This window comes from Herbaspirillum aquaticum (assembly GCF_002213425.1).
Lineage (GTDB): Bacteria > Pseudomonadota > Gammaproteobacteria > Burkholderiales > Burkholderiaceae_D > Herbaspirillum > Herbaspirillum aquaticum.
On record NZ_NJGV01000005.1, the window covers coordinates 57672 to 115342 of the forward strand.

49 protein-coding genes and 1 pseudogene (1 of these 50 only partly in view) are annotated in these 57671 nt (G+C 64.4%); 31 read left to right on the top strand and 19 right to left on the bottom strand.

The genetic code is table 11. The annotated features are described in order from the left end of the window. Window positions 1-33 precede the first annotated feature (33 nt). Both CEJ45_RS06445 and CEJ45_RS06450 read left to right on the top strand, forming a co-directional pair. Entirely contained in the window at window positions 34-258 is a 225-nt protein-coding gene (locus CEJ45_RS06445; RefSeq protein WP_034331366.1) for a hypothetical protein, read from the top strand. Window positions 259-434: 176 nt separating this feature from the next. After that, the gene (locus tag CEJ45_RS06450) at window positions 435-1871 is read left to right on the top strand and encodes a PepSY-associated TM helix domain-containing protein (RefSeq protein ID WP_088754349.1); all 1437 of its coding nucleotides are present in this window, start codon (window positions 435-437) and stop codon (window positions 1869-1871) included. On the opposite strand, the gene CEJ45_RS06455 is transcribed toward CEJ45_RS06450, so the two are convergent. The 5 genes from CEJ45_RS06455 to CEJ45_RS06475 all read right to left on the bottom strand — a co-directional run bounded on the left by CEJ45_RS06455 (window position 1872) and on the right by CEJ45_RS06475 (window position 6118). Then, on the bottom strand, window positions 1872-2705 hold the full coding sequence (locus tag CEJ45_RS06455) for a metallophosphoesterase family protein (RefSeq protein WP_088754350.1): 834 nt from the start codon (window positions 2703-2705) through the stop codon (window positions 1872-1874). Beyond that, window positions 2705-3733 (bottom strand): diacylglycerol/lipid kinase family protein, encoded by a 1029-nt coding sequence (locus CEJ45_RS06460; RefSeq protein WP_088754351.1) that lies wholly within the window; start codon window positions 3731-3733, stop codon window positions 2705-2707. Before CEJ45_RS06460 ends, CEJ45_RS06455 begins: the two co-directional genes overlap by 1 nt. 23 nt (window positions 3734-3756) lie before the next feature. Beyond that, window positions 3757-4527, bottom strand: coding sequence for a phosphatase PAP2 family protein (locus CEJ45_RS06465; protein ID WP_088754352.1), 771 nt, complete (start codon window positions 4525-4527; stop codon window positions 3757-3759). 63 nt (window positions 4528-4590) lie between these two features. Then, on the bottom strand, window positions 4591-5358 hold the full coding sequence (gene fnr / locus CEJ45_RS06470) for a fumarate/nitrate reduction transcriptional regulator Fnr (protein ID WP_088754353.1): 768 nt from the start codon (window positions 5356-5358) through the stop codon (window positions 4591-4593). A gap of 229 nt (window positions 5359-5587) precedes the next feature. Then, on the bottom strand, window positions 5588-6118 hold the full coding sequence (locus tag CEJ45_RS06475; RefSeq protein WP_088754354.1) for an isochorismatase family protein: 531 nt from the start codon (window positions 6116-6118) through the stop codon (window positions 5588-5590). A 110-nt stretch (window positions 6119-6228) separates the two neighbouring features. Between CEJ45_RS06475 and CEJ45_RS06480 the strand changes: the two genes are divergently transcribed. Then, window positions 6229-7470, top strand: a complete 1242-nt coding sequence (locus tag CEJ45_RS06480; protein WP_088754355.1) for an MFS transporter — start codon at window positions 6229-6231, stop codon at window positions 7468-7470. An 18-nt stretch (window positions 7471-7488) separates the two neighbouring features. Next, window positions 7489-8493 (top strand): GlxA family transcriptional regulator, encoded by a 1005-nt coding sequence (locus CEJ45_RS06485; RefSeq protein ID WP_088754356.1) that lies wholly within the window; start codon window positions 7489-7491, stop codon window positions 8491-8493. 1 nt (window position 8494) lies between these two features. On the opposite strand, the gene CEJ45_RS06490 is transcribed toward CEJ45_RS06485, so the two are convergent. The 3 genes from CEJ45_RS06490 to CEJ45_RS06500 all read right to left on the bottom strand — a co-directional run bounded on the left by CEJ45_RS06490 (window position 8495) and on the right by CEJ45_RS06500 (window position 11200). Next, complete coding sequence (locus CEJ45_RS06490; protein ID WP_088754357.1) at window positions 8495-9805, bottom strand: HipA domain-containing protein; 1311 nt, start codon at window positions 9803-9805, stop codon at window positions 8495-8497. Beyond that, window positions 9799-10095 carry a helix-turn-helix transcriptional regulator gene (locus tag CEJ45_RS06495; protein ID WP_088754358.1) on the bottom strand — a complete coding sequence of 99 codons (297 nt, stop codon included), beginning with the start codon at window positions 10093-10095 and terminating at the stop codon, window positions 9799-9801. The genes CEJ45_RS06490 and CEJ45_RS06495 overlap by 7 nt, the downstream gene beginning before the upstream one ends. 178 nt (window positions 10096-10273) lie before the next feature. Next, complete coding sequence (locus CEJ45_RS06500; RefSeq protein ID WP_088754359.1) at window positions 10274-11200, bottom strand: LysR family transcriptional regulator; 927 nt, start codon at window positions 11198-11200, stop codon at window positions 10274-10276. Window positions 11201-11482: 282 nt separating this feature from the next. On the opposite strand from CEJ45_RS06500, the gene CEJ45_RS06505 reads away from it, so the two are divergent. The 3 genes from CEJ45_RS06505 (at window position 11483) to CEJ45_RS06515 (ending at window position 13767) form a co-directional block, all read left to right on the top strand. After that, window positions 11483-11878: a DoxX family protein gene (locus CEJ45_RS06505; protein WP_088754360.1), complete on the top strand. Its 396-nt coding sequence runs from the start codon at window positions 11483-11485 to the stop codon at window positions 11876-11878. A gap of 84 nt (window positions 11879-11962) precedes the next feature. Next, window positions 11963-12823, top strand: a complete 861-nt coding sequence (locus tag CEJ45_RS06510) for a pirin family protein (protein ID WP_088754361.1) — start codon at window positions 11963-11965, stop codon at window positions 12821-12823. A gap of 65 nt (window positions 12824-12888) precedes the next feature. Further along, complete coding sequence (locus CEJ45_RS06515; protein WP_088754362.1) at window positions 12889-13767, top strand: pirin family protein; 879 nt, start codon at window positions 12889-12891, stop codon at window positions 13765-13767. 95 nt (window positions 13768-13862) lie between these two features. On the opposite strand, the gene CEJ45_RS06520 is transcribed toward CEJ45_RS06515, so the two are convergent. After that, a complete protein-coding gene (locus CEJ45_RS06520; RefSeq protein WP_088754363.1) occupies window positions 13863-14150 on the bottom strand; it encodes a hypothetical protein in 288 nt (95 codons plus the stop codon). 216 nt (window positions 14151-14366) lie between these two features. Here CEJ45_RS06520 and CEJ45_RS06525 point away from each other — a divergent pair, with 216 nt between their 5' ends. Next, entirely contained in the window at window positions 14367-15539 is a 1173-nt protein-coding gene (locus tag CEJ45_RS06525; RefSeq protein WP_088754364.1) for a 50S ribosomal protein L11 methyltransferase, read from the top strand. A gap of 32 nt (window positions 15540-15571) precedes the next feature. Continuing rightward, window positions 15572-16012, top strand: a complete 441-nt coding sequence (locus CEJ45_RS06530; RefSeq protein WP_088754365.1) for a hypothetical protein — start codon at window positions 15572-15574, stop codon at window positions 16010-16012. Between the two features lie 25 nt (window positions 16013-16037). Here the strand turns inward: CEJ45_RS06530 and CEJ45_RS06535 are convergent, their stop codons facing one another. Beyond that, window positions 16038-17435, bottom strand: coding sequence for a sensor histidine kinase (locus CEJ45_RS06535; RefSeq protein WP_088754366.1), 1398 nt, complete (start codon window positions 17433-17435; stop codon window positions 16038-16040). After that, window positions 17435-18148, bottom strand: coding sequence for a response regulator transcription factor (locus CEJ45_RS06540; protein ID WP_088754367.1), 714 nt, complete (start codon window positions 18146-18148; stop codon window positions 17435-17437). Before CEJ45_RS06540 ends, CEJ45_RS06535 begins: the two co-directional genes overlap by 1 nt. Window positions 18149-18328: 180 nt before the next feature. Between CEJ45_RS06540 and CEJ45_RS06545 the strand changes: the two genes are divergently transcribed. The 4 genes from CEJ45_RS06545 (at window position 18329) to CEJ45_RS06560 (ending at window position 21650) form a co-directional block, all read left to right on the top strand. Beyond that, window positions 18329-19120, top strand: coding sequence for an ABC transporter ATP-binding protein (locus CEJ45_RS06545; RefSeq protein WP_034335871.1), 792 nt, complete (start codon window positions 18329-18331; stop codon window positions 19118-19120). Between the two features lie 20 nt (window positions 19121-19140). Continuing rightward, window positions 19141-20010 (top strand): ABC transporter permease, encoded by an 870-nt coding sequence (locus tag CEJ45_RS06550; RefSeq protein ID WP_088754368.1) that lies wholly within the window; start codon window positions 19141-19143, stop codon window positions 20008-20010. A 108-nt stretch (window positions 20011-20118) separates the two neighbouring features. Beyond that, window positions 20119-21135: an ABC transporter substrate-binding protein gene (locus tag CEJ45_RS06555; protein ID WP_088754369.1), complete on the top strand. Its 1017-nt coding sequence runs from the start codon at window positions 20119-20121 to the stop codon at window positions 21133-21135. A gap of 74 nt (window positions 21136-21209) precedes the next feature. After that, window positions 21210-21650, top strand: coding sequence for a YkgJ family cysteine cluster protein (locus CEJ45_RS06560; RefSeq protein ID WP_088754540.1), 441 nt, complete (start codon window positions 21210-21212; stop codon window positions 21648-21650). A 4-nt stretch (window positions 21651-21654) separates the two neighbouring features. Here CEJ45_RS06560 and CEJ45_RS06565 read toward each other — a convergent pair whose 3' ends face one another. Then, the gene (locus CEJ45_RS06565; RefSeq protein ID WP_088754370.1) at window positions 21655-23523 is read right to left on the bottom strand and encodes a peptide transporter; all 1869 of its coding nucleotides are present in this window, start codon (window positions 23521-23523) and stop codon (window positions 21655-21657) included. Between the two features lie 276 nt (window positions 23524-23799). After that, window positions 23800-24804 (bottom strand): helix-turn-helix domain-containing protein, encoded by a 1005-nt coding sequence (locus tag CEJ45_RS06570; RefSeq protein ID WP_088754371.1) that lies wholly within the window; start codon window positions 24802-24804, stop codon window positions 23800-23802. A 197-nt stretch (window positions 24805-25001) separates the two neighbouring features. Here CEJ45_RS06570 and eat point away from each other — a divergent pair, with 197 nt between their 5' ends. The 4 genes from eat to eutC all read left to right on the top strand — a co-directional run bounded on the left by eat (window position 25002) and on the right by eutC (window position 30104). Then, window positions 25002-26384: an ethanolamine permease gene (gene eat / locus CEJ45_RS06575; RefSeq protein ID WP_088754372.1), complete on the top strand. Its 1383-nt coding sequence runs from the start codon at window positions 25002-25004 to the stop codon at window positions 26382-26384. A 57-nt stretch (window positions 26385-26441) separates the two neighbouring features. After that, window positions 26442-27764 (top strand): HAD family hydrolase, encoded by a 1323-nt coding sequence (locus tag CEJ45_RS06580; RefSeq protein ID WP_088754373.1) that lies wholly within the window; start codon window positions 26442-26444, stop codon window positions 27762-27764. Between the two features lie 67 nt (window positions 27765-27831). Further along, window positions 27832-29238, top strand: a complete 1407-nt coding sequence (locus CEJ45_RS06585) for an ethanolamine ammonia-lyase subunit EutB (protein ID WP_088754374.1) — start codon at window positions 27832-27834, stop codon at window positions 29236-29238. Beyond that, entirely contained in the window at window positions 29235-30104 is an 870-nt protein-coding gene (eutC, locus tag CEJ45_RS06590) for an ethanolamine ammonia-lyase subunit EutC (protein WP_088754375.1), read from the top strand. The genes CEJ45_RS06585 and eutC overlap by 4 nt, the downstream gene beginning before the upstream one ends. Before the next feature lie 125 nt (window positions 30105-30229). On the opposite strand, the gene CEJ45_RS06595 is transcribed toward eutC, so the two are convergent. Then, the gene (locus tag CEJ45_RS06595) at window positions 30230-32458 is read right to left on the bottom strand and encodes an NADP-dependent isocitrate dehydrogenase (protein ID WP_088754376.1); all 2229 of its coding nucleotides are present in this window, start codon (window positions 32456-32458) and stop codon (window positions 30230-30232) included. A gap of 366 nt (window positions 32459-32824) precedes the next feature. Here CEJ45_RS06595 and CEJ45_RS06600 point away from each other — a divergent pair, with 366 nt between their 5' ends. The 4 genes and pseudogenes from CEJ45_RS06600 (at window position 32825) to CEJ45_RS06615 (ending at window position 34496) form a co-directional block, all read left to right on the top strand. Further along, window positions 32825-33109 carry a type II toxin-antitoxin system TacA family antitoxin gene (locus tag CEJ45_RS06600; RefSeq protein ID WP_088754377.1) on the top strand — a complete coding sequence of 95 codons (285 nt, stop codon included), beginning with the start codon at window positions 32825-32827 and terminating at the stop codon, window positions 33107-33109. Continuing rightward, on the top strand, window positions 33106-33600 hold the full coding sequence (locus tag CEJ45_RS06605) for a GNAT family N-acetyltransferase (protein ID WP_088754378.1): 495 nt from the start codon (window positions 33106-33108) through the stop codon (window positions 33598-33600). The genes CEJ45_RS06600 and CEJ45_RS06605 overlap by 4 nt, the downstream gene beginning before the upstream one ends. A gap of 191 nt (window positions 33601-33791) precedes the next feature. Next, window positions 33792-34093: pseudogene (locus CEJ45_RS06610) on the top strand (type II toxin-antitoxin system MqsR family toxin). A 1-nt stretch (window position 34094) separates the two neighbouring features. Continuing rightward, window positions 34095-34496: a type II toxin-antitoxin system MqsA family antitoxin gene (locus tag CEJ45_RS06615; RefSeq protein ID WP_088754379.1), complete on the top strand. Its 402-nt coding sequence runs from the start codon at window positions 34095-34097 to the stop codon at window positions 34494-34496. An 88-nt stretch (window positions 34497-34584) separates the two neighbouring features. On the opposite strand, the gene tcuC is transcribed toward CEJ45_RS06615, so the two are convergent. Further along, entirely contained in the window at window positions 34585-35871 is a 1287-nt protein-coding gene (gene tcuC, locus CEJ45_RS06620) for an MFS transporter (RefSeq protein ID WP_088754380.1), read from the bottom strand. A gap of 341 nt (window positions 35872-36212) precedes the next feature. Between tcuC and CEJ45_RS06625 the strand changes: the two genes are divergently transcribed. Continuing rightward, a complete protein-coding gene (locus tag CEJ45_RS06625; protein ID WP_088754381.1) occupies window positions 36213-37211 on the top strand; it encodes a 2-hydroxyacid dehydrogenase in 999 nt (332 codons plus the stop codon). Here the strand turns inward: CEJ45_RS06625 and CEJ45_RS06630 are convergent, their stop codons facing one another. From CEJ45_RS06630 to hmpA, 3 genes are all read right to left on the bottom strand, one after another. Next, a complete protein-coding gene (locus tag CEJ45_RS06630; RefSeq protein ID WP_088754382.1) occupies window positions 37212-37568 on the bottom strand; it encodes a hypothetical protein in 357 nt (118 codons plus the stop codon). Between the two features lie 190 nt (window positions 37569-37758). Then, window positions 37759-38166, bottom strand: a complete 408-nt coding sequence (locus CEJ45_RS06635; RefSeq protein ID WP_088754383.1) for a hemerythrin domain-containing protein — start codon at window positions 38164-38166, stop codon at window positions 37759-37761. A 39-nt stretch (window positions 38167-38205) separates the two neighbouring features. Further along, complete coding sequence (hmpA, locus tag CEJ45_RS06640; RefSeq protein WP_088754384.1) at window positions 38206-39399, bottom strand: NO-inducible flavohemoprotein; 1194 nt, start codon at window positions 39397-39399, stop codon at window positions 38206-38208. Between the two features lie 162 nt (window positions 39400-39561). Here hmpA and norR point away from each other — a divergent pair, with 162 nt between their 5' ends. Next, on the top strand, window positions 39562-41145 hold the full coding sequence (norR, locus tag CEJ45_RS06645) for a nitric oxide reductase transcriptional regulator NorR (RefSeq protein ID WP_088754541.1): 1584 nt from the start codon (window positions 39562-39564) through the stop codon (window positions 41143-41145). 136 nt (window positions 41146-41281) lie between these two features. Here the strand turns inward: norR and CEJ45_RS06650 are convergent, their stop codons facing one another. After that, window positions 41282-41464, bottom strand: a complete 183-nt coding sequence (locus CEJ45_RS06650) for a hypothetical protein (protein WP_088754542.1) — start codon at window positions 41462-41464, stop codon at window positions 41282-41284. Between the two features lie 399 nt (window positions 41465-41863). Between CEJ45_RS06650 and CEJ45_RS06655 the strand changes: the two genes are divergently transcribed. The 8 genes from CEJ45_RS06655 to pgi form a co-directional block, all read left to right on the top strand. Further along, window positions 41864-42091, top strand: a complete 228-nt coding sequence (locus CEJ45_RS06655; protein ID WP_088754385.1) for a dodecin — start codon at window positions 41864-41866, stop codon at window positions 42089-42091. Between the two features lie 596 nt (window positions 42092-42687). Further along, window positions 42688-44289, top strand: a complete 1602-nt coding sequence (gene glgA, locus CEJ45_RS06660; RefSeq protein ID WP_088754386.1) for a glycogen synthase GlgA — start codon at window positions 42688-42690, stop codon at window positions 44287-44289. Window positions 44290-44478: 189 nt separating this feature from the next. Further along, entirely contained in the window at window positions 44479-46908 is a 2430-nt protein-coding gene (gene glgB / locus CEJ45_RS06665) for a 1,4-alpha-glucan branching protein GlgB (RefSeq protein ID WP_088754387.1), read from the top strand. Window positions 46909-46910: 2 nt separating this feature from the next. Next, window positions 46911-49178 carry a glycogen debranching protein GlgX gene (glgX, locus tag CEJ45_RS06670; RefSeq protein WP_088754388.1) on the top strand — a complete coding sequence of 756 codons (2268 nt, stop codon included), beginning with the start codon at window positions 46911-46913 and terminating at the stop codon, window positions 49176-49178. Continuing rightward, window positions 49175-51076: a malto-oligosyltrehalose trehalohydrolase gene (gene treZ, locus CEJ45_RS06675; protein WP_088754389.1), complete on the top strand. Its 1902-nt coding sequence runs from the start codon at window positions 49175-49177 to the stop codon at window positions 51074-51076. Before glgX ends, treZ begins: the two co-directional genes overlap by 4 nt. Next, a complete protein-coding gene (malQ, locus tag CEJ45_RS06680; RefSeq protein WP_088754390.1) occupies window positions 51073-53346 on the top strand; it encodes a 4-alpha-glucanotransferase in 2274 nt (757 codons plus the stop codon). The genes treZ and malQ overlap by 4 nt, the downstream gene beginning before the upstream one ends. Then, on the top strand, window positions 53346-56294 hold the full coding sequence (gene treY, locus CEJ45_RS06685; RefSeq protein ID WP_088754391.1) for a malto-oligosyltrehalose synthase: 2949 nt from the start codon (window positions 53346-53348) through the stop codon (window positions 56292-56294). Before malQ ends, treY begins: the two co-directional genes overlap by 1 nt. A gap of 203 nt (window positions 56295-56497) precedes the next feature. Further along, window positions 56498-57671: the 5' portion of a glucose-6-phosphate isomerase gene (pgi, locus tag CEJ45_RS06690; protein ID WP_088754392.1), read on the top strand. It continues 530 nt past the right edge of the window; the window shows 1174 of its 1704 coding nt (coding positions 1-1174); its start codon is at window positions 56498-56500; its stop codon lies off the right edge, out of view.

Genomic DNA, 57671 nt, shown 5'->3' on the forward strand with positions numbered 1-57671 from the left:
GCATGTCGCCTCGCAACAAGGAGGTTTCATCACATGTCCCAGATCTTCCCGTACAAGGGAAACGCCGTCATCCCGGAGATCAAGAAGCTCGACAACGGCAAATTCATGGCTTGCTTCGTGATTCACGAAGGCAAGGATGGCAGCGGCAAGCTGCGCTACCAGCGCAAGGCGCCCACCAATGAGTTCGATACCGAAGACGAGGCGATCGCCTACATCCTCGATTTTTCGGGCGACTGGATCGACGAAAATCCCATGTGACCCCTCTGCGCGCCGTGACCACGGCGCCGCGGGTCGCAGGCAGGAAGAGCCGCACGGAATTTGTTCCGTCGGCTCTTTTTCATTGGGGCTGCGACAAATTGCCACATTCGCAGGGAGCGCCGCACGGCCTACAATCGCGAGCCTCTTTCCGTTTTCGGCGCTCCCCGCCCGCAGCCATGACCACCTCCTTCCAGCCCGCCGGCGATGGCACTGCCAATGCAAATGCCAACGCCGCCAGCGCGACCGCCCGTACCGGCGACGCCCACCGCTCCGCCTTGCATGCCGTGCTGCTGCGCCTGCATTTCTACATCGGCCTGTTCGTCGGCCCCTTCATCCTGGTGGCCGCGCTGACCGGCACGCTGTACGTGCTGACCCCGCAGATCGAATCGCATCTCTATGCCGCCCAGCTCTATAACCAAAGCAGGGGCGAGGCCCGGCCGCTGGCTGAACAGGTGAAGGCCGCGCAGGCCTTTCTGGGGCCGCAGGCGCGCCTGTTCGCAGTGCGCCCGGCCAAGGCGCAGGGATGGAATACCCGCGTGATGTTCACCCAGCCCGGCCTGGGCGACTCGGAGAGCCGGGCCATCTTCGTGGATCCGGTCAGCCTGCAGGTCAAGGGCGACCTCATCGTCTATGGCACCAGCGGCGTGCTGCCCTTGCGCACCACGCTCGATTACCTGCACCGCAACCTGATGCTGGGCGATGTCGGCCGCAATTACAGCGAACTGGCCGCTTCCTGGCTGTGGCTGGGGGCCTTGGGCGGGGTGTGGCTGTGGTGGCACGCGCGCCGGCGACGCGCCGGCAGTGCGGCGCGTTCGCCGCGCCCCATGAACGCGCGGCGGCTGCATGCGCTGGTCGGGCTGTGGATCGTGCTGGGGTTGGTGTTCTTCTCGGCCACGGGCCTGACCTGGTCGCGCTGGGCCGGTGAGCGCGTGAGCCAGATGCGCACGCAACTGGGCTGGATCACGCCTTCGGTCTCGACCCAATTGCAGGCAGGCGCGCCGGCCATGTCCATGGGCGAACACGCCGACCACATGGGCGCGCATGGCATGCAGATGCCCATGCCGCAAGCCAGCGACCCGGCCCGCTTCGACATGGTGCAGCAGATTGCCCGCGCAGGCGGCATCGATGCTGCCGAGATCGAGATCCGCCCGCCGCGCGCGGCCCAGCAGGCCTGGGTGGTCCGCGAGGTGGATCGCTCCTGGCCGACCCAGGTCGATACGGTGGCCATCGATGCCGACCGCATGGCCATCACCAGCCGTGCCGATTTCGCTGACTTTCCGCTGATCGCCAAGCTGATCCGCTGGGGTGTGGATGCCCACATGGGCGTGCTGTTTGGCGTGGCAAACCAGATCCTGATGGCCCTCTTCGGCGTGGCCCTGACCGGGCTCATCGTGCTGGGCTACGTGATGTGGTGGCGGCGCCGCCCGGCGGCCGGTGCCAGCCTGGCACCCCTGTCGCAGGCGGTGATGCACCTGGCGCCCCTGCAGCGCCTGACGCTGGCGGTGCTGGCCCTGCTGCTGGGCTGGAGTCTGCCCCTGATGGGTGCCAGTCTGCTGCTGTTCCTGCTGGTGGATGTGATCCGTTATTCCCGCGCGCGCCGCGCTACGGCCTGATCATTCACGGAGCAGGCCATCGGCGGTCTGCTCGAACCACTCGCTGCCGCGTTGTACGAAGGTCTGCGACGCGGCCAGCGCAAAACTTTTCACCTCGGGTTTCCAGCCCAGTCGATGCACCACGATCTGGTGCGCCTCCACCTGCAAGACGTTGAAGGAATTGCTCTCGCCACGTCCGCGGGTGGAGGTGGCCGTGCCTGCTTGCACCACCAGCGCCGAATAGCCGGGGATGTGATAGCGCCCGGCGCTGCTGACGGCCGAACTGGTGTGCACGTGACCTGCCAGCAGCAGGTCGGCCCCACACAGCGCGAAGGCGCGCATGGCCGGCACCGCCTGGCCGACCAGGCCGTGATGTTGCGGGCCTGGCGGCAGGTCGAAGGGATGATGGGTGACGATGATCTTGACCAGGTGATCGCCCACACCGGCCAGTTCGCGTCGTGCGTGCTCGATCTGCCGGTCGTTCACGCGGCCATCCTGGATGGTCAGGGAACGCGCGGTATTGATGCCGACCACGGCGATTTCCTCATCCACGTACAGCGGCTGCAGATCGGCCGATATGTGGCGTTTGTACTTGCGCAGCGGCTGCAGCAGCCGCGCCGCAACGTTGAAGAGCGGGACATCGTGATTGCCGGGTACCACCAGCTGCGGCTGCGGCAGCATGTTGAGAAACGCCCGGGCCTCTTTGAACTGGCTGCTGCGGGCGCGCTGGGTGAGGTCGCCGGATACCACCACCAGGTCCGGCTTGAGCTCGTGCACCTGAGCGACCAGGGGTTCGATGATCTCCGGATCGGTGCGGCCGAAATGCAGGTCCGACAGGTGGATGAGGGTACGCATCAGTTCTCCCCCAGCAGCTTGTCGAGCAGGCCGGGCTCGCTGCTGCCGGCCGTTTGCGGGGCGGCGGCCTGCGGCACGATCACGGTCAGTGAGGCGGGGCGGATGCGGTAGTGCAGCGGTGTCTGCATCAGGTTGACTTCGCCATCGGTGGCCACGCGCATGCGCTTTTTGTGCGTCTCGATGTGGATCTCGCTGCAGGTGAGCACGTCGAAGTCGTGCGCCTCGCGCAGGCGGCCGAACAGTGCATGCAGGGCCAGGCGCAGCAAGCCCCAGCGGCCGGTGCGGTGGCACACGTAGAGACTGAGCTGGCCGTCTGTGAGGGTGGATCGCTTGCCGATGTCCAGGCCGCTCATCAGGTATTCGTTGTTGCCGATGAAGACGAAGGGCGTGCGCCGCCAGTGTTCCTTGCCATCGATGGACAGCCGCACGCGCAGGAAGGGATAGCGTCGCAGCGCGCCCATGGCAGCCCAGGTAAAGGCCAGCCATTTGCCTCGGCCCAGGCGCGCCTGCTGCTTTTCGCGTTCGCGCACGATGTCGGGATAGAGACCCAGGCTGGAATTGTTGATGAAGGGCGCGCCATTGACCTCGCCGCTGTCGACCTTGAGCTTGCGCCCGGTGGCGATGTTGGCGATGGCCTGGTCCAGCGTCAGCGGGATGTTGAGGTCCTTGGCAAAGTGATTCAGCGTGCCCAGCGGCAACACGCCCAGCGCACTCTGGCAATGCGGATCGGCCAGTAGGGTGGAGGCGACGGCATTGACGCTGCCATCGCCGCCGCCCACGGCGACCACCGCGATCTTGTCGCGCACGGCATTGCGTGCAGTCTGCAGCATGTCTTCGCCGCTGCGTGCCAGATGCACCACGGCGTGCAGGCCGTGTCGGGCGAATTCTCCGGTGATGTGGGCGGCCAGTTCGTCGGCGTGGCCGCCGCCGGCACGGGCGTTGATGGCGGCCACCACGTCAGGGCGGCGTGCCGCGTCGGGGTGGCCATGGCTGGCGGGCAATTCCTGGGTCGTGTCTTGTTCTGTCATCCGCAGGCAATGGGAATATGGTTTCAGAGCCCGTTGGAGCGCGGTTGCGCGTAATAGTGCCGCTGCCACGTGAAAACCACGGTCGTCCACAGCGCGAACCAGGCCGTGCCCAGCAGCATCGCACCCACTACGTCACTCAGGAAATGCGCGCCCAGGTAGACGCGGCTGAAGGCCGTCAGCGCCACCAGCAGCAGGGCTGCGCCGATGACGGCGGCCTGCACGCCGCGCTCGCCGGTCTTCAGGCGCGTACCGATGGCGGCGGTCACGCCCGGCTGGTTGAGCAGGTAGGCCGCCAGCATGGCGTAGAGCAGGGTGGCGCCGATGGTGTGTCCGCTGGGAAAGCTGTAGCTGTGCAACACCAGGATGGGGTCGTCAAAACTGGGACGCAGGCGCGCGAAAATGTGCTTGAGGGTGAAATTGCACAGCATGCCGCCGGGCAGCACCAGCAGCAGGTCGGTGACCCAGGCCCAGCGCTGCTTGCGGACCATGTGCCAGAGCAACAGTGCGCCCATGACCAGCACGCCGATGGTGCCATGCAGGTGCGTATAGCCGAGCACCAGTTCGGTCAGGGGTGAAAAGGCATGCTGGTTGAACCAGTCCGCCAGTTGCTGATCCAGGTGCGTGAGTGCGCCTTTGCTGCTGACTTCGTAGGCGATCAGCGCAAACAGCATGGCCGTGGCCAGCACGGCCATCAGGCCCGTGGTGAGCGGCAGTCCGAGGTGGTGGTCGCGCGCCATGCGGGCGCGCAGGAAACGCTGGAGGGCGGGAGCGGAGGAAGTCGGTCGTTCTGTCATGCGGCCATTCTAACCTCAGCGCCCCGTTCCCCGGCAAGGGGGCCGGGGGCTTCGCCGCCCAGATCAGGCGCAGGGATCGTTGCCCAGCGCGATGGCGCGCAGGGCCGGCAGGTCGCACAGTTCCACATCGCGGTGGTTGACCTCGATGACGCCGGTCTTCTTGAAATTGGTCAGCAGGCGGCTCACGCTTTCCACGGCCAGGCCCAGGTAGTTGCCGATTTCCTCACGCGTCATGCGCAGCTGGAAGCGGGTCGAGGAATAGCCCCGGCTGGCGTAGCGCGAGGACAGGTTGAGCATGAAGGCAGCCATCTTCTGCTGCGCGGTCATGCTGCCCAGGGTCAGCATGACGCGTTGCTCGCGCGAAATCTCCAGGCTCATCATGCGATGGAACTGGCGCAGCAGCGTGGGCATGTCGCGGAACAATTCCTCCAGGCGGGTAAAGGGAATCTCGCAGACTTCGCTGTCTTCCAGCGCCACCGCTTCGCACAGGTGATGGCCGGCGCCGATGGCATCCATGCCCAGCAGTTCGCCGGCCATCTGGAAGCCGGTGATCTGCTGGCCGCCATTGGTATTGCCCTGGAAGGTCTTGAAATGGCCCAGGCGGATGGCATAGAGCATGTCGAACTTGTCGTTGAGACGGTACAGGCTTTCATCGCGCTTGACCTTGCGGCGGCGGTTGATGACCTGTTCCAGGCGCTGCATGTCGCCCTGATCCAGCCCCATCGGCAGGCACAGCTGGTGCATGCTGCAGGCCGAGCAACTGGCACGCAGCGCGTGCAGGGTGAGCGGAGGCGGCGACTGGATGGGCGTGGGGACAGGTAAGCTGGACATAAGCGTTGGAGATTCCTCTGTGTTGTGGCGGCGTCGGCTGGCCAAGGCTTGGCGTGATGATATGTGATGCGCCACATTGTCATGCGGCCACGCTGCGATTTTTTCGTTACTTTTACCACACTTCTCACCTGTGAAACGCATTCGCAGGCCTGCCAATCAAAACTTTCATCGGGGCAAGGCGAAACTTGCTTTTCGATTACGCCGGCCCCTTTGGGCCTTGCGGGCCCCGTTACTTCACCAGTTTCAGGACTGCCCGGAACTGCGGATGCGCACTGTGCTGCAGCCATTCGTAAGCCACCATCTCCAGCGTGACGGGAATGGCGCCCGCCGCGCGCATGCGCTCGAAGGCGGCATCGCGGTCCAGCGCGCGGCGCGAGCCGCAGGCCTCCAGCAGGGGCAGCACCGTATAGCCCTGTCGCAGCAATGAAAGCGCCGTCTGCAGCACGCAAATGTGGGTTTCACACCCGGCGATGATGATCTGCCGTACGGCCGGCGGGATGACGGGTAGCAAGCCGTCCGCGCAGGCATCGAAATGCTGTTTGGACAAGGTCTTGTCGCACAGCCGCGCGATCTCCGGATGATTGGGCCCGAGCTTGTCGGGCATCTGCTCGGTGGCCAGCACCGGCACGCCCAGCAGTCCGGCAATGCTGGCCATGCGCACCAGCTGCGCCAGTACGGCAGGGCCGTCATGGATGGCGGGCAGGAGGCGCTCCTGGGGATCGATCACCAGCAGGGCGGATTGAGGGGCCTGTATCAGCATGGGAGTCCTGTTCTTGATGGGCTTGGCAGAAATTGAAGGTCTTGTGTCATTGACGCCAAGCGGGTGGGAATTCGACAATTTTTCCATCATTGACCCATCGGAGCAAATCCATGCGCTTTTCCTCGCCTGCGGGTTCCCCTGGCGGTAGCCGCAATGCCGCCATCCTGGCCTTGTGCCAGGGCCTGTTTACCTGCGCCATCTCGATCGACCTGACCCTGACCGCGCTGACCGGCTGGCAACTGGCGCCGGACAAGGCGCTGGCAACCTTGCCGTTCGCCCTCATCACCGTGGCTGGCGCGGTGGTGACCTGGTTTGCGGCCTTCCTGATCCAGCGCCTGGGGCGGCGCTGGTCCTTCGTGCTGGGGGCGGCCAGCTGCTGTGCCGGCGGGCTCATTTCGGTGTGGTCGGTCTGGCACGGGCAGTTCTGGACCTTCTGCGTTGGCACCGCGTTGGTCGGTGTATTTCAGGCATTTGCGCAGTATTACCGGCTGGCCGCCGCCGATGCGGTAGCCGAAGCGGCCAAGAGCCGCGCCATCTCCACCGTGCTGGCCGGGGGTGTCATCGCGGCCCTGGTCGGCCCGGCGCTGGCGGCCTGGAGCAAGGATTGGTTTCCGGCGGCGCTGTTTGCCGGGGCCTATCTGGTGGTGGCGCTCATGGGGCTGTTGTCGGTGGTGGTACTGGTGTTGTTCTATCGGGACCAGGCCGAGCCGTCCACTGCGGCGCAGTCGCAGGCCGAGCTTGCACCGGCCCGCCCGCTCTCGGCCATTGCACACACACCGGTGTTCATGGCCTCGGTGGCCAACAACGTGGCCGGGTCCATGGTGATGATGTTCATCATGACGGCCGCCCCCCTGGCGGCGGTGGCCTGCCATCACGGCATCGATGACGGCGCGGCCATCATCCAGTGGCACCTGGTGGGCATGTATGCGCCATCCTTCTTTGCCGGACGCCTGATCCAGCGCTGCGGCCTGGGACCGGTGCTGCTGGCGGGTCTGGGCATGAACCTCGGCTGCGCCATCATCGCCATGCTCTCCACCACGCTGCCCGCTTTCTACGTGGCCTTGCTGCTGCTGGGCGTGGGATGGAATTTCATGTTCGTCGGTGGCACTACCTTGCTGGCGCAATCCTATACCCCGTCGGAACGCGCCAAGACCCAGGGCCTGGCCGAGTTGATGCGCTATGCCGCCACGGCCCTGGCGACGCTGGGCGCCGGTCCCTTGCTGGCCCGCTTCGGCTGGGAAACGCTCAATGCGGCCATCCTGCCGGTGCTGCTGGTGTCGGCGCTGGCCACGCTGCGCTGGATGTGGGCCCAGCGTGGCGGGCGCACGGCACTGGCCGCGGGCCTGCGCTAACATCGGAGGATGATTCCAATGACCCCCGTGCTTTCCGCGCAAGCCACACAGGCCGCTCGCAATGTGGTACTGCTGGCCTATGCCGGCATGAACCTGCTCGATCTTGCCGGCCCCATGCAGGTGCTGGCGACCACCAACCGGCTGCAGGGCCGCGAAGTCTATCGCCTGCACGTGGCCTCGGCAGAAGGCGGCGCGGTGACCACCAGTGCCGGCCTGCCGGTGTTGACGCAATCCCTCCCTGCGCCGGACGCGCTGCTGCTTGCTGGGGGACTGCATACCTTGATTTCTCCCGGCGGCAGTGCGGGCGAGGTCTTCAGCATCGATCCCGCCCTGGTCGCCTGGATCCGCGAGGCCGCACCCCTGGCCCAGCGCGTCTGTTCGGTCTGTACCGGTGCTTTCCATCTGGCCGAGGCCGGCGTATTGGATGGCCTGCGCGTGACCACGCACTGGGAATCCGCCCACGAGCTGCAGCAGCGCTATCCGATGCTGGAAGTGGATGGCGAGCCCATCTACATCCGTCAGGGCCGTATCTGGACCTCGGCGGGCGTGACTGCCGGTATCGACCTGACCCTGGCGCTGGTGGAGCAGGACCTGGGCCACGCCGCGGCCATTGCGACGGCGCGCCAGCTGGTGATGTTCGTCAAGCGGCCGGGTGGACAATCGCAATTCAGCACGCCGCTGGCCGCGCAGGCGACCGGGGCGGGGCGGTTTGCCGAGCTGCATGCCTGGATCGCCGGCAATCTGGAGGCGGATCTGCGGGTGGAGAACCTGGCGCGCCAGGCCAACATGAGTCCGCGTACCTTCGCCCGGCTGTATGTGGCCGAGACCGGCCGTACGCCGGCGCGCACGGTCGAGCTGATGCGCCTGGAAGCGGCGCGCCGCGCGCTGGAAGAAACCCGTCTGCCGCTCAAGCGCATCGCCAGCCAGTCCGGTTACGGGGAAGAGCAGAACCTGCGGCGGGTCTTCCTGCGCCAGCTTGGCGTGAGCCCCGGGCAATATCGCGAACGCTTCGCGGCCTCCTGATTTACTGGCCTGCCTCTCGCATGAAGCGCTGCCGGTGGTGGCGGACACCCTCGCTGATGCGCTCCCAGGTGCGTGCAGGGAAGTCGTCGGGGAGTTCGCCTTCGGCGACCGCGAGGGCATCCTCCGCGCCTTGCACCAGCGCCAGCATGGCCTGCCACACCGGCTCCCCGCCGTGCTGCAGGGCAAGCTGCCGCCAGTGGCGGGCTTCGATGGTATGGAAGTGGCGATGCGGATTGCGTCCGCGCAGCAGCATGGCCGGACCGGCCTGGCGCGCGCGGAGCTGGTTAGGGCCTTTGCCGAAGTAGGGCCACATCGACAGCACGTCATACAGCGGCGTCATCTCGTAACGGCCACCCGCATGCAGGTGCAGCGAGAAATTCTTGGCATGGCCGTCGGTGGCCGCCAGCAGGAAGAAGGCCAGTTGCGCCAGCAGGAAATAGGTCTTGTCGCCGCCCTGGCTGCTGGCGTTGAGCAGGCCCAGGCATTGGTTCAGGCCGGGACCGCCCTGGCTTTCGTACTTCATGGTCGGCGGCAGGCCGAAGGCCTGGCAGAAATCTTCCTGCGGCAGGCGTGCGATCCATCCTTCCTTCATCCTGGCACGGTCGAAACGCTCTACGGCCAGCACCGTATGACGCCCGAAATGTTCCACCCGCGCTGATGCCACCGGCAGACCCATCGCCGCCAGGATGCGGGAGCACAGCCATTCGTTGTAGACCGAGTCCCCCGCATCGACCCGCTGCATCACGCCGCCGATGAGGCCCAGCGGCAGCTTGATGATGTGCGTGGTCGGCGTGGCACCCAGGGGACGGCACCATTTGCCGCGATGCCAGGTCAATGCGGTCTTTTCCTGTGCACCTGCGATCGAGATGCGCAGCGCATCTTCCTGGGCGCTGGCCAGGGGCGAGGACAAGGGCAGGGCATACAGCAATTGCTCGAGCGCGGCCTCATCCAGGCGCTCGCAGTGGATGCTGCGCCAGCCTTCTGGTTCCAGGTCCGGTGGCAGCAACTGCAGCGCCCCGACGCAGTCCCGTCCCAGCGCCTGCAACAGGTCGAAGACGTCCGTGGAGGGCAGGCGATAGCGTTGCCGCAGCCGTTCGCGAATATCGGCGTTGTCGGGGAGCAGGTTGTCGAAATAGTTGCGCACGCTGTCGCCGCGCAGCTCGCCCGAGGCGGTCAGCGGCAGGGACAGCGACAGTGGACGGAAATGCGACGAGCGCACCCACGTGGGCGCATAGCGGAAGCGATGTACCTGGCGTTCCACGCTCCAGGTGCCGACCAGCTCACCGTTCATCCAGGCGTGCAGCATTACCAGGAACCCTGTTTGCGGGCCGGGATAAAGGCTGCCCCCGGCTCCGCGACACTGTGCATCGGCTGGTCGGCTGCATGTACATGCAGCTTGAGACCGGCCCCCAGCGTCGCCAGGAGCAGCAGCAGCTGCTCCACGCTGACGGCCCCCGGATTGGCTTCGATCTCGGCAATGCGCGCCTGGCTCACGCCGATGCGTTTACCCAGTTGCGCCTGTGTCAAGCGCTGCTGCTTGCGCAAGGCGCGCAGATGCTCGCGTAACTGGATGGAGAGGCTGATGGGGAAATCATCGGCCATGGGAGTTCCGTCAAGACAAGGAGGCAGCCGCGACGGTGGGCTCGGCGGAGGGCCGGGCCGTGCGGCTGTTGACGAAAATATAGGACAAGAGCGATAAAACTGCAATACAAGAAATATCTTATATTTTACTTTTATCGCCTAAAGCCGATAAATTGAAATTATCGGTTTTGGCCTGTATTCATGCTTGCGCCGGGCTAACCGGCGACAAGGCCGTCAATGCCGCCAGCGAGTCCAGCCACCACGACAGGGCCGGACCCGCCGGATGGTCGGGTTTGTAGACGCACTGGATCGGCAGTTCCGCCCCTTGCGGCGGATGGTGGATGGTGCTGATGCTCACCAGGCGCCCGGTGTCGAGGTCATTCTTGACCACATGCAGCGGCATGTTGCCCCAGCCCATGCCGGCGCGCAGCAGGGCGTGCTTGGTGCCCAGATCGCTCATGCGCCAGGTCAGCCGCGAGTGCACCGAGAAATCCTGGCGGGCGGTGAGCTCGCTGCGGTCCGACAGCACCAGCTGGGTTTGCTGCTGCAGGAGCTTTTCGGAAATCCTTCCTTTCACCTGGGCCAGCGGGTGGTCCGGTGCCACCACCGCCACCAGTTGCACGCTGGGCAGCGTAATGCGCAGCAGGTTGGGCGGCGTGGTCGGCAGCGTCCCCAAGATGCCCAGCATGGAGCGGCCGTCAATGACGCGCTCGGCCACCGCCCCCAGCGCTTCGACTTCCAGCCGTACCGTCACCGCCGGAAAGGCCTGGCGAAAGCGCTGCAACAGGTCCACCAGGCAATCGGTAGGGAAGAACACGTCCACGGCCAGCGATACTTCCAGCTCCTGCCCGCGCGCATAGGAATTGGCCCGGACCTGCAGTGAATCCACGTGATCGAGCACCTGCCGAGCATCGGCCAGCAAGGCCACGCCGGGACTGGTCAGCTGGGGCCGGTAACCACTGCGGTCGAAAAGCAGCACGCCAAGCTGGTCTTCCAGCGTAGCGACGGCGTAGCTGACGGCCGACTGTGCCCGCGCCAGCTTGCGTGCGGCCGCCAGGAAACTGCCGCTGTCAGCCACCTGCACGAAAACCCGCAACTGATCCAGCGACAGACGTTCAATATTCATATTGTCCTCAAGCTACGATGAAGTTTTGAAGTTTTGAAGTTTTGAAGTTTTGAAGTGATGAAGTGTCAACTATATCTAAAATTTAGATCATGATTATAAAAAGATAATCAGTTTTAGCCGAAACGGAACTTGCCTATTCTGTCGTCACTGGCTGCAGCGAATGCGCAAACAGCAGAGCACAGCGAGAGCCGGTTAAATGATTGGCATCAGGCAACAAGATTCAAGGCAACACGGCATCACAATTCAAACATCGTCGTTCACCCAAACACAGAGAGGCTTACCATGATCACCAACTTCACCACCTTCCGTATCGGCCGCGTCCTGCTGGCTTCCTTGTTCGTCATTTCGGGCATCTTCAAGATCGTCGGCTTTGCCGGCACCGTCGGCTACTTCAGCAGCCTGGGCCTGCCGGTCCCGACCCTGGCCGTGCTGGTCACCATCCTGGTCGAAGTCGGCGGCGGCTTGCTGCTCATGAGCGGCCGTGGCGTGCGTCCGGTGTCGCTGGTGATTGCGCTCTTCACCGTTGGCGCGACCTTGTCGGCCCACCATTTCTGGACGCTCGAAGGCGCTGCCGCCCAAGGCCAGATGATCCACTTCCTCAAGAACGTGGCCTTGATCGGCGCGCTGCTGCTGGTGTCCTCGATCGACCCGCAAGCCCAGCCGGAAGAAAGCCGTTGAGTCGCACAGCGTCCCATTGCATCCTTTGACCATGATCCATCGGCCCGCACCCACGAAGTGCCGGCCTCTTCAGGAGAGACAAACATGAGCACCCCCTACACCCGTCAAATCGAACGCCTGGTCAACGGCATCCCCACCCAGGATGGCGCCGGCGTGAGCCTCACCCGCGTGCTGACCCACGACCTGCAGCGCCGCCTGGACCCGTTCCTGATGCTCGACGCTTTCCATTCGGACGAGCCCAGCGATTACCTGGCCGGTTTCCCCGACCACCCGCACCGCGGCTTTGAAACCGTGACCTACATGCTGGCCGGGCGCATGCGCCACCGCGACAATGCCGGTAACGAAGGCTTGCTGGAACCGGGCGGCATGCAGTGGATGACCGCCGGCCGCGGGCTGGTCCATTCGGAGTTGCCGGAACAGGAAAACGGCCTCATGAGCGGCTTCCAGTTGTGGGTGAACCTGGCGGGCAAGGACAAGATGACCGATCCCGGCTACCAGGACATCCCCTCGGCGGGCATCCCCGAGACCGAGCCGCAACCGGGCGTGAAGGTACGCGTCCTGGCCGGTACCGCCTTTGGCGTGGCGGGCGCCATCAGCCGCGAGACCACCGAGCCGCTGTACCTGGACCTGAAGCTGGAATCCGGCGTGACGCTGGACCTGCCGATCCCGGCCACGCACAATGCCTTCCTTTACGTCTATGAAGGCAAGCTGGCCGTAGGCGCGGCAGGCAGCGAGACCCGCGCCGCCGAGGCTGGCCGCATGGCCGTGCTCTCCAACGCCGTCGGTTCGGCTGGGGTGACGGTGCGGGCCGAGCAGGGAAGCCGCTTCCTGCTCATCGCCGGCAAGCCCTTGAACGAGCCGATCGCCCAGTGGGGACCGTTCGTGATGAACACCCGCGAACAGGTGGAAGCCGCCATCGACGATTTCCGCGCCGGCCGTTTCTGAGCAAGCATTCCCCATGAACCCAGCAGGCGGGCCGCCAACCAGGCCCGCCGCACCAGGAGAGCACCATGAGCAACATTCTTCACCAGATCCACGGCCTGACCCGTGACATCGGTTTCCCGGTCCGGCGCCTGCTGCCGGCGGCGGCTGCACGCACGGTCGGTCCCTTCGTCTTTTTTGATCATATGGGGCCGGTGGAATTCGATGCCGGCACCACCGAAGGCGATGTGCGTCCGCATCCCCACATCGGCCTGGCCACCGTGACTTACCTGTTCTCGGGCGCCATGATGCACCGTGACAGCCTGGGCGTGGTCCAGCGCATCACCCCGGGGGCGGTCAACTGGATGGCCTCGGGACGCGGCATCGTCCATTCCGAGCGCATCCCCGACGATATCCGCGAGCAGAAAGTGCCGGTGCATGGACTGCAGATGTGGGTGGCCCTGCCGGCCGAGCAGGAGGAGAGCGATCCGCTGTTCCGTCATTACGCCTCGGAGGACATGCCTGAGGCACAAATCGGCGGTGCGCGCCTGCACGTGCTGGCGGGTTCGGCGTTCGGCGTGAGCTCGCCGGTGGCCACGGCCAGCCCGACGCTGTATGTGGCGGGCAGCACCACGCAAGGCGCCGAGCTGGAGATTGCCGCCGATGTGCAGGAGCGGGCGGTCTACGTGGTACGCGGCGAGGTGATGCTGGACGGCGAGCGCATGGAGCCGGGCACGCTGGCCATCCTGGCCCCCGGTGCGGCAGTGGCGCTCAAGGCGGTGGGAGAAACGGTCTTCATGATCCTGGGCGGTGCGCCGCTGGATGGTCCGCGCTTCGTCTGGTGGAATTTCGTGGCGACCTCGCGCGAGAAGATCGAAGCGGCCAAGGTCGCGTGGAATGGCCGGGACAAGAACGTGTTCCCGGACATTCCGGGTGAGACCGAGTGGATTCCGCTGCCGGCGCATTGATCAGCGCCTGAAGCTTGACGAACAAAACCGCCTGCCGCAATTCCAGCGACAGGCGGTTTTTCATCGGCCGTTGCAGCCGTTCATGGGTCGACCCATCAGATCAGCCCGATGATGCGCCCCATTTCGGTGATGTAGGGGCTGTCCTTCAGGACCTGGTTTTCCAGGCTGTCGGCGGCACGGCGCAGGGAGTGCCAGGTATCGCCGACCTGTCCCGCATGCGGCTGCGGTTGGCTCAGGTGCTGGCGCAGACGGGCGATGTCTTCGCGCAGCTGGTCGGCTTCGGTGCTGCCAGCGGGCAGTTTCTGCAATTCCGCCTCGAACTGGCCGACCATGTCCAGCAGGCGCTGGTGGTCGAACGCTGGGGTTTGCATGGGCTCGCTCATGGATTCTCCTTCGGTGATGGACCGGCTCCATCATAGGCGCATCGCGCCCGGGCCGGCAAAAAAAGGCGCCGGGGTTTGCCCGGCATCAAGTTCTGCTGTTTGGGTCCGCCCGCCCGTCGTAAGTTCCGGCAGCGCCGCGTGCAGCCTGTGCTTTGTTACACTGGCGGCTGTTTTTGCGCGGTGCACCCTGCGCCGCGCTCGCTGATCCCCTGATTCATGACCTCACACGACGACACTCCCGCCTTCATCACCTGGACCACCGGTGCCACTTCACAGCAGCTGCGCTGGCATTCCGAGGCCGGCAATGCGCCGCCCAAGCGCGTGGTCGAGGCGGACGACCAGATGGCCGCAGATACTGCCTACAAGCTGGCCTGCGAGGGGACCGGCCTGCTCTGGCGCGGCGACTTCCAGAATGCACGCCAGCTGCTGCAAGCCCTGGGCCGACGTGTGGACCGCGCCCGCGAGCGCGCCCAGGCCAAAGGCAAATTCAAATCGGCCACCGCCGAGAGCCCGGCACAGGCCTTCCATCATCATCGCCAGATGCAGGCGCAGCGCGCGCGCATCCTTGGCATGCTGCTCATTCCCGTCGAGCCCGGTTTCGTGGTGCCGCTGCGCCGTGCGCCAGACGTGCAGGCTGCCTGCAGCGAAGCTTATGAGCCGGCGCTGCAGGCGGCATCCTTTGCCGTCTCGCTGCGCGAGCTGCAGGGCTTGATCGGTGCGCATGAATGGCGCAAGAAGGGCGTCGAGATCGCCGCACTCGGTGGCCGCATCCATCCGTGGTATGGCGTCTTCTCACCGGTGCGCGGTGAATACGTGGACCTGGTGGCCAAGGCGCCGCTGCCATCGACCGAACTGGCCTTTGATATCGGCGTGGGCAGTGGTGTGCTCTCCGCCGTCCTGGCGCAGCGCGGCGTGCGCAAGATCATCGCCACCGACATGGACCCGCGCGCGCTGGCCTGCGCACGCGAGAACCTGCAAGGACTGGGGCTCTTGCCGCAGGTGCAATTGCAGGAGGCCGACCTGTTCCCGCCGGGACGCGCACCGCTGATCGTCTGCAATCCGCCCTGGCTGCCGGCGCGTCCCAGTTCACCGATCGAACATGCGGTCTATGACCCGGACAGCCGCATGCTGCTGGGCTACCTGAAGGGCCTCGCCGATCACCTCACGCCGCAGGGCGAAGGCTGGCTCATCCTGTCCGATTTCGCCGAACACCTGGGTCTGCGCGCGCCCGGGATGCTGGCCGAGGCGATTGCCCAGGCCGGCCTCGAAGTGGTGGCGCGCCACGACATCAAGCCGCGCCACGGCAAGGCAGTCGATCGCGACGATCCCCTGCATGCCGCGCGCAGCAAGGAAACCACCAGCCTGTATCGCCTGCGCGCCCGCGCCTGAATCAACCTGATGCCAGCAAGGAGCCAACGTCCATGAACATGATCCGATGCCTGCCGCTGCTGTTGGGCGTGCTGCTCCTGCCGGCCACGGCCCAGGTCACCACCCGCGACCTGGGCGGGCACTATGGTCCGCAGCAGGGTGTGCCGGTTCCTGTGCCGGTCCCCGTACCGGTTCCGGATGCGCTGAACCGTAACCCGCAGCTCAGCGAACCCATCACCACCTCCGGCAACAGCTGCGCCTGCCAGGTGGCCGAGACCAGCGGCAGCGCCTGCATGATCTTCCTGCGCACCAATGCGGCCGAGTGGATTGCCCGCAATGCGCCGCAGACGCCGCTGCGCTCCTCGGCCAGCGGACGTTACTACGATGCCTCCTTCGCGCTGGCCGCCAGCGCCTGTGCGGCACGCAAGGTGGCACCGGGCAGCGTGAAGGTGCATTGGCTGGACCGCCGCAATGCGATCCTGGAATGGAAATAGGGCGCTGACCAGGACGATCAGAACCTCAAGCCGGCTCCTGCCAGGCCGGAAAATCCAGCATGACCGCAAAATGCCCGTCAGGCAGGTAAGCAAAGCGCATCTCGCCCGCATGCGCGCGCATGACTTCTTCCACGATGGACAAGCCCAGGCTCGCCCCCATGCGGTTCTCGCCGCGCGGGGCGAAGGGCTTGCGCAATCGTTCCCAATCCTCGGCAGCTATCCCCGGCCCGTCATCGATGAAGCTCAGGCGGTGGCGCTGGCCGTCGCTGTCGAGCCGCACGTGCAACAGCCCCGGCGCGCCGTATTGCAGAGCGTTGTCGAGGATGTTCTTGATGGCCTCGCCCAGTGCAATCGGATCGCCCTGGATCAAACAGGGTAGGGGCGGCACATCCAGCGCCAGGTCGTGCGGCGTGCGCGCGCGATTGGACAGCACTTCGGTCATCTGCGAGCGCACCAGGTCGGCCAGATCGATGCGCTCCTGCAGCCGGCTGTCATTGCGATGCTGGACCATGGCGTGATTGATGAGCTGGTTCACCAGCGCACCCAGGTGGCGCGTGCGTTCGCGCAGCAGGGCCAGGTGGCGCTGGCGCTTTTCTTCGCTGGGTTCGGTGGCCAGCAGTTCCATCTGCGCCACCAGGGCGGTGACGGGCGTGCGCAGCTGGTGCGCGGCATCGCCGATCACGCGGCGCATGGTGGCGCGGTGGACCACCAGCCTCTCCATGAAGGCGTTGATGGCCGAGACCAGCGCATGCGTCTCGGCCGGCACGGTCAGCGACAGGGGTGAAAGATCGTTCAGGTCCCGCTCACGGATGGCCGCCTCGATGCGCTTGAGCGGCGCCAGTGCCTGGTAGAGCGTGAACATCGCTGCCAAGATGGTCAGCGCGCTCATGGCCACGATCACCACCAGCGCCTTGCCGCCCAGGCTCTGCGCAAAGGACATGCGCGCATTGTTGGTCTGCGCCAGCACGATGACCGCCCACGGATGCGGACTGTCGACCGGCATGCGCCGCCCGATGATGGCCATGCGCACGGGCGTGCCCAGATAATCGCCATCGCGCAGCAAGGGGCCTTGCTCCAGCTCGTTCCAGGGAATCTCCGGACGGAATTCGGCATCACCCGCAATCACCCGTCCACGCGGATCGAAGACCGCATAGATCGCATGGTCCCCCGTGCCCAGCATTGACAGCGCCGCCAGCGGCACATCGACATTGACTTCGCCATGGTCGTACCAGGTGTTCTCGGCAATCTGCAAGGCGCTGCCGGCCAGGATGCGGTCATAGGCCTGGCGTGCGGCCAGCTGGGTCGAGATCCAGATGGCGATGAGCAGCACGGCGGCACTCACCAGCAGCACCGCGCCCACGCGCACCACCAGGCGTGTGTAGAGCGAACGCCCGGCGACGACGTGGGGCGAGCGGCCCAGCATCAGTGCAGGGCAGCGGCCGGGGTGGACGCCGCAGGTTCAGCGGCTGCCGGGGCCTGCAACACCAGCTGATATCCGAGTCCGCGCAGGGTGCGGATCTCGAAGGCGGCACCGGCCAGTTTCTTGCGCAGGCGCGCCACGTATTGCTCGACCGTGTTGGCGTTGGGGGTGTCATCGACCGTGAAGAGCCGATCCATCAGTTCATCCTTGTTGAAGATGCGTCCCGGCCGGGCGGCGATGATTTCCAGCAGCGTCACCTCGCGCCGGGTCAGTTCGATGGGTTGCCCGTCCAGCGTGGCGGTGCGGCTCTTGCGGTCGATGCACAGGTTGGCACAGTGCAGCAGGTTGGTCGATTCGCCGCCGCTCCTGCGCAGGAGCACGCGGATGCGCGCCTCCAGTTCGCGGAAGTCGAAAGGCTTGACCAGGTAATCGTCGGCACCCAGGTCCAGTGCGCGCACGCGTTCTTCGATCTCGCCGCAGGCGGTGAGCATGAGCACCGGCGTGTGCTGGCCACGGGCGCGCAATTGCTCCAGCAGGGCGAAGCCATCGGTCTGCGGCAGCATCACGTCCAGGATCAGCAGGTCGAAGGCCTCGCCCAGGCGGCGCGCGGCGTGGCCGCCGTGGCTTTCCCATTCGACGGTGTGGCCGATGCGGGCCAGGTGGGAAACGATGGCCTCGGCGACGTCGGCAGTGTCTTCGACCAGCAGGATGCGCATGGGATCTCCAGTGTTGTTTTTCGATGCCGCAGCTGTTGGACGCTGCTTGGGCAGGTCGTCATTGTATGTCCGAACCGCTCACGAAAAGAAGACGTCAGGATTTAGTCAGATTCGTTACAGCTTGGCGGCCTAGCATCCGTTCCAGCATCAATAATTCTTATAAATCATTTGGAGACTGGCATGAGCGACCCTGCCCAAGCTGCGGCTATCCTCGACCCATCGCGTCCGCTGCTGGAAATCGACCGCGTTACCCTGCAGTACAAGACCACCGATTCGCTGGTCACCGCTACCCAGAACGTCAGTTTCAACGTCCATCCTGGCGACCGCTACATCCTGCTCGGCCCTTCGGGCTGCGGCAAGTCCACCCTGTTGAAGGCCATCGGCGGCTACCTGCAGCCGACCTCGGGGGCGATCCGTCTCAAGGGGCGGGAAGTGCATGAGCCGGGACCGGACCGCATGATGGTGTTCCAGGAATTCGACCAGCTGCTGCCCTGGAAGACGGTGCGCCAGAACGTGGAGTTCGCGCTGCACGCCAGTGGCCGCCTGCAGGGAAAGGCTGCCGCCGAGCGCGCCGAGTACTACATCAGCAAGGTCGGTCTGGCCAAGTTCATCGACAGCTATCCGCACATGCTCTCCGGCGGCATGAAGCAGCGTGTCTCGATTGCCCGTGGCATGGCCATGGAGCCGGACGTGCTGTTGATGGACGAGCCCTTTGCCGCCCTCGATGCACTGACCCGCCGCAAGATGCAGGATGAACTGCTGCGCCTGTGGGACGACACCCAGTTCACCGTGCTCTTCGTGACCCACTCGATCGAAGAAGCGATCCGCGTGGGCACCCGCATCCTGCTGCTCACGCCGCACCCCGGCCAGGTCCGCGCCGAACTCAACAGCATCGATCCCGGCCAGCTGGGAACGGCTGCCCAGGCCGAACTGGAAACCCGCATCAACGACATGCTGTTCGCCCATCACTGAGCCGCGCAGGAGACCTCATCATGCAAACCAATCTGCCCTTCGTCCGCCCGGAAATCCTGGTGGACCCCAATCCCGGCGCCACTGCCGAAGTGCAGCGCCCGCTGTCGGCCTTCGAATCCCTGTACCGCATGGGCTGGCTGCGCAAGACCGTGATCCTGCTGGTACTGGCCCTGGTCTGGGAAGTCTACGGCCGCTGGCTGGACAATGCCTTGCTCTTCCCCAGCTTCAGCGAGACGGTGCAAGCCTTCCTCTCCGGCATCGGCTCCGGCGTGCTGCTGCAGCGCGCCGCCGTGTCGATGCAGACCCTGCTGGTCGGCTATGGCCTGGGCATCCTGCTGGCCGGGCTGCTGACGACGGTGGCCATCAGCTCGCGCATCGGCAATGACCTGCTGGAAACGCTGACCTCGATGTTCAACCCGCTGCCGGCCATCGCGCTGTTGCCGCTGGCGCTGATCTGGTTCGGGCTGGGCACCGGCAGCATCATCTTCGTGCTGGTGCACTCGGTGCTGTGGGCGGTGGCGCTCAACACGCATGGCGGCTTTCGGGCGGTGTCCAACACGCTGCGCATGGTTGGCCAGAACTATGGATTGCGCCGCTTCTCGCTGGTGAAATCGATCCTGATCCCGGCCGCTTTCCCCAGCATCCTGACCGGCCTGAAAGTGGGCTGGGCCTTCGCCTGGCGCACGCTGATCGCGGCCGAGCTGGTCTTTGGCGTCTCCTCGGGGGCGGGTGGCCTGGGCTGGTACATCTTCGAAAACCGCAACCAGCTGGAAACGGCCAATGTCTTCTCGGGCCTGTTCTTCGTGATCATCATCGGCCTGGTGGTGGAGAACCTGATCTTCGCCCAGATCGAGAAGCGCACCATCCGCCGCTGGGGCATGCAGCACTGAGCTGCCGGACGGGCGGACCTTGTTTCCATACAAGGTCCGCGCAATCCCTACATCAACACGCAACGATCCATACAAGACCGATAAACTGACGACCTTCAGGAGACAAGCATGCAACGACGTACCTTTACCAGCCTCATGATGGCCAGCGCCCTGGCGCTGTCCGCCGTATCCGGCACCGCCCGCGCGGAAGCGCAGGAAGTGCGCATCTCCCACGGCTATGGCTTGCTGTACCTGCCGCTGATGGTGATCCGCGACCAGAACCTGGTGGAAAAGCACGCCAAGACCATGGGCCTGGGCGAAGTCAAGACCAAGTGGGTGCTGCTCGACGGCGGCAATGTCATCAATGACGCCATGCTGGCCGGCAACCTCGACATCGCCGGCACCGGCGCACCGGGTTTCGTGACGCTGTGGTCCAAGGCCCATGGCATCCCGCGTTCGGAAGTGGTGGGATTGGGAGCGCTGTCGACTTCGCCGCTCTGGCTCAATACCAACAACCCGAACGTCAAATCGCTCAAGGACTTCACGCCCAAGGACAAGATCGCCATTCCCGGCATCAAGACCTCGCTGTCGGCCGTGCTGCTGCAGATGGCTGCCGCCAAGACCTTCGGCATCGAGAACTACGCCAAGCTGGATCCGCTGACGGTGAGCCTGTCGCATCCGGAAGCGATGGCTTCCCTGGTCTCGGGCAAGACCGAGATCACGGCGCACTTCACCTCGCCGCCGTTCTCCTACCAGGAAGCCAAGGCCCCGGGCATCACGCGCGTGCTCAATTCCACCGATGTACTGGGCCACATCACCATCGATGTGGTCTTTGCGCTCAAGTCCTTTACCGACAAGAATCCCAAGCTGACCCAGGCCTTCATGGCCGCGCAGGAAGAGGCCAACGCCTACATCGCCAAGAACCGCAAGGGCGCAGCCGAGATCTTCCTGCGCGTCTCCAAGCTCAAGCTGCCCCAGGAAGAAGTGGAACAGATGCTGGCGGACCCGGGCACCGAGTTCACCTCGACGCCGGTGGACATCATGCAATACGTGATCTTCATGGGCAAAGCCGGCACCATCAAGACCAAGCCGGCGGTGTGGCATGACATGTTCGTGCCGGTATTCAAGGAGCGCAAGGGCAGCTGAGCATGAAGCGGCACAGTCCGCACTGCGGACTGTGCCTGTCGTATCATGGCGGCTTTGCCTTTGCTGCCGTTCCCATGCGTGAGAACACCGCCCTCCACTGGATCATCGATGAAGACCGCCTCTTCACCGACATGGCCGATTCCCCCGACAATCCCTGCACCGCCTGCGGCGGCTGCTGCGCGCATTTCCGCGTGTCCTTCTACTGTGGCGAACTCAGCGATGGTTTGGGCGGCATGGTGCCGGTGGAACTGACCAGCAAGGTCAACGACACGCTGGCCTGCATGAAGGGGACCGAACACGGCCATGGCCGCTGCATCGCGCTCGTGGGTGAACTGGGACGGCCAGGCGTCGGTTGCCGCATCTATGCGCAGCGCCCCAGCACCTGCCGCGAATTCTCGCCCTGGGAGGCGGATGGCCAGCCCAATCCCGAATGCCAGCAACGACGCCAGGCCTTGGGCTTGCCGGTGCTGGCGGCGTTGCCGCCGGAACAGGCCGCGCCCGTGTTGCCTGCCTGAATCCTCAGGCCGGTGGCGCTTGGCTGCAGAGCGCTGCCAGTGCGTCTCCCAGCGATTCGGGTCGGCCCTCGAAAAGGGTCTGCATGGCCTTGGGATCAGCCAGCAAGGCATAGAGCGCGCTGCGTGCCTCATAGTCGGTGGCCAGGCGTACGGCCGCCAGGATGTAATCGTCCAGCGTGGCGGCGATGGTCCAGTCGGGCAAGCCCACGCGGCGAAACAGCCCCTCATCGATATGTTCGAACACTTCCGGCCCGGTCTTGCAGATGCCAGGCAAGCCCACGGTGAAGGCGTCGATGATGCCGTTGGTATTGCCGAAGGGCAGGGGCGAGAGAAACATGTCGCACTGGTTGAAGATCGACAGGTACTGCTGGTAGGGCTGGTGCGGATACACCTGCGCGCCCGGCACGTAACGCAGGATCAGCCGATGCAGCTGCGGATAGAGCAGCCCCTGCGCCTGCCCCACCAGGAAGTGCAGCCGTACCTGGCGTGACCGGCCGCCAGCTTGCTGTGCCGACAGATCAACGATGCGCTGGCAGGCTGACAGGAAGCGGGGATTGAGCTTCATGGTGGTGGCGGCAATGGCCACGTTGACCACCGGCTGGTCGGACCGTTCCAGGCGCGGCACGGCAAAGGGAATCGCGGTGGGGCGATAGGGTTGGCCGTCGGCAGGCAGGCGCAGCAGCTTCTCGCTGAAGCAGGCCGGGTCGCCCACGAAATCGTCCTCCACGCTGATGTAGTCGATGCAGGGCGAATGCGTGGTCGCAGGATGCCCGAGCGCGGCCACCTGCAACGGCGCCACGCGCAGGTTGGCGGCAAACATGGTGATGGGGAACATGCCCACGCTGGGCATGTAGAACACCCGCGGCCGACGCGCCCGGGCAATCTCGCGCACGCTGCGCAGGCTGGCCATCAGGTCGGCCGGCTGTTCCAGCGTGATGAATTCATCGAAGACCGCGCGGCCCAGTTCATCGGTATTGCTCGCATAGCCCATGGCGACCACGTGGAAATGGCGGCGCGCGGCCTCCAGCGTCTTGGAGTGGGTGCGATAGATCGAATGCCCGCCCGAAAACCATTCCAGCAGCACCAGCATGACCGGCTTGCCATCGACCCGTGCGTCACCCGGTTGCGCCAGGTCGTGCAGTGCTTCGGTGTGCAGCTTCTTCTTCAGCAGCTGGTTGATGGCGCCCTTGATGCGATGGCGCTGCGGCAGGTCGGCGTAGCTGCAATGCATGTACACGTCATGCAGCACGCCGACCGGCAAGCCTTCCAGCGACTCCAGTTCATGCAGCCGGTCTGGCAGCCATTGCAGCAGCGCTTCGCGCTTGGAGTGCGCCGCCGGCGTACCCAGGAAGCGCGGCGACATCAGCGCCAGGAAGAGGGCGGCGGCCAGCGGTTTGTTCTGTGCCCACAGCGCTTCCACATCCAGCGCCAGTTCCGATTCGGGGGAATAAAGCAGGCAGAATTTCACCAGGTCCAGCGGCTTGACCTCGAACACCTGCGACTGCGGGCCGCCGAAGTTGAGCGAGCGCAGGATGTGATCGGCATTGATGAAATGGCTGGCGCCGAAGAGCGCGGACAGCCAGCGCTGGAAGTTGATCAGCTGCCCGAAACCGTTGGGACTGAGATGGAAGCCCGGGTCCGAGAGCAAGGCCGAAATGGCGCTGGTCACGCGGGTCAGCATGTGCTGTTCCAGTTCGGCCTGGGTCACTGCCGGGGAGACCTGCAGGGAGAATTTGCCGCTCAGTTGCCCATACTGCCGGTCGATCAATTGCAGCAGGCGCACCAGTTCGCGCGCGGCCGGCTCCTGCTGGCGGGCGTAGCAAAGGTACTCGAAGTTTTCCAGGGAGAAAATGTCGTCTGGGCGGGCCGTCATCGTTTTTTCTCATTCTCGGGCTTGGACAGCGGGCATTGTGCCGTCTCTGCCGCCGCACTGCCAGTATTTTGGCAAGGCCGGCGTTGTCCGGGGCCTGCGAAGGGAAGATCACCGACAGGGCCGACGGCGAGCAGCAGGGCAGATAAGCGGACAGGCCGGGCCATCGTTGTGCCATATGAGCAAGTGCAGGCTTGCATGCCAAGGCATATCTGCAGAATATGCCCGAATATGTCGCTTCCTGCCGTACCAGCGCCTTGAACTCGCGCGACTCCAGGCTCAGTGCCGGGTCCGCCCCTGCAGCATGGACGAGGGCGTTTGTCCGAACAGTTTCTTGTAATCGCAGCAGAACTGGCTGAAATTGGCAAAGCCCCAGGCGGCCGCGATGTCGCCGATGCTGCCCACGGGCTGGTTGCCGTCGCCATGGCAGAGGGCGCGGCGCACACCGTTGAGGCGCAGCGAACGCAGGTAGCTCATGGGGCTCATGCCCAGCACATCCTCGAAGCAATATTGCAGCGTGCGGCGGCTGACATGGACCGCTTCGCACAGCATGGGCACGGTGACAGGGCTGTCCTGGTGGGCCATGGCGAATTCGCGGGCGTCGTTGACGATGCGGCGGCGACGCAGGAAGCTGGCACCGGCTTCGGCCTCGATCTCGCCATCGTCCAGCATGGCCAGCAGCGACACCAGCACGGCTTCCTGGCGCAACTGCAGCGCCGCGTGGTGATGGGTGGCGCTGGCTTGCCCGGCCAGTGACAGCAGGTCGTGGATATGCTGGCGGCAATCGGCCAGGCCCTGGTGATCGACCTTGAGCAGCTCGGCCTGGCCCAGGCGCTGCCAATCCGGCTGGCAGCCCAGGCGCGCGGCGCTGGCCTGCAAGGCATCCCGCTGGACCACGATGCCGTAGATCTCGTGCGCATCCGGCGTAACCAGTTCGAATTCGCAGGCCCCGGGACGCGTCATCACCACATCCTCGCCGACCAGGCGACCGTTGATGCGCATGCCGCTGGTACGCGGCTCGATGCCGAACCAGTAGGCATCGGGCCACACCTGGCAGGACTGGCGCACGGCCCGGCTGCTGGCTTCGCAGAAGATCTGCAGGCCGCTGCTGTGCCACTCCTGCAGGACCCCTTCAAAAGCCCCGCAGGTGATCTGGTCGTAGCGCTGCTCCCAGTCGGTCAGGTTGTGCGCATGCTCATCCACATCGCGCGCAATCGCGGTGCGCAATGCCCGCTGGCTGTGCGCGGCGGGTGTGTCAGCTTGGGACAGTGCGGGAGTGGACATCAACGGGCTCCTTGATCGACTGGCGGCCGGCAAGCCGCGCAGTTTTGCCGAATTTCGATAACGCCGCCGAAATCGCCGTTGCTATATTGCGTCGGCAGGCAGTGCAATGCGCGAAATCAAGCAAACGCCATGCCCGCCCGTCCTTACAAAGTGGCCGCACCACAGCGGCCTGTCCGTCGCGCCAAAGGGAGAAACTGATGAATGCAAGCTCTTCAGGGCAGGGCCATACGCTCAAGCCCGTCCTGTCCACCCTGCAGCTCTGGGCCATTGCGGTCGGGCTGGTGATTTCCGGCGAATACTTCGGCTGGAGCTACGGCTGGGCCAGCGCCGGTACGCTGGGCTTCACCGTCACGGCGCTGTTCATTGCGGCCATGTATGCCACCTTCATCTTCAGCTTTACCGAACTGACCACCTCCATTCCCCATGCGGGCGGCCCGTTTGCGTACAGCAAGCGCGCTTTCGGTCCGGTCGGCGGCTATCTGGCCGGCGCGGCCACGCTGATTGAATTCGTCTTTGCGCCCCCGGCCATTGCACTGGCCATCGGCGCCTACCTGAATGTGCAGTTCCCCGATATCGATCCCAAGCTGGCGGCACTGGGAGCGTATCTCGTGTTCATGACGCTCAACATCGTCGGCGTGCAGATCGCAGCGACTTTTGAATTGTTCGTCACGCTGCTGGCGATCTTCGAACTGCTGGTCTTCATGGGCGTGGTGGCACCGGGCTTCTCGCTGGCCAATTTCACCAAGGGCGGCTGGTCCGGCAGCGATGGCTTCAGCATGGCGGCGGTGCCGGGCATGTTCGCGGCGATCCCGTTTGCGATCTGGTTTTTCCTGGCCATCGAAGGCGTGGCCATGGCGGCCGAAGAGGCCAAGGATCCCAAGCGTTCCATTCCCATCGCCTACATCACCGGCATCCTCACGCTGGTGGTGCTGGCCATCGGCGTGATGCTCTTCGCCGGCGGCGCAGGCGACTGGACCAAGCTCTCCAACATCAACGACCCGCTGCCGCAGGCCATGAAGCTCATCGTCGGCGACAACAGCAACTGGTTGCACATGCTGGTGTGGCTGGGGCTGTTCGGGCTGGTGGCGTCCTTCCACGGCATCATCCTGGGCTATTCGCGCCAGATCTTCGCGCTGGCCCGCGAAGGCTACCTGCCGGCGTATTTCGCCCGTGTCCATCCCCGTTTCAAGACGCCGCACCGCGCCATCCTGGCCGGCGGTGTGGTCGGGATCGCCGCCATCTACAGCGACGAGCTCATCAAGATCGGCGGCCAGACGCTCACTGCCAACATCGTCACCATGTCGGTGTTCGGCGCGATCCTGATGTACATCCTGTCGATGCTCTCGCTGTTCCGCCTGCGCCGTGCCGAGGCCGGCCTGGAGCGGCCTTTCCGGGCACCGCTGTATCCCTACTTCCCGGCCTTCGCGCTCTTCGGTGCGCTGGTGTGCATGGCCACCATGATCTATTACAACCCGCTGATCTTCGGCATCTTCGTGGCCTTGCTGGCGCTGGGCTATGCCTGGTTCCTGGCCACGGCGCGCCAGCGTGCCGAAGGGGCGGCGGCGGTTGCGGAATTCTGAACGATATAAACCTTTTATACCGATATACCGATACACCGATAACTTGACAGGGCCATCATGAACAACAACCACAAACCGACGACCGATACCGCCGCACCCGCCCTCAAGCGCCGCGGCTTCCTGGGTGGCCTGCTGGCGGCCGCAGCCGGTGGCGCGCTGGCCACCATCGCCACGCCAGGCCAGGCGGCTGCCCGCGCTGAAGTCGCGCTGGACCGCGCCAAATGGGCTGCCCGCAATCATGAGATGGTGGCGCAGATGATCGCCGAGCACGGCAAGCTGGCGCCGGGCTACCAGAGCGGCAAGCGTCCTTATGCCGTGTTCGACTGGGACAACACCAGCATCATGAATGACTGCGAAGAGGCGTTGCTGATGTACCAGATCAATACGCTGTCCTTCAAGCTGACACCGGCCGAGTTTGCCGCCATCACCCGCCAGAACGTACCACCCGGCCCGTTCAGCAAGGACTTCAAGAATGCGGCAGGCAACATCGTGGATCTGGAAGCCATCTGCGCTGACCTCGATGCGGATTATGCGTTCCTGTACGCCAACTACAAGGGCATGGCCGGCAGCAAGAGCCTGGAAGAAATCACCGCCACGCCGGAGTTCCAGGACTTCCGTACCAAGCTCTACTACCTCTATGAAGCCGTCAACGACACCCATGGCGTAGCCGTCGGTTATCCGTGGGTGATCTACTTCTTCGCCAACATGAGCGTGGCCGAAGTGAGCGCGCTGGCCGAAGCCTCCAACGATGCTGCGCTGGGCGCGGCGCTGACCAAGGTCAAGTACACCAGCCCGGCAGACCGCGCGGGCAAGGCGGGCGTGGTGAGCGTGTCGCACTTCCATGGCATCCGCCTGTGTACCGAAATCGCCACCTTGATGGACGCCCTGCGCCGCAATGGCATCGATGTCTACGTCTGTACCGCCTCGCTGGAAGATGTGGTGGCCGTCTTCGCCACGCATCCCAAGTATGGCTATGGCGTAGCCCGCGAGCAGGTGATCGGCCTGCGCCTGGAGCGCAATGGCCAGGTCTTCCGCAATGCCTACCTGAAGGAGTGGCCGCTGACCTGGGGACCGGGCAAGACGGTGGCCATCAAGCAGGTGCTGGTGGCGCAGAAGGGTTATGGCCCGCTGTTCGTGGCAGGCGACAGCGACGGCGATTACGATATGCTGCGTGACTTCCCGGACACCCGTTATGGCCTCATCGTCAATCGCATGAAGAACGGCAAGATCGGCGAGTTGTCCAAACTGGCGGCCGAGCAGATCAGTGCAGCCAAGCCCCGCTTCCTGCTGCAGGGCCGCCAGGAGTCGACCGGCAACTGGCTGCCGGCGGAAACCAGCATCAAATACGGCAAGACCGCACCGCAACTGCTGAGCACCTGATCGGCGGTTTGTGTGCATGACGCGCCGCTGCCTGCCTGGGCGGCGCTGATCCAGGAGGAGCATCATCATGGCCGAACACCGTTTCCGGCACAGTGTGGGTAGCGCCAGCTACGTGTTTCGCGATCTCAAGGAAGTGATGGCCAAGGCCAGTCCGGCCCGGTCCGGCGACCTGCTGGCCGGCGTGGCGGCCAGCAGCGCCGAGGAGCGCGCCATTGCGCAGATGGCCCTGGCGAACCTGCCGCTGAAGATTTTCCTGGAAGAGCCGCTGGTACCTTACGAAGAGGATGAAGTCACGCGGCTGATCCTGGATGGTCACGACCGTGCCGCCTTTGCACCGATTGCGCACCTCACGGTGGGCGATTTCCGCAACTGGTTGCTGGCCGATGACACCGACAGCACGGTCCTGGCCGCCGTGGCTCCCGGGGTGACGCCGGAGATGGCCGCGGCCGTCTCCAAGATCATGCGCAACCAGGACCTGATCCTGGTGGCCAAGAAGTGCCGCGTGGTCACGGCCTTTCGCAATACCATCGGCTTGCCGGGCCGGCTCTCGACCCGCCTGCAGCCCAATCACCCCACCGATGACGCCAGCGGCATCGCCGCCAGCATGCTCGATGGCCTCATGTATGGCAACGGCGACGCCGTCATCGGCATCAATCCCGCCACCGACAACGTGCCGCAGGTGGTCAAACTGGTCGGCATGATGGCCGATGTGATCGCGCGCTACGAGATTCCTACGCAATCCTGCGTGCTCACCCACGTCACCAACACGATTGCCGCCATCGAGCGCGGTGCGCCGGTGGACCTGGTGTTCCAGTCGATTGCCGGGACCGAGGCGGCCAATCGCGGCTTCGGCATCGACCTGGCCATCCTGGGCGAGGCCCGTGAGGCCGCGCTGTCCCTCAAGCGCGGCACCGTGGGCGACAACGTCATGTATTTCGAAACCGGCCAGGGCAGCGCGCTGTCGGCCAATGCCCATCACGGCATCGACCAGCAGACCTGCGAGGCGCGCGCGTATGCGGTGGCACGGGCCTTCAAGCCGCTGCTGGTCAATACGGTCGTGGGCTTCATCGGGCCGGAATACCTGTATGACGGCAAGCAGATCATCCGCGCCGGACTGGAAGACCATTTCTGCGCCAAGCTGCTGGGCCTGCCCATGGGCTGCGACGTCTGCTACACCAACCATGCCGAGGCGGACCAGAATGACATGGATGTCTTGCTGACCTTGCTGGGCGTGGCCGGCTGCACCTTCGTCATGGGTATCCCCGGTTCGGATGACATCATGTTGAATTACCAGACCACGTCCTTCCATGACGCGCTGTATGCAAGGCGGGTACTGGGTTCGCGGCCGGCCCCCGAGTTCGAGGAATGGCTGCACCGGATGCAGATCTTCAATGCGGGTGACGAGGAGCAGGCATTCCGCCTGCATGCCGACATGCCATCGGGATTTCGCGAGACCTTGTTGCGCCTTCAATGACCATGGACGACCAAGCCATTTCACCGCAAGGTGCAGAAAACGTCAGCCCCGGTGCAGAAAACGTCACGGCCAATCCGTGGGAAGCCTTGCGCCGGTTCACCGCCGCGCGCATCGCCCTGGGGCGCAGTGGCGTGAGCCTGCCGACCGCGCCACAACTGGATTTCCAGTTGGCGCACGCGCAGGCGCGCGATGCCGTGCATTTGCCGCTGGATGTGGCTGCGCTGAAAGATCAATTGCAGCAACGAGGACTCTGCGCAGCCGCAGAGGTACTCGATGTGCAAAGCGCGGCAGCAGATCGCCTGGTCTACCTGCAGCGGCCGGACTTCGGGCGCAGGTTGTCGGAAACATCGCGCCAGCAACTGCTTGACCGTTTCGGCACCGAGCCGCAGCGGCGCTTCGATGTGGGCTTCGTGATCGCCGATGGCTTGTCGGCGCTGGCCATCGTGCGCAATGCTGCACCGTTCCTGGCCGAGGTGATGCAGCGGATTGCGCCCGAGGGATGGTCGATGGCACCGCCGGTGATCGTGCAGCAGGGACGGGTGGCGGTGGCCGACGAAATCGGGGAATTGCTGGGCGTGAAGCTGGTGGTGATCCTGATCGGCGAGCGACCGGGACTGAGTTCGCCTGACAGCATGGGACTCTATCTGACCTGGATGCCCGCACGCGGGCTGACCGATGCCAGCCGCAATTGCATCTCCAATGTGCGGCCGGAAGGCTTGCCTTATCCGGAGGCGGCCTACAAGCTGCATTACCTGATGGCGCAGGCGCACCAGCGTGGCCTGTCCGGCGTGGCCTTGAAGGATGAGACGGCCGGCGAGGGCGAGGAACTGGATGTGCGGCGCAACTTCCTGCTCGGTGGGGATTGAGCCGGCGTAGCTGAAGCGCAAAGTGTTATCGGGAACAACGAAAAAGGCCGCGAACTTTCATTCGCGGCCTTTTGCTTTCTGCGCGGGGAGGGCGATGCATCCACCCTTCCTCAAGCAGCAACGCTTTACAGCGATTCCAGCGCCTGGTTCAGCGTGGCGCTCGGACGCATCACGGCGAAGGTCTTGGCGCGGTCCGGCAGGTAGTAGCCGCCGATATCGACTTCCTTGCCCTGCACCGAGTTCAGTTCTGCGACGATCTTCTGCTCGTTCTCGGACAGTGCCTTGGCCAGCGGTGCGAACTGCTTGGCCAGGTCGGCGTCATCCTTCTGGGCGGCCAGTTCCTGGGCCCAGTACAGGGCCAGGTAGAAGTGGCTGCCACGGTTGTCCAGCTCACCGGTCTTGGGCGAGGGCGACTTGTTGTTGTCCAGCAGCTTGCCGGTGGCAGCATCCAGGGTCTTGGCCAGGATCTTGGCGCGGGCGTTGCCGGTCTTGATGCCGACGTCTTCGATGGACACGGCCAGGGCCAGGAATTCACCCAGCGAATCCCAGCGCAGGTGGTTTTCACCGACCAGTTGCTGCACGTGCTTGGGGGCCGAGCCGCCGGCACCGGTTTCGAACATGCCGCCACCCGCCATCAGCGGGACAATCGACAGCATCTTGGCCGAGGTGCCCAGTTCCATGATCGGGAACAGGTCGGTCAGGTAGTCGCGCAGGATGTTGCCGGTCACCGAGATGGTGTCCAGGCCGCGGATGACGCGTTCCAGGGTGTAACGCATGGCGCGCACTTGCGACATGATCTGGATGTCGGCACCGGTCAGGTCGTGATCCTTCAGGTAGGTGTTGACCTTCTTGATCAGTTCGGCTTCGTGCGGACGGTACGGGTCCAGCCAGAAGACGGCGGGCATGCCGGACAGGCGGGCACGGGTCACGGCCAGCTTGACCCAGTCACGCACGGCGGCGTCCTTGACCTGGCACATGCGCCAGATGTCGCCTTCTTCCACGTTCTGCTCCAGCAGCACCTGGCCGTCCAGGGTGACGATGCGCGCCACGCCGGCCTGGGCGATTTCGAAGGTCTTGTCGTGCGAACCGTATTCTTCGGCCTTCTGGGCCATCAGGCCGACGTTGGGCACGGTGCCCATGGTGGTCGGGTCGAAGGCGCCGTTGGTCTTGCAGAAGTTGATGATTTCCTGGTAGATGCGGGCGAAGGTCGATTCCGGCAGCAGGGCCTTGGTGTCTTCGGTCTTGCCGGCGGCGTTCCACATCTTGCCGCCAGCGCGGATCATGGCCGGCATGGAGGCGTCGACGATCACGTCGTTGGGGGCGTGCAGGTTGGTGATGCCCTTGGCGGAATCCACCATGGCCAGGCGCGGGCGCTTGGCTTCATCGGCCTTCAGGTCGGCCAGCACTTCGGCCTTCTTGTCTTCGGGCAGGGTGTTGATCTTTTCGTAGACGCCGGACATGCCGTTGTTCGGGTTCACGCCGATTTCAGCAAACAGCTTGGCATGCTTGGTAAAGGTGTCCTTGTAGTAGGTGCGCACGGCGTGGCCGAAGACGATCGGGTGCGAGACCTTCATCATGGTGGCCTTGACGTGCACCGACAGCAGCAGGTCGGTCTCGAAGGCGTCCTGCATCTGCTCTTCGTAGTAGGCACAGAGGGCCTTCTTGCTCATGAACATGCTGTCGATGATTTCACCGGCTTGCAGCGAGATCTTCGGCTTCAGGACGATGGTTTCGCCGGACTTGGTGACCAGGTCCATCTTGACGTCCACGGCCTTGTCCAGGGTCAGGCTCTTTTCGCCGGCGTAGAAGTCGCCGCCGTGCATGTGCGCCACGTGGGTGCGCGATGCCATGGACCACTTGGCCATCGAGTGCGGGTGCTTGCGGGCGTAGTTCTTGACGGCGTTGGGCGCGCGGCGGTCCGAGTTGCCTTCGCGCAGGACCGGGTTCACGGCGCTGCCGGTGACCTTGGCGTAGCGCTTTTGCAGGGCTTTTTCTTCTTCGGTGCTGGGGTTTTCCGGATAGTCCGGCAGCTTGTAACCGCGCGCTTGCAGTTCGCGGATGGCCGCTTGCAGCTGCAGGATCGAGGCGCTGATGTTGGGCAGCTTGATGATGTTGGCTTCCGGGCTCTGGGTCAGGGCGCCCAGTGCGGCCAGGTTGTCGGGGACTTTCTGTTCATCGGTGAGGTACTCCGGGAATTCAGCCAGGATACGCGCAGCCACCGAGATATCGCTTTCGACGACGTCGATGCCAGCCGCGGCGGTGAACTTCTTGACGATGGGCAAGAGCGAGTGGGTCGCCAGATAGGGTGCCTCGTCGGTCAGCGTATAGATGATGGTCGGGTTGCCAGTAGTCACGATGATGTCCTTGCGTTGGTGTGTTGATGTGCTTTGGTGCGATCCCCGCAGCGCCGGATGGACCGCCCGGGCTCTGTCGGCCTGGGCTGGCGCCACCTCCTTGTCGGCTGTGCTGCGCGGAAATTCGTCTCCCGGGGCGGCATGGCTGGCGTACTGCTGCCAGAAGGCCGCGGCAAAAAACAGCGGTAGTTTACTCCTAAGCGGGGCGAAATGCTTCAACTCTTATATAAGACTTGAAGAAATTTTTGCTTTTCGAAGGATTGCTGCCCCGTTCTCAATCCCTTGGCATGACTCTGCTATTGTCGTGGGCACACTTTTTGTCGATGCCCGGCAAAATGCCGTACAATTCACTGCATGGGAAAACGCATGACACCAGCCGTCGCCACTGCTCGACTTGAAGCCCGGATCAGCCCGGAGCTGCAGCAATTGCTCAAACGTGCCGCCCAGATTGAAGGGCGCACCCTGACCGATTTTGTCGTCGCTGCGGTGCAGGAAGCGGCGCAGAAGACCATCGAGCAGGCCGAAGTCATCCGCTTGTCGCTGGAAGACCAGCAGCGCTTCGCCGAGGCGCTGCTGGCTCCGCCGCCACCTTCAGCGGCACTGCAGCGCGCCATCGCGCGCCATGACAAGCTATTGCGCAGCGAAGAATGACGCGCCCGCCGTTCCTCGTGACGGCGCTGGAACCCGCCCTTCACGATCGTAGCCGCTTCGACAGCGGTACGCCGGCATTGAACCGCTATTTGCGGGAACAGGTAACACAGGATATCCGGCGCCGCGTGGCGGCCTGCTTTGTTGCAGTGGACGACCAACAGCGGGTGGCCGGCTATTACACGCTGGCCAGTGCCAGCGTGCCGCTGGTGGGCCTGTCCGATGAGATGCGCCGCAAGCTGCCTCGCTATGGCGCCATTCCCGCCATCCGCCTGGGGCGTCTTGCGGTGGATCGGGAATTCAAGGGCCGGGGGCTCGGTGGCGCTTTGCTGGTCAATGCGTTGCACCGCGCCGTCGCTGCGGAGATACCTGGCGCGGTACTGGTGGTTGATGCCAAGGACCCGCAAGCCTCAGCCTTTTATCGCCATCATGGTTTCATCGCCCTGCAGGACGCACCGCTCACGCTGTTTTTGTCCCTCGCGTCGGTACGTTAAGCAGCGGCATTTCTCCGGCAGCCATAAGTAATGAGCGGCAAATCTGTGGCCTATCCCAATAAAGCGCTTCAACTCATCTATAAGATTTGAAGAAATTCTTGCTTTTGGCTTGAATGTGAGCCGCCGCGTTTGTTCCTTACGTGGAATCTTTTAACCTATTTGGTTTAATCACCTGACAGGTTGGAATTCCCATGGAGAAGCACACCGCACATTGCAAACTGCCCCTGCTCAGGTCGTTGATCGAGGCCGGCAGGGTGAGGGTGACCGCTACAGCCTTCCAGGGGCACGGGCTTGCGGCATCGACAACCTGGAAGGCATCTGTGCGGTGATTCTCGGGCTTTCCGTTCGTGATTTCCATAAAAGCATGACCACGCACGCCGACCATCGCATCTGGCAGGATGTTTACCACCCCCGGCTTGCCAGCGGCGTCAAGGTGTATCTCAAGCTGAGCGTGGTGGATGATGTGCTTGTCGTTTCCTTCAAGGAGCTATGAAATGAAATGTCCTTGCTGCGGTGCAGCTGAACTGGTCCGCGAGACGCGCAATCTGCCCTACACCTACAAAGGGCAGAGCACCCTCATTGAAGCGGTGACGGGAGATTTCTGTCCGGCCTGCGGCGAAGTCCTGCTTGATCGTGAACACGGCGACCGCTACAGCGCACAAATCGGCAAATTTCAGCGAACGGTCAATGCCGCCTATGTCGACCCGGCCTATATCACGCGGGTCAGACGCAAGCTTGATCTGGATCAGCGTGAGGCCGCCGAGTTGTTCGGCGGCGGCGTCAACGCCTTTTCCCGCTACGAGAACGGGAAGGCCAAGCCGCCGCTTTCACTGGTGAAGCTCTTCAGGTTGCTGGATCGCCATCCCGATCTGCTTGAAGAAATCAGGACTGCCTGAGAATTCCGGGGCCGATCACTGGCACTGACCAGATAAAAAAGGGCCGCAATTCTGCGGCCCATCCCAATAGCTAGTACAAGAACCTGTCTCAGGCCGTCACTGCCTGCCGTGCCGCCTTGTTGCGATACAGGATCAGGGTAGCGATCAGCCCGCACACGGCGGCCGTACTCATCCAGATGCCCGGTGCTGCCTTGTCGCCGGTAGCCTGGATCAGGCCGGTCGCAATGGCCGGGGTGAAGCCGCCGAAGACTGCAGTGGCCAGGCTGTAGGCCAGCGAGAATCCTGCGGTGCGCACGTCGGCCGGCATCACCTCGGTCAGGGCCACCACCATGGCGCCGTTGTAGCTGGCGTACAGGAAGGACAGCCACAGTTCCACCATCAGCATCTTGGCGAAGCTGGCGTCATGCACCAGCCAGTTCACGGCCGGGTAGGCGGTCAGGATGGTCAGCACGGTGAAGGCCACCAGGATCGGGCGACGGCCGATTCGGTCCGACAGCGCACCCATGATGGGCAGCCAGATGAAGTTGGAGAGTCCCACGCACAAGGTCACGATCAGGCTGGCCTCGGTGGAGAGCTTCAACACGTTCTTGCCGAAGGTCGGGGTGTAGACCGTGATCAGGTAGAAAGACACGGTGGTCATCGATACCAGCATCATGCCGGCAATGACCAGCTTCCAGTTCTCGATCATCGAACGGAAGATCTGGCCGGTGCTCGGACGATGCTTGCGGCGCATGAACTCTTCGGTTTCCTGCAGCGAGCGGCGGATCACGAACAGCACCGGCACGATCAGGCAGCCGATGAAGAAGGGAATGCGCCAGCCCCAGTCACCGACTTGGGCCGGGGTGAGCGAGGTCGAGAGCAGGTAGCCGATGGCTGCGGCCACGATGATGGCCACCTGCTGGCTGGCCGATTGCCAGCTCACATAAAAACCCTTGTTGCCGGGCGTGGCCATTTCGGCCAGGTACACCGACACGCCGCCCAGTTCCACGCCGGCCGAGAAGCCTTGCAGCAGGCGACCGATCAACACCAGCATCGGGGCCAGCGCGCCGATGGTGGCGTAGGAGGGGACGAAAGCGATGAGCATCGTGCCCAGTGCCATCAGCGCCAGGGTCACGATCAGGCCCTGGCGGCGGCCGACGCGGTCAACATAGGCGCCCAGGATGATGGCGCCCAGCGGACGCATCAGGAAGCCGGCGCCGAAGGTCATGAAGGTCAGCATCAGCGAGGCGAATTCGTTGTCGCTGGGGAAGAAGGCCTTCGAGATGTGGGTCGCGTAGAAACCGAACAGGAAGAAATCGAACATTTCCATGAAGTTGCCGCTGGTGACCCGCAGCACGGTGGAAAACTTCGATTGCGAAGAAGTGGATGTCGTCATGATATGTGCCTCGTTATCTGTTGGGCGGACCGTGTTGATTCCGGTCTTGCGCCTGTCTCGTACCGCCTTGCGGCAGCTTGTGTCAGGATCTTTTTTTGTGGGGACAGCTATTGCGCCGCCGATTCTATGCCCGAAAGTGATCCATGGGACCCACTTGCGGCGCTGCGCAAGCAAATATCGGTTTTTTCGATAGCTGGATGAAAGCTTCAGCCGCCATTTCGGCCCGAAACGCTGGCACCAAGACAAGCTGCTTTGGATCAATGTGATACACCGCGAAGTATGGTGCAATGCGTCATGGCGCCGGGTGTCCATCCTGCGCCGCCCATCCATGAAAGGTTCGTATGAAAACTGCCGTCTACAGCGCTCGCCGCTACGACCAGACCCTGCTTGCGCGCGCCAATGACGCGGCCGGGTCGGCGCATGAACTGGTGTTCCTGCAAGACCGTCTCGATCCCGGCACGGCGCAACTGGCCAGCGGCTGCCAAGCCGTGGCGGCCTTCGTCAACGATGACCTGGGTGCCGCCGTGCTGGAGCGGCTGTCCGCGCTGGGCGTGCGTTTCGTCACCACGCGCTCGACCGGCTTCAACCACATCGATACGCAAGCCGCACGACGACTGGGCATCACGGTGGCGCGCGTGGCCGATTATTCACCTTGGTCGGTGGCCGAGTTTGCCGTGGGCCTGCTGCTGGCGGTCAACCGCAAAATCGCGCGCGCCAGCATGCGCACCCGCGAAGGCAATTTCGAGCTGGAAGGATTGATGGGCTTCGACCTGCACGGCAAGACCGTGGGGGTGATCGGTACCGGCAAGATCGGCGCGCTGTTTGCCCGTATCATGGCCGGCTTCGGCTGCACGGTGCTGGGCAGCGACGTGCATCCCAATCCCGAATTCGAGGCCCTGGGCGGGCGCTACGTGAGCCGGGACGAACTCTTCGCCGCCAGCGACGTAATCTCGCTGCATTGCCCCTTGACCGAAGCCACGCGCTACCTGGTCAATGCCCAGACCCTGGCCGGCACCAAGCCCGGCTGTATCCTGGTCAATACCAGCCGTGGCGGGCTGGTCGATACCGAAGCCGCGATCGCCGCATTGAAGAGCGGCCAGCTGCGCGGCCTGGCCATCGATGTCTATGAGCAGGAAGCCAGCCTGTTCTTCCAGGATTTGTCCTCGACCATCATCACCGACGACGTGATCCAGCGCCTGGTGTCCTTTCCCAACGTCATCGTCACCGGCCACCAGGCCTTCTTCACCGAGGAAGCCATCGGCCAGATCATGCAGACCACCATCGCCAACCTCAATGATTTCGCCGCCGGCCGCCCGCTGGGCGAGCGGCTGGTCGCCTGATCAGTGAGGATGCCGGCCGGCGTCGAACAGCGAGCCCAGCTGCTCGCCGATGCGCGGACGCAGGTGTTCATGCACGCGCTGGATGATGTGCTCGGCGTCATCGGCGCCATAGGTCTGCGCCAGCTGGCGGTGCATGTCGAAATGCAGGTAAAGCAGGCCGCGCAGGCTCTGGAAGGCGGTCGGATGGGGCTGGCCGCAGACCAGCTCGTTGTTGTCCATGACCTGATTGAGTACCCCTGGATCGAACAGCCGCACCTGGCAGATCACGGCGCAGCGAACGATCTCCAGGTCCAGTGCTTCCAGTTCCTGGGTCAATTCATCGGGAGTGTGGCGCTCGGCGCTCAGCTTTTCGCTCATGGCGGTCTTTCGGAGGAGGAGGGGGAGCGCCCAGCATAGCATTTGCTGCATTGCGGAAAACTTGTCGAAGATCAATTCAGGACGGATTGGTCAGGTATCACACGATTTATTTTATAAATGGTTTCGGGAGAAACTGCGAGGCCTCGGCCGGCGGGGCAGGCGCCCCACCTGCCGGCCGGGTATAACGCGCTCAGGCGGCTTCCACCATCGGATAGAAGTCGCGGTTCTCACGCCCGATGCGGTCGAACAGCAGCTTGAGGACACGATTGGCATCGGCCCGGAAGGCTTCAGGCTGCTCCGCGATGGACTGCGCGTCATTCCAGCGCCGGGAGAACTGGCCGTACTGCGCTGAAATGTCCTTCATCTCCTCCTGATAAAGCCTGGCCTTGGCGGCCAGGGCGGGGGCAGCCTGCTGCATGGAAGGGTACAGATAGCGATCCTCCACCGAGAGATGCAGCTTGATGACCGAGCTCATGGCGATGACCTCACGGGCAATCGCTGCCGCCTCATCGGCGATGCCGTGGGCGCACAGCGTGCGCAGGGTGCTGACGTGGCCGATGATGTCGGCGTGTTCGCGGCGATACTTGTCCAGATTCATGATGCTTCCTGTTTGGTTTGAGGGAGAGCGAGCCGCGGCTCATTCCAGCGCGGCGGCGGGTCCGAAAAATTCATATCGGCTCTGCGCCGCCGGTACCCCCAGCTCGCCCAGCGCACGCTTGATGGCTTTCATGAAGGGCTTGGGCCCGACAAAGTAGGCGTCCACGTCCCGCGTCTGGGGCAGCCATTGCTCCAGCAGGGCTGCATCAATGAAGCCGGTGGCATAGGGGGCGGGATCGCCGGCGCGCGCGCGTTCATAGCAGAAATGCGCCCGCAGCTGCGGGTGTTGCGCCGCCAGTTCTTCCACCTGGCGACGGAAGGCGTGCACGCCGCCATGGCGCGCCGCATGGATGAAATGCACCGGGCGACCGGTTGGCAGTGCTGCCGCCAGCATGGTCATCATCGGGGTAATGCCGACGCCCCCGCTGATGAGCACCAGCGGTTTGTCACTGGCCGTGAGGGTGAAGTCGCCGGCCGGCGGGAACAGTTCGACCACCGAACCCACATGGATCTGGTCGTGCAGATGGCGCGAGACCTTGCCCTCGGCTTCCCGCTTGACGCTGATGCGGTATTGCAGCGGCTGTCCGTCCTGGCGCAGCGGCGCCGACAGCGAGTACTGGCGGCGCTGTTCCAGCCCGTCCACCACCATCCGCAGGCCGATGTACTGGCCCGGTTCAAAGTCCAGCAGGGCGCCGCCATCCTGGGGCATGAAGTAGAAGGACGTGATTTCCTCGCTCTCGGCCACCTTGCGCGTGACCACGAAATTGCGTGCCCCGCGCCAGCCGCCGGGTGCTGCCGCCTTGGCGTCGTATTGCTGGCGCTCGGCGCCGATGAGGATGTCGGCCAACTGGCCATAGGCGGCCGCCCAGGCATCGATGACGGCATCGGTGGCGATCTCGGCGCCCAGCACTTCGCGGATGGCGCGCAGCAGGCAGTCGCCGACCATGGGGTAGTGCTCGGGCAGCACCTGCACGGCGACGTGCTTGTTGACGATCTGCGCGGCCAGCGGTCCCATGGCTTCCAGGCGATCGATGTGGCGGGCGTACATCAGCACGCCATTGGCCAGTGCCCGCGGCTGGTCGCCGCTGGCCTGGTGCGCGCGGTTGAACAGGGGATGCACCTGCGGATAGTCGCGCATGAGCATCTTGTAGAAATGCGTGATCAGCGCCTCGCCGCCCGATTCGAGCAAGGGGACGGTGGATTTGACGATGGCGAGTTGGGCATCGGTAAGCATGCTGGACCTTTCTGGAGAGTGGATGGGGCGGTGGATCCGGTTACCTCCTTATTACAAAAGGCATGCCATGCATCGACCTCAATAAAATCAATGACTTGCGATGTATCCGTGTGGATGTGACCTATGTCATAATGACTTTTCATTCTAATGGATGGAGTCAAAGTGACTTCCAAAGTCCTGCTTGATGCCTTGCTCCCGCTGGTGGCCGATCTCTCGCGCCAGATCGATGACCGCGAGCGCTATCGCCGGCTGTTGCACACCTTGCGCACGCTGTTTCCCTGCGACGCCGCCGCGCTGCTGCGACTGGACGGCGACCTGCTGGTACCGCTGGCCATCGACGGCCTTTCCAGCGATACCCTGGGCCGGCGTTTCCGGATTGCCGACCATCCGCGCTTTGGGGTACTGCTGGCCAACGCCTCGCCCACGCGGTTTCCGGCCGATTCGAACCTGCCCGACCCCTACGACGGACTGGTCGATGGCCTCAATGATGCGAATTCAGGTGCGCTGGAGGTGCACGACTGCATGGGCTGCGCGCTCTCGGTCAATGGGCGTCCGTGGGGGCTGGTCACGCTCGATGCCTTGGGGGCAGGGCGCTTTGACGGGGTGGACATGGCCTCACTGCAGGCCTTTGCGGCCCTGGCGGCGGCCACAGTCAACGTGGCCGAACGCATCGACGACCTGGCGCAAGCCGGAGAGCAGGCGCGCCAGCGTGCCGAGGCCTACCGGCTGGGGCTGGAAGAAAGCCAGGGCAAGCGGGAATTGATCGGGCAAAGCGCAGCCCAACTGCAGCTCATGGACGAGATCCGCATGGCCGCCCCCAGCGACATGACGGTCCTGGTCACCGGGGAAACCGGCACCGGCAAGGAGCTGGTGGCGCATGCCCTGCATGCCGCTTCGCCCCGCGCCCACAAGCCCATGATCAGCCTGAACTGCGCTGCGTTGCCCGATACCTTGGTCGAAAGTGAATTGTTCGGCCACGTGCGCGGCGCTTTCTCGGGCGCGGTGGCAGACCGGCGCGGCAAGTTCGAGATGGCCGATGGCGGCACGCTCTTCCTGGATGAGGTGGGGGAATTGCCGCTGGCCGTGCAGGCCAAGCTGCTGCGGGTGCTGCAGAGCGGACAGTTGCAGCGGGTCGGCTCGGATCGCGAGCACCGCGTGGATGTGCGCCTGATCGCCGCCACCAACCGCGACCTGGCCGAGGAGGTCAAGCGCGGGCATTTCCGCGCAGATTTTTATCATCGGCTTTCGGTCTTCCCGATCCGCGTACCACCGCTGCGCGAGCGCGGGCGCGACGTATTGCTGCTGGCGGGTTATTTCCTGGAGCAGAACCGGGCAAGGCTGGGGCTGTCCAGCTTGCGCCTCTCCGCCCATGCGCAGCGCGCGCTGCTGGACTATCCCTGGCCCGGGAACATCCGCGAACTGGAGCACTTGATCGGCCGCAGCGCCCTGCGGGCACTCGCCTCTCAGCCGGTTCGGCCGAGCATCCTGACGCTCGATGCGGCAGCACTGGAACTGGAGCATCCGCCCGCAATCGCTTCGGCGCTGTCGCCCCAGGAAGGCACACGTGTGCAGCCGGAGCCGGAGCCGCCAACCGGGGGCTTGCGTGAAGCTGTAGAACGCTTTGAACGCAAGCTGGTGGGTGAAGCGCTGGCGCGGCACGAAGGAAATCTGGCCGCCACCGCCCGGGAGCTGGGACTGGACCGCGCCAACCTGAACCGGCTGGCCAGGCGCCTCGGCTTGCGGTAGCCCGGGACGGCGGTTTCAGGGGCAGTGAAGAAAAACAAAAGAAAACGGCCGGAATCGCTCAGGGCATGGCGCCCTTCATGATTCCGGCCGTAACGGGCATGAAGCTTCAGGCTTCACGCCCAACCTGAGGAGACACTCAGGACGGTTGACGTTCCGCGTCAAGCTCTGCCAGTTGCCCGCGAATGCGGATGGCGGTCAGGTTGCGGGCAGCAGCGGCGTCGTCGTTGACATGTTGCAGGTCTTCAGGCGGTGCGCTGATGACCTTCACAGGGTTGCCTGCGGGAGCAGGGGCGGTCAGGCCGGGGTTGAGTTGCGACATGATGATCTCCAAGCGATGAAAATCTCGTGCAGGCCCGCAGCAAGGCACCAGTGCGGGCAGGGCAGCCATCAGTTATATGAACGTTTTGGCAAGCCAGATGATGCAATATTAGCCGTTTTGGGTGCGCTGCAACAGGTGTTGTGCGGCTTAATTTTTTGTAGGAGGACGTGCAGTGTTGAAGCCTGGCAATCCTTGTGGGATGGCAATCGGGGCTTCAGCAGGAGATTGATTTGCTGCAGGGCAAAAACGGCAAGGCTGTCTTCCCGCCTGCCGATCTGCTCTTCACATGCTGTCCTACGCAAGCTGCTGGCATTGGCCGATGCCGGCTGCCCAAGCGACGGTCTAGGCTATGCGTTCGCCTCATCCCTGCATGAGCCAACCCAAATGGAAGGAGTCCCCATGACCGAGCGCAAGCAAGACAATTCCAGCACCTACAAGATCATCGAAGTGGTCGGCAGTTCGCCCAACGGCACCGATGATGCCATCCGCAATGCCATCGCCGACGTCGTCAAGACGGTCAAGAATGTCGACTGGTTCGAGGTCACGCAGTGCCGTGGCCATGTGGAGAACGGCAGCATCGGCCATTTCCAGGTCGGGCTGAAGATAGGCTTCCGCGTCGACACCTGATGGGCTCTCTCGCATCCCTCGCATCTGTCGCAGGTGCCTGCCACGGATGAGGGATGCAGGCACACAATGAAACTCGCGCACGTATAGCGAGATTCAATTTGCCGCTGCCGGGCCCGCTGACTAAGCTGAGGACTCTTCGCTGAGGACTCTTCGCCTGCGCCTGAAGCAGGAATCGCGGCGCATTCCCGTGATGACGTCTGCAGCTTGTCCGGGGAAATCATTTAGCCATTTTCCCAGCTCATCTGGCAGCGCAACGTAGCCAGCTCTACCATGACCGATCAACGCAGGCCGGCGCGCGAGCGCCGGCCGCGTGCTTTTCTTTGCGCCTTGCTGCGCTCACGCTGGCACTTTTTCGCCGCGCTGCAACAGTAGGATTCATCCTACGCCATCTCAGGCCGCTGTCCGATAGTGAGCGGCTCTGGCGATCCGTATAACGTAATCATCGGCGCTCAAAAGACTGTCCAGCCATCACAACAACAAGGACAGGTTTTCGCCTTGGCCTGCAGATCAAGCTGCGGCAAAGACGAAAACCCATGCGATGCGACGAGCCAAGGGTGCTTTCCATCTCAGGTGCTTTCAACCATTAGGGGTCCATCTTGCAAGCTCGAGTTCTGTTAGTCAGCTCAGAGGCCGTACCGCTCGTCAAGACCGGTGGCCTGGCCGACGTGATCACCGCGCTAGCCGTTTCGCTGCGCAAAGTCGGCATTGATGCCAGCATCCTCATGCCCGCCTATCCGGAGGCGGTCCGCAACCTCGGCGACACGGTACAGATCGGCTTGAAGCACGGTCTGCCAGGTGGCGCCGGCCGGCTCCTGCGCGGCACCATCCCCGGTACCGACGTCCCGGCGCTGCTGCTGGATACGGCGCGATTCCGCCAGCGCGGGGCCAATCCCTACGTCGATACCGATGGTGTCGAGTTCAGCGACAACGCGCTGTGCTTCGCCGACCTGTCGCATGCGGCAGTGGCCATCTGCGCCGGCGAGACCAGCCTGCCGGTGCCGCATGTGGTACATGCCAACGACTGGCATGCCGGCCTGATTCCCTGCCTGCTCAAGCTGCGCGGACTGGATCATGTAGGTACCATGCTGACCATTCACAACCTGGCCTTCCAGGGCAATTTTGCTTTGGAGTCTGCCGAGCAGATCGGTATTCCCGAGCATCTGCTGACTGGCGACGGCGTGGAGTACTGGGGCAAGCTGTCCTTCCTCAAAGCCGGTATCCGCTTCTCCGATTGCGTCTCCACCGTCAGCAAGAACTATGCGCAAGAGATCATGACGCCGCGCTTCGGTTGCGGCATGGATGGCATTCTCTCCTTCCGCAAGCTGGACCTGCGCGCCATCCCCAATGCCATCGATGCCGAACTCTGGAACCCGGCCGATGATCCGCTGATCGCCCGCAACTTCAGCGTCGGCAACATGAAGGGCAAGGCGTCCTGCAAGCGCGACCTGCAAAAGCTCTTCGGTTTGCCGATCGATCCTTTCGCGCCCGTCATGGGCCTGGGCTCGCGCATGTCGCACCAGAAAATGGCCGACGTCGTCATTGAAGCGCTGCCTGGCATCATGGAGCGCCATCCGCGCCTGCAAGTGGTGATCCTTGGTTGCGGTGACCATGACTATGAAGCCGCTTTCCTCGGCCTGGCCGAGCGCTATCGCGGCCGCATCGCGGTGCATATCGGTTACGACGAGCGTCGTGCCCATGCCCTTCACGCCGGCAGCGACATGCTGCTGCACCCGACCCGTTTCGAACCCTTCGGTCTCACGCCGCTCTACGCGATGCGCTACGGCGCCATCCCCATCGGCTCGCGCGTCGGTGGGCTGGTCGACACCGTGTGCGATGCCGATCTTGACCCGAAACACGCCACCGGTGTGCTCTTCGAGGGCGAGACCGCCGCCGACATGCAGCACGCCGTGGCCCGCGCGTTCGCCCTCTACAGCGACACCGAGCGCTGGCAGAGCGTGCAGCGCAATGCCATGAGCATCGACTGCGACTGGGCCGGCCCAACCCGTGCCTACATCGAGGCCTATGCCCACGTGGCCGACATGGCAGTGCGTCCGCTGTTCGCTGCGCGTCCGCTGGCCGTCGAACGGCCCGCCGCACAGGTCCATGCACAGCATGAACGCGCGGTCAGCCCGGCCGCCGCCATTGCCGCTGCACTGGCGGGAGTGGTGGGCGTACCGGTGTCGGTGGCCGCCGCTTGAACGACGCTTGCTGGGCCCGCTGACCTGCGGGCCTTGGCGACATCCCGATCTGATCCTCACCCGGTCCCCGTGGACCGGGCAGGGGAGGTGTTTGCCGGCGCGCTGCTCCAACGCGCCGGTTTTTGATTCCGCTGTCTTGCGCTTGTTTGCGTAATTTCGATCAACCTGATAACAACAACAGGAGTGTGCATGTCCGGCATGTCTGTCACGGCGTACAGGGCTTCCACGGAGTCCATGGAAGAGGCTTCCGACGCCAGCTCGGCACCCCCCGGTTCCGCTTCGGCGCAACCGTCCTCCCTTTCTCATCCCACCGATTTTCCGGAACAAACTGCCTTGTCCCTTTCCTTTGAAGAGCAGGGCCTGCTCGAAGCCTTGCTGGCTGGCCGCCTGACGCAGCCCTTCGCCCTGCTGGGCCCGCGCTATGCCAGCCAGTCCAGCGGCGTGTCCGCCATCCGCGCCTTCCATCCCGGCGCGGCGGCAGTGCGTGTGCGCTGCCGCCACAGCGGTGCGCTGCTGGGCGAATTGCAGCAGTTCCAGCTGCATGGCCAGCCCAGCGGCTTCTTCAGCGGCGTGGCGACCGGCCTCGATCAGCGCCGCCATCAAGTGCCGTATGTGCTTGAGGTGGACTGGGCGATCCCGGACGGCAGCCGCAGCGTTCAAAGCACGGAAGACCCCTATGCCTTTGGCCTCCTGCTCGGAGAACTCGACCTGCACCTGCTGCGCGAAGGCCGCCATCGCCAGCTGGCCGACTGCCTGGGCGCACTTCCCATGGAGATCGACGGCGTACCCGGAACGCGGTTCGCCGTGTGGGCACCGAATGCCGAGCGCGTTTCCGTGGTGGGCGACTTCAACCAGTGGGACGGCCGTCGCCACGTCATGCGGCTGCGCCATGAATCCGGTGTGTGGGAGCTGTTCATTCCGCGCATCGGTCCCGGCGATGTCTACAAATACGAAATCCTCGGACGCGACGGCGTGCTGCTGCCCCTCAAGGCTGACCCTGTCGCGCGCGCCACAGAGCCGCCGCCGGCGACTGCCTCGGTGGTAGCCGACGCCCGTCCTTACCTGTGGCAAGACCAGCAGTGGATGGCCGAGCGCGCGCAGCGCCAGTCGATGTCGGCGCCGATGTCCATCTATGAGCTGCATCCCGCCTCCTGGCGCCGCATCCCGGAACAGGCGCACCGCAACCTGAGCTGGGACGAACTGGCCGACCAGCTGATTCCCTACGTGGTCGGCATGGGTTTCACCCACATCGAACTGATGCCGGTGATGGAACATCCCTTCGGTGGCTCCTGGGGCTACCAGCCCATCAGCATGTTTGCGCCCAGTGCCCGCTTCGGCAAACCGGAGCGCTTTGCTGCCTTCGTCGACCGCTGCCACCAGGCCGGCATCGGCGTCCTGCTGGATTGGGTGCCCGCGCATTTCCCCAGCGACCAGCACGGCCTTGCCCAGTTCGACGGTACGGCCCTATACGAACATGCGGACCCGCGCGAGGGCTTCCACCAGGACTGGAATACGCTGATCTTCAATCTCGGCCGCAATGAGGTGCGCGGTTTCCTGATTGCCAGCGCGCTGGAATGGATCGAGCATTTCCACATCGACGGCCTGCGTGTCGACGCGGTGGCGTCGATGCTCTACCGCGACTACAGCCGCAAGTCGGGCGAGTGGGTGCCCAACATCCATGGCGGACGCGAGAACCTGGAGGCCGTCGCCTTCCTGCGGGAACTCAATACGGTCGTGGCCCAGCGCTGCCCGGGCGTGCTGATGATCGCCGAGGAATCGACCTCCTGGCCCGGCGTGACCTCGGCAGTCAAGAATGAAGCGGACCATCACGGCCTGGGCTTCAGCTACAAGTGGAACATGGGCTGGATGAACGACACATTGCGCTACATGCAGCATGACCCGCTGTTCCGTCGTTATCACCATCACGACATGACATTCGGTTTGCTATATGGATTCTCGGAAAACTTCATCTTGCCGATATCGCACGATGAGGTGGTCCACGGCAAGCGCGCGCTGTTGAACAAGATGCCCGGCGACGAATGGCGCCGCTTTGCCAACGTGCGTACATATTACGGTTTCATGTGGACGCATCCCGGCAAGAAGCTGCTGTTCATGGGCAGCGAGTTCGGCCAGCCTGACGAATTCGATCACGACAAGTCGCCGTACTGGCACCTGCTCGATGAACACGGCGGCCATCCGGCCGGCCACCGTCAATTGCGCCAGCTGGTCAGCGACCTGAACCACCTGTATCGCAGCGAACCGGCCTTGCACCAGCGCGACTGCCGCGCCGATGGTTTCTCCTGGGCCGTGGGCGATGACAGCGTCAACAGCGTGCTGGCGTATTTCCGCTATGCCGATGAAGGTCCGCCGGTGCTCATCGTGGTCAACCTGACCCCGGTACCGCGCACCCATTACCGCATCGGCGTGCCCCCGATCGCGCCCGGCCATCACGGCGTCTGGCGCGAAGTGCTCAATACCGATGCCGCCGTCTATGGCGGCAGCAACAGCGGCAACCTGGGCCAGGTACAAGTGCAGGAATTCGGCTGGCATGGCCACCCGACTTCCATCGAACTGAACCTGCCCCCGCTATCCACCCTGATCCTGCGTAGAGAGTCCTGATAATGAGCGTCGCCTTTCCTGATCGCCTGATGCCAGGCTTGCCTTACCCCCTGGGCGCCACTTCCGATGGCCTGGGAGTCAATTTTGCGGTGTTTTCGGCCAATGCCACCCGCATGGATCTCTGCCTGTTCGACCCCTCCGGCAAGCGCGAACTCAAGCGCATCACCTTGCCGGAATGCACCGATGAAGTGTGGCACGGCTACCTGCCCGGCGCCGCTCCTGGCCTGGTCTACGGCTTCCGCGCCCACGGCCCTTACGAGCCCACCAAGGGCCATCGTTTCAATCCCAACAAGCTGCTGCTGGATCCGTACGCCAAGCGCCTGGTCGGCCAGGTGCGCTGGACCGATGCGCTCTACGGCTACCGCCTGCACTCGGCGCGTGCCGACCTGTCCTTTGATCGCCGCGACAGCGCCGCGGCCATGCCCAAGGCCATGGTCACCGATGATGCCTTCGTGTGGGAACATGATCGCCTGCCGCAGGTGCCATGGAACAAGACCGTGATTTACGAAGCCCACGTCAAGGGCATCTCCAGGATGCGCGAAGACCTCCTGCCGCATGAGCGCGGCACCTTCGCCGCCTTGTCCGATCCGGCCTTCATCGACCACCTGCTGCGCCTGGGCGTGACCACCCTGGAGCTGATGCCGGTGCATGCCTTCCTGCAGGACAGCTTCCTGATCGAACGCGGCCTGTCCAACTACTGGGGCTACAGCACGCTGTCGTATTTCGCCCCGGAGCCGTCCTACATGTCCATGGGCGACCCCAACGAACTGCGCATGGCGGTACGCCGCCTGCACAGCGCCGGTATCGAGGTGATTCTCGACGTGGTCTACAACCACACCAGCTGCGGCAGCGAGCTCGGGCCCACGCTGTCTTTCCGTGGCCTCGACAATGCCAGCTACTTCCGGCTGCTGCCGGGGCAGGAGCGCTATCACATCAACGATACCGGCTGCGGCAATACCCTGAACCTGTCGCATCCGCGTGTCTTGCAGATGGTCATGGATTCGCTGCGCTACTGGGCGCAGTCCTTCCATATCGACGGTTTCCGCTTCGACCTCGGTTCCACCCTGGGGCGTGAGCCGCACGGCTTCGATCCGGGCTCGGGCTTCTTCGATGCGCTGCTGCAGGATCCGGTGCTGTCCAAGCTCAAGCTGATTTCAGAACCGTGGGACATCGGCCCCGGTGGCTACCAGCTGGGCAATCACCCGGCGCGTTTCGGCGAGTGGAACGACAAATTCCGCGACGACCTGCGCAAGTTCTGGAAGGGCGACGAAGCCATGCGCGGCGGCTTTGCCCAACGCATGCTGGGCTCGGCCGAACTGTTCGAACACAATCGCCGCAAGCCCTGGGCGACGGTCAACTTCATCGCTTCGCATGATGGCTTCACCCTGCGCGACCTGGTCAGCTACAACGGCAAGCACAATGAGGCCAACGGCGAGAACAACAACGACGGCCACAACGACAACGCCAGCTACAACTGGGGCGCTGAAGGCGAGACCGATGATCCTGGCATCCAGGCCACCCGCGCCTGTGTGCAGCGCTCGATGCTGGCCTCCACGTTGCTGGCGCAGGGTACGCCGATGCTCCTGGCCGGTGACGAATTCAATCGCAGCCAGGGCGGCAACAACAACGCCTATTGCCAGGACAACGAGATTTCCTGGATCAACTGGGAACAGGCCCGCTCGCCCGAGGGCGCCGCGCTGACCGCGTTCGTGGGCCGTGTGACCGCGATCCGGCGTGATTTCGACGTCCTGCGCGCGAGCTACTTCCTGCATGGCAACCAGATGGTGGCCGATGGCTTGCCGGACGTGGCCTGGTTCGACGAATCGGCACAGCCCGTCACCAGCGAGGACTGGAACAATCCGGTGGCGCGCGCCATCACCCTGCAACTGGCCGGCAAGCGCCTGGAGCCGCACAAGCAACTCAGTTCGCGCCTGCATGACGCCGCCGGTACCGGCGCCGATGGGGCAGGCGACCCCCAGGAAGTGCCGCCCGATGTGTTGATGATCTTCGTCAATGCTGGTCACGAGCCGATCGAATTCAGCTTCCCGCGTACCGAGGGCGAGTACTTCCTGCTGCTCGACTGCGCCCAGCCCACCGGCATGCCGGAAGGCGAGGGTGGGCAGGTCACTGTTGACGGCAGCGCCAGCGTGCAGGTCCAGGCCCATACCTTGCAGGTATTTGCCAACCGGCCCTTGCACCTGTCCTCGGCCATCTATCCGCTGGCGGCCAATGAGTGGATCAAACGCAATGAATGGGGAGAACGCGCATGAGTGCCCGCTTTTCCGTCAAGCTCCCCTTTGGCGCCCAGGTCACGGCGCCCGGCCAGGTGCGCTTTCGCGTGTGGGCGCCGGGCGCTGATGCGGTGTCCGTGGACATCGTCGGTCGCGGCCGCCTGCCGATGGCGGCCGAGGATCCGGCTGCTCCGGCCTGGTACGTCGTGGAGGCCGAGTGCGACCCGGGCGCACTGTACCGCTACGTGTTCCAGACCCGCGAGCAGGGTGAGGTCATCGCACCGGACCCGGCCTCGCGCGGGCAGGCCGGGGATGTCTTCGATCCCAGTGTGGTGATCGACCCGCAGTCCTACCTCTGGCAGCACCCCAACTGGCAGGGTCGCCCGTGGGAAGAGACCGTGCTCTATGAATTGCATCCGGGCGCGCTGGGCGGGTTCGCCGGCATCCAGCAACGCCTGGCCGAACTGGCCGAGCTGGGCATCACGGCCATCGAGCTGATGCCGGTGGCGGAATTCCCGGGGGCCCACAACTGGGGCTACGACGGCGTGCTGCCGTTCGCCCCCGATGCCAGCTACGGGACCCCGGACCAGTTGAAGGCCCTCATCGATACCGCCCACGGGCTGGGGATGATGGTCTTCCTCGATGTGGTCTACAACCATTTCGGCCCCGACGGCAACTACCTGCACAGCTATGCGCCGGACTTCTTCCGCCATGACATGAACACGCTGTGGGGCGCCACCATCGATTTCCGTCGACCGGAAGTCGCGGATTTCTTTACCCAGAACGCGCTGTACTGGTTGCAGGAATTTCGTTTCGATGGCCTGCGCCTGGATGCCGTGCACGCCATCTGCGAGCCCGACTGGCTGGTGGCGCTCGGCCAGCGCATCCGCGCCGAGATCGGCAGCGAACGTCACATTCACCTGGTGCTGGAGCATGACGGCAACGCCGCGCATCTGCTGGGCTACACCGCTGCCGTTGAAGCGGAAGCCGAAGTGGCCGGGATCGGCCAGGTACGGGAGCGTTCCAGCCATGTCTACGATGCGCAGTGGAACGACGATGCCCACCACGTCCTGCACGTGCTGCTCACCGGCGAGGAGAGCGGCTATTACAGCGCCTACGCGGAGGCGCCGGCCGAGAAGCTGGCGCGGTGCCTGCAACAGGGCTTTGTGTACCAGGGCGAGGTGTCGCCGTATTCCGGCGAGCCGCGTGGTGAGCCCAGCGCGGACCTGCCGCCCACCGCCTTCGTCAACTTCCTGCAGAACCACGACCAGATCGGCAACCGCGCCTTTGGCGAGCGGCTGACGGTGCTGGCGCATCCGATGGCCCTGCATGCCGCGCAGGCCTTGATCCTGCTGGCGCCGCAGGTGCCGATGCTGTTCATGGGGGAAGAATTCTGCGCGGTGCAGCCTTTCCTGTATTTCACCAGCCATCGCGATGAAGAACTGGTGAAGGCCGTGCGGGAAGGGCGCCGCCGCGAGTTTGCGCGTTTCCCGCAATTCGCCGATCCAAAGCTGCTGGAACAGATTCCCGACCCCAACAGCTTTGCCACCTTCGTCTCCTCGATTCCCGAGCCCGGACCGGCCCCGGGATCGGCGGCCTGCCTGCGGCGCGCTGCCGAGCTGCTGCACATCCGCAAGCTGCATATTGCGCCTTACCTGCGCGGTGCCAAAGCACTGGGTGCGCGTGCCATCGGTCCCAAGGCCGTGCATGCACGCTGGCAGCTGGGCAATGGCAGCGTACTCAACATCACTGTCAATCTCGATGAGGCGCCGTTGCAGGAAGCGCTGGAAGACCTGGCCCAGCCAGCCGGAGCCGACGTGCTCTTCGACAGCGGCGGTGCGCTTGACGCCCTGGCAGGTGGGCGCTTCCCCGGGCATGCCATCCTGGCCCTGCGGGAGCCGCCGACGGCGCTCACTGAAACCGGGAGCGCCGCATGAACGCCGCCCTGCGCCAGCGTTTCGGGGAAATGGCACCGTCCAGCCCGGCCGCGCCTGCCCCGATGAACGTAACTCCGGCTGAAAACGATTTATATCGTTTGGCAGAACGTGCCGGCATCGCCGTCCACTGGATCGATGCCTATGACCAACCACAAGTGGTGCAGGACGATGCCCTGCGCGCCATCCTGGCTGCACTGGGCCTGCCCTGCGACAGTGCCGAAGACTGCCGCACCAGCCTGGCCCAGCTTGATCGCGAGCATGCGGTGGGGTACCTGCCGCCACTGCTCACCGGTGTGCAGCACCAGCCGGTGCAGTTGCCGGCCCACTCGCGCCTGCATGGTCTGTCCTGCCGTGTCGAGCTGGACAACGGCGCGCGCCTGACGCTGCTGATTTCGTCCGACCTCACCCAGCCGCCGACCTTGCCGGCCATCGACGTGCCGGGCTATCACCGCCTGCTGGTGGCGGGCCACATCCTGACACTGGCCATTGCGCCGCAGCGCTGCTACACCATCGCCGATGCGCTGGCTGAACAGGGGCGGGAGCGTGGCTGGGCACTGGCCGTGCAAGTCTACGGCCTGCGCAGCGAGAGCCTCAAGGAGGCCCGCAAGGTCTACGGCGACGGCGGCCTCGGCCACTTCGGCGCCTTGGCCGAGCTGGCCCCGATGGCGGCGCAATACGGGGCCGCCGCACTGGCCATGTCGCCGGTGCATGCGATGTTTGCCGCCGACCCGGGCCGCAGCAGTCCTTATTCGCCGTCCAGCCGCCTGTTCCTCAATCCTTTTCTGATCGACCCGGCCGGCATCCTCGGCGCCGACGCGCAAGCCCAGGTCCTGGCCGAGGGCGGCGCCGAAATGATTGCCACCCATGAACGCCTGCAGCAAGCCGGGCTGATCGACTGGGCGCGCGCCGCTGCCCATCGGATGTCCCTGCTGCGCCGTCTCCATGCGCTGTTCCGCACGGAACATGCCGACGACGTGAAGCAGCAGGCGGCCTTCGCGGCCTTCCAGCTGGATGGGGGCGCTGCCCTGCGCGCGCATGCCTTGTTCGAAGCCTACAGCCATCACCTGAGCAGCCAGGGCGTGCCCGGCTGCTGTGACTGGCGCCAGTGGGGCGAAGCCGGTCGTCATCCGGATACCCCCGAGATGCAGGCCTTCGCGGCCGAGCATGCGGGTGAGATCGAGTTCCACTTGTTCCTGCAGTGGCAGGCTGCGCGCCAGCTGGCCCAGGCCCAGGAGAATGCGCGCCAGGCGGGCATGCCCATCGGCCTGATCGCTGATCTCGCCGTGGGCGCCGATAACGGCGGCAGCCAGGCCTGGAGTCACCAGGACGAAATCGCCGCCGGCCTGACCGTAGGCGCACCGCCTGACCGCCTGGCCCCGCAAGGCCAGAACTGGGGCCTGGGAGCGTTTTCGCCGCTGGCTTTGCGCCGCACCGGCTATCGCGGCTACCTCGCCATGCTGCGTGCCACCTTCGCCCAGGGCGGCGGTGTCCGCATCGACCACGTCCTGGGCCTGAACCGCTTGTGGCTGGTACCACAGGGGCGCGAGGCCGATGCTGGCGCCTACGTCGCCTATCCGCAGCAGGACATGCTGCGCCTGATCGCGCTGGAGTCCTGGCGCCATCGCACGGTGGTCATCGGCGAAGACCTGGGAACGGTGCCCCCCGGTTTCGATACGGTGCTGGACGAGGCTGGGGTGTCCGGCATTCGCGTGCTCTGGTTCCAGCGCGACAAAAAGGGTTTCCTGCCGCCCGCAGACTGGTCGCGCCAGGCCATTGCTGTGACCACCACGCATGACCTGCCCACGGTAGCGGGCTGGTGGTCGGGCGCTGACCTGGCCTGGCGGGCGCGCCTGGGTCAGCTCGACCAAGGTTTGGCTGCGGCACAGGAGCAGCGCCGCCAGGAGCGCAGCCAGCTCTGGCAGGCGCTGGTGCAGCAGGGCTGGGCCAGCGGCCCGCTGCCTGAAGTGGCCCCTGCAGCGGTCGAGGCCGATGACGATGCGGCGCTGCTGGTTTCGCTGGAGGATTGCGGCATTGCCGTGGATGCCGCGCTCGACTATGTGGCCGCTACCCCGGCACCGCTGGCCGTGGTGCCGGTAGAAGACATCCTGGGCCTGGCCCAGCAACCCAACCTGCCCGGCATGACCGAGCCACACCCCAACTGGCGTCGCCGCCTGCCCGCAGACACGTCGCAGCTCTTCGCCGCCTATGCCGCCAAAGCCAGGCTGGAGCGGCTGCGCCGTGCGCGCGGCGGCAACGCCAAGGAGATTTGATGCCAGACCATCCCGTAACGCCGGCGCGCTCCGGCATCCCGCGCGCCACCGCCCGGCTGCAATTGCACCGCGATTTTCGCTTCGAACAGGCGGCTGCAACGGTGCAGTACTACCACCGCCTCGGCATCAGCCACTTTTATCTATCGCCCATCCTGGTGGCGCGCCCCGGTTCCACCCACGGCTATGACGTAGTCGATGCCACCCGCATCAATCCGGAACTGGGCGGCGAAGCCGGCCTGCGGCAGCTGCACCAGCGGCTGCGTGCGCAGGGCATGGGCCTGGTGGTCGACATCGTTCCCAACCATATGGCCGTGGGCCATCACAATGCCTGGTGGCAGGACGTCCTGCGCTGGGGGCGCACCAGCCGCCACGCCGAATGGTTCGACATCCATTGGGACAGCCCCGACCCCGCACTGAGCGGCAAGGTCTTGCTGCCTTTCCTGGGGCAGCCCTATGCCGAAGCGCTGGAAGCCGGTGAACTGGTCTTGCGCTTTGACACCGAACAAGGCGAGCTGCTGATCGCGCATCACGACAATTTTTTCCCGCTCGCCCCGACCGATTACGCAGCCGTGCTGGAGACGGCCGGCAGTGCCCGGCTGGCTGATGTGATCGCGGCTTTCGCCGCGCTCGATCCCGCCCAACCGGACAAGGATGTCCGCAGCGCGGCAGCCCGGGCGCAACTACGCCATCTCGCAGCCGACCCCGATGCGCTGGCCGACATCGATGCCGCGCTGGCCGCATTTTCGGCCAGCCAGCCGCACGGCCGCAGCGCCATGCATCAGCTGCTGGAGCGCCAGCACTACCGCCTGGCCTACTGGCGCAATGCCGCCGACGAGATCAACTGGCGTCGCTTCTTCGAGGTCAGCGAACTGGTGGGCATGCGGGTAGAACGCGACGATGTCTTCGAGGCCATGCATGCCGAGATCTTCCGCCTCTACGCCGAAGGCATCATCGATGGGCTGCGCCTGGACCACATTGATGGCCTCACCGATCCCGCCACGTATTGCCTGCGCCTGCGCGAGCGTTTGCGGAGCCTGCGGCCGGATCATGAACCTTATGTGATCGCCGAGAAGATCCTTGCCGGTGACGAGGCCTTGCCGCCTGGCTGGCAGCTCGACGGCACTACCGGCTATGAATTCATGGACCAGTGCGCGGCGGTGCTGCACGATGGCGAAGGCGAGCCGGTATTGGACGAACTCTGGCGCGACATCGTCGGCGAACTGCCCGCCACCGCCGATCAACTGCAAAGCCACGGCCCGGGCGAGCTGTGCCATTTCCCGACCATCGTGCAGGAAGCGCGGCGCAGCTTCCTGGTCCGCAACTTTGCGGCAGAATTCAATGCGCTCACGCTGTGCCTGCACCAGCTCGCACGCAGCGCTTCCCAGACGCGCGACCTGACGCTCATGTCCATTCGCCGCGCGGTGGCCGAGTTGCTGGTGCATTTCCCGGTCTATCGCACGTATGCGAATGCGCAGGGCATGCCCGCACAGGAGCGCGAACTGCTGGCGCAAACCGTGCAGAAGGCCAGCGCCAGCCTGCATGCAGCCGACCATGCCACGCTGCACGTGGTGGAGGGATGGCTGGGCGGCGACCTGCTGCAGGATGGCCGTGACCAGCATCGTCGCACCTTGCAGCTGCGCGCCATCGCCCGTTTCCAGCAGCTGACGCCGCCGCTGACGGCCAAGTCGATGGAAGACACGGCCTTCTACCGTTACGGCCGGCTGCTCTCGCGCAATGAGGTCGGGGCGGAGCCGGCCCACCTGGCCTTGCCGGTGGCGCACTTCCATCAACTGGCTGCACGGCGCGCCGCACAGACTCCCGCCAGCCTCCTGGCCACCGGCACGCATGACCACAAGCGTGGCGAAGATGCGCGCATGCGCCTGGCGGCGCTGTCCGAGATTGCCGAAGAGTGGTCTACGGTCCTGCGTCACTGGCATCAACTGAATGCGCCCATCGTGGCTGCGACTGCCGGCGAGCAGGGCGGCATCGACGCCGTGGATGAATGCATGCTGTACCAGACCCTCGTGGGTGCCTGGCCAGACGGCATGCGCGCCGGGGACGATGACCTCAGCGGGCTGGCCGAGCTGGCCGAGCGTGTCATTGCCTGGCAGCGCAAGGCCCTGCGGGAAGCCAAGCGCCGCAGTGACTGGGTGGTGCCGCAGACGGAATACGAAGCGGCCTGCGAGCGTTTCACGCGGGCGCTGCTGTGCGATCCGGGACTGGATCCGCGTCATCATCCTTTCCTCACCGAGCTGGAGGATTTCGTGCGGCGGCTGGCGCCGCTGGGCGCAGTCAACAGCCTGTCCCAGACAATGCTCAAGATGAGTTCGCCAGGCGTGCCCGATTTCTACCAGGGCAGCGAATTGTGGGACCTGAGCATGGTGGATCCGGACAATCGCCGTCCCGTCGACTTCGCGCTGCGTGAACGGCGCCTGGCCGATGCCGTCAGCCGTCCGGTATCCCTGCGTGACTGGCAGGGTGGCAGTGCCAAGCAGCAATTGATTCATGCAGTGCTGCAGTATCGGCGCGAACATGCGGATTTGTTCGCGCAGGGCCAGTACCTGCCGTTGGCCACGCATGGCAAGCTGGCGCGTCACGTGATCGCCTTTGCGCGGCTGCTGCCGGGCAAGGAGGGTGAGGCGGGCGATATCGAGGCTACCGTGGTGATCTGCACGCGCCTGGCCGGACACCTGCTGTCCTTTGAAGGGCGCCGTGAGGAAGCCTTGCCGCTGGTCTCGGCAGAGGCCTGGGGCGATACCCGCATCACGCTTCCGCAGGTGTTATCGCACGCGGGCAGTGAGCTGCGCCAGTGGCGCAGCGTACTCACCAGCGGACAGGGCGGGCTGGAAGAGTGCGCCATGGCCGATGGAGCGCGTGGGGGCAGCATCGCGGTGGACGAGATCCTGGGCAGTCTGCCGGTGGAATTGCTGACGCTGCGCCTCAGTTGATCTGACGATGCAAGCGTCCCGGGGCGATGCAGGCTCGGGACGCTCCGGTTTCGGTCAGCTGATCGCGTGAATCATTTGCGGTTTCCGCTTTTCCTACATGGGAAAGTGCCGCCGTCCGATGTCACGTCATTGACGCACACCACTACCATGTGGCGATACCGGCATTCCATCCGGATCTGCCATGTCGTACAAGGAGTTTGCGCATGACCAAGTTGCCCGCCGCCGATCTGCAGCTGCCGCTGTTCACCTATAGCCAGCGCGAGTCGCTGACCGAGAAGAGCGCCTGGATCGCCCTGCAGGAGCATCATCAATACTATGCCCGCCACTACCGGCTGGAGCGCCTCTTCGCCGCCGACGACAAGCGTGGCGAAAACCTGGTGGCCGAAGCCGCGGGTATCTATCTCGATTATTCCAAGAACCTGGTCACCACCGAGACCATGACCCTGCTCATGGACCTGGCGCGCCAGTGCGGCCTGCAGGATCGCATCGAGGCCATGTTCCGGGGCGACCGCATCAATGCGACCGAGCAGCGTTCTGTGCTGCACACGGCACTGCGCATGCCCGCCAGCCAACGCCTGGTGGTCGACGGCGAAGACGTGATCGCCCAGGTGCAGCAGGTTCTCACGCGCATGGAGGCCTTCGCCGACCAGGTGCGCAACGGTGAATGGACCGGCCATACCGGCCGCCGTATCCGCCACGTGGTCAATATCGGCATCGGGGGTTCCGACCTCGGGCCGATGATGGCGTATGAGGCGCTGCGCCACTATGGCCAGCCTGACCTGAGCCTTCACTTCCTCTCGGATGTGGATGGGGCGGCCATGCTGGAAACCGTGCGTGACTTGCCCGCTGAGGAAACGCTCTTCATCGTCTGCTCAAAAACCTTCACCACGCTCGAAACCACCACCAATGCGCAGGCAGCGCGGCAGTGGCTGGTGCGGCAATTGGGTGAGGAAGCAGCGGTGGCCCGTCATTTCGTGGGCGTGACGACCAATATCGAGGAGGCCAGCCGCTTCGGCATCGATCCACAAAACATGTTCGGCTTCTGGGATTGGGTCGGCGGACGGTATTCGATGACCAGCGCCATTGGCCTGTCCACCATGATCGCCATCGGCCCAGTGCACTTCCGCGAGATGCTGGCGGGCTTCCATGCCATGGATGAACACTTCCGCACGGCGCCGCTGGAGGAGAACCTGCCGGCCATCCTCGGCATGCTCACGGTGTGGTACACCAACTTCTTCGGCGCCAGCAGCCAGGCCGTGCTGCCCTACAGCCAGTACCTGAAGCGCCTGCCGGCCTACCTCCAGCAACTGACCATGGAAAGCAATGGCAAGCAGGTGACCCTGCAAGGCGATGCGGTGGATTACCAGACCTCGCCGG

Bases quoted from the DNA above. Each gene is read 5' to 3' on its own strand.
- CEJ45_RS06540 (WP_088754367.1), bottom strand. From the start codon at position 18,148: ATGCGCATCCTGCTGGTCGAAGACACTGCCGACGTCGCCGAGGCCATC.
- CEJ45_RS06530 (WP_088754365.1), top strand. From the start codon at position 15,572: ATGAACATGATCCGATGCCTGCCGCTGCTGTTGGGCGTGCTGCTCCTG.
- CEJ45_RS06480 (WP_088754355.1), top strand. From the start codon at position 6,229: ATGCGCTTTTCCTCGCCTGCGGGTTCCCCTGGCGGTAGCCGCAATGCC.
- CEJ45_RS06545 (WP_034335871.1), top strand. From the start codon at position 18,329: ATGAGCGACCCTGCCCAAGCTGCGGCTATCCTCGACCCATCGCGTCCG.
- hmpA (WP_088754384.1), bottom strand. From the start codon at position 39,399: ATGCTTACCGATGCCCAACTCGCCATCGTCAAATCCACCGTCCCCTTG.
- CEJ45_RS06460 (WP_088754351.1), bottom strand. From the start codon at position 3,733: ATGACAGAACAAGACACGACCCAGGAATTGCCCGCCAGCCATGGCCAC.
- CEJ45_RS06445 (WP_034331366.1), top strand. From the start codon at position 34: ATGTCCCAGATCTTCCCGTACAAGGGAAACGCCGTCATCCCGGAGATC.
- CEJ45_RS06625 (WP_088754381.1), top strand. From the start codon at position 36,213: ATGAAAACTGCCGTCTACAGCGCTCGCCGCTACGACCAGACCCTGCTT.
- eat (WP_088754372.1), top strand. From the start codon at position 25,002: ATGAATGCAAGCTCTTCAGGGCAGGGCCATACGCTCAAGCCCGTCCTG.
- CEJ45_RS06475 (WP_088754354.1), bottom strand. From the start codon at position 6,118: ATGCTGATACAGGCCCCTCAATCCGCCCTGCTGGTGATCGATCCCCAG.
- CEJ45_RS06580 (WP_088754373.1), top strand. From the start codon at position 26,442: ATGAACAACAACCACAAACCGACGACCGATACCGCCGCACCCGCCCTC.
- CEJ45_RS06525 (WP_088754364.1), top strand. From the start codon at position 14,367: ATGACCTCACACGACGACACTCCCGCCTTCATCACCTGGACCACCGGT.
- CEJ45_RS06570 (WP_088754371.1), bottom strand. From the start codon at position 24,804: ATGTCCACTCCCGCACTGTCCCAAGCTGACACACCCGCCGCGCACAGC.
- tcuC (WP_088754380.1), bottom strand. From the start codon at position 35,871: ATGACGACATCCACTTCTTCGCAATCGAAGTTTTCCACCGTGCTGCGG.
- CEJ45_RS06615 (WP_088754379.1), top strand. From the start codon at position 34,095: ATGAAATGTCCTTGCTGCGGTGCAGCTGAACTGGTCCGCGAGACGCGC.
- CEJ45_RS06495 (WP_088754358.1), bottom strand. From the start codon at position 10,095: ATGGCCGATGATTTCCCCATCAGCCTCTCCATCCAGTTACGCGAGCAT.
- CEJ45_RS06465 (WP_088754352.1), bottom strand. From the start codon at position 4,527: ATGACAGAACGACCGACTTCCTCCGCTCCCGCCCTCCAGCGTTTCCTG.
- CEJ45_RS06510 (WP_088754361.1), top strand. From the start codon at position 11,963: ATGAGCACCCCCTACACCCGTCAAATCGAACGCCTGGTCAACGGCATC.
- CEJ45_RS06585 (WP_088754374.1), top strand. From the start codon at position 27,832: ATGGCCGAACACCGTTTCCGGCACAGTGTGGGTAGCGCCAGCTACGTG.
- CEJ45_RS06635 (WP_088754383.1), bottom strand. From the start codon at position 38,166: ATGAATCTGGACAAGTATCGCCGCGAACACGCCGACATCATCGGCCAC.
- CEJ45_RS06485 (WP_088754356.1), top strand. From the start codon at position 7,489: ATGACCCCCGTGCTTTCCGCGCAAGCCACACAGGCCGCTCGCAATGTG.
- treY (WP_088754391.1), top strand. From the start codon at position 53,346: ATGCCAGACCATCCCGTAACGCCGGCGCGCTCCGGCATCCCGCGCGCC.
- eutC (WP_088754375.1), top strand. From the start codon at position 29,235: ATGACCATGGACGACCAAGCCATTTCACCGCAAGGTGCAGAAAACGTC.
- treZ (WP_088754389.1), top strand. From the start codon at position 49,175: ATGAGTGCCCGCTTTTCCGTCAAGCTCCCCTTTGGCGCCCAGGTCACG.
- fnr (WP_088754353.1), bottom strand. From the start codon at position 5,358: ATGTCCAGCTTACCTGTCCCCACGCCCATCCAGTCGCCGCCTCCGCTC.
- glgB (WP_088754387.1), top strand. From the start codon at position 44,479: ATGTCCGGCATGTCTGTCACGGCGTACAGGGCTTCCACGGAGTCCATG.
- malQ (WP_088754390.1), top strand. From the start codon at position 51,073: ATGAACGCCGCCCTGCGCCAGCGTTTCGGGGAAATGGCACCGTCCAGC.
- CEJ45_RS06550 (WP_088754368.1), top strand. From the start codon at position 19,141: ATGCAAACCAATCTGCCCTTCGTCCGCCCGGAAATCCTGGTGGACCCC.
- CEJ45_RS06630 (WP_088754382.1), bottom strand. From the start codon at position 37,568: ATGAGCGAAAAGCTGAGCGCCGAGCGCCACACTCCCGATGAATTGACC.
- CEJ45_RS06655 (WP_088754385.1), top strand. From the start codon at position 41,864: ATGACCGAGCGCAAGCAAGACAATTCCAGCACCTACAAGATCATCGAA.
- CEJ45_RS06455 (WP_088754350.1), bottom strand. From the start codon at position 2,705: ATGCGTACCCTCATCCACCTGTCGGACCTGCATTTCGGCCGCACCGAT.
- CEJ45_RS06515 (WP_088754362.1), top strand. From the start codon at position 12,889: ATGAGCAACATTCTTCACCAGATCCACGGCCTGACCCGTGACATCGGT.
- CEJ45_RS06600 (WP_088754377.1), top strand. From the start codon at position 32,825: ATGACACCAGCCGTCGCCACTGCTCGACTTGAAGCCCGGATCAGCCCG.
- CEJ45_RS06500 (WP_088754359.1), bottom strand. From the start codon at position 11,200: ATGAATATTGAACGTCTGTCGCTGGATCAGTTGCGGGTTTTCGTGCAG.
- glgX (WP_088754388.1), top strand. From the start codon at position 46,911: ATGAGCGTCGCCTTTCCTGATCGCCTGATGCCAGGCTTGCCTTACCCC.
- CEJ45_RS06555 (WP_088754369.1), top strand. From the start codon at position 20,119: ATGCAACGACGTACCTTTACCAGCCTCATGATGGCCAGCGCCCTGGCG.
- CEJ45_RS06605 (WP_088754378.1), top strand. From the start codon at position 33,106: ATGACGCGCCCGCCGTTCCTCGTGACGGCGCTGGAACCCGCCCTTCAC.
- CEJ45_RS06535 (WP_088754366.1), bottom strand. From the start codon at position 17,435: ATGCTGGGCCGCTCGCCCCACGTCGTCGCCGGGCGTTCGCTCTACACA.
- CEJ45_RS06560 (WP_088754540.1), top strand. From the start codon at position 21,210: ATGCGTGAGAACACCGCCCTCCACTGGATCATCGATGAAGACCGCCTC.
- CEJ45_RS06520 (WP_088754363.1), bottom strand. From the start codon at position 14,150: ATGAGCGAGCCCATGCAAACCCCAGCGTTCGACCACCAGCGCCTGCTG.
- CEJ45_RS06505 (WP_088754360.1), top strand. From the start codon at position 11,483: ATGATCACCAACTTCACCACCTTCCGTATCGGCCGCGTCCTGCTGGCT.
- CEJ45_RS06565 (WP_088754370.1), bottom strand. From the start codon at position 23,523: ATGACGGCCCGCCCAGACGACATTTTCTCCCTGGAAAACTTCGAGTAC.
- CEJ45_RS06650 (WP_088754542.1), bottom strand. From the start codon at position 41,464: ATGTCGCAACTCAACCCCGGCCTGACCGCCCCTGCTCCCGCAGGCAAC.
- CEJ45_RS06450 (WP_088754349.1), top strand. From the start codon at position 435: ATGACCACCTCCTTCCAGCCCGCCGGCGATGGCACTGCCAATGCAAAT.